Source organism: Arthrobacter sp. 7Tela_A1 (assembly GCF_049311065.1).
Taxonomy (GTDB): domain Bacteria; phylum Actinomycetota; class Actinomycetes; order Actinomycetales; family Micrococcaceae; genus Arthrobacter_B.
The window spans coordinates 1-43,763 of sequence record NZ_JAXIOO010000027.1 but is presented as its reverse complement, the minus strand read 5'-3'; the positions used below and the strand labels follow the sequence as shown (position 1 = coordinate 43,763).

At 66.6% G+C, this 43,763-nt stretch carries 38 protein-coding genes and 2 pseudogenes; 24 read left to right on the top strand and 16 right to left on the bottom strand.

The window, feature by feature from the left end; translation table 11 throughout:
* Nucleotides 1-144 precede the first annotated feature (144 nt).
* Nucleotides 145-924 carry an amino acid ABC transporter ATP-binding protein gene (locus tag TVB01_RS11965; protein WP_422456131.1) on the bottom strand — a complete coding sequence of 260 codons (780 nt, stop codon included), beginning with the start codon at nucleotides 922-924 and terminating at the stop codon, nucleotides 145-147.
* Between the two features lie 145 nt (nucleotides 925-1,069).
* Here TVB01_RS11965 and TVB01_RS11960 point away from each other — a divergent pair, with 145 nt between their 5' ends.
* The 5 genes from TVB01_RS11960 to TVB01_RS11940 all read left to right on the top strand — a co-directional run bounded on the left by TVB01_RS11960 (nucleotide 1,070) and on the right by TVB01_RS11940 (nucleotide 4,992).
* Nucleotides 1,070-1,840 (top strand): TIGR00730 family Rossman fold protein, encoded by a 771-nt coding sequence (locus TVB01_RS11960; protein ID WP_422456130.1) that lies wholly within the window; start codon nucleotides 1,070-1,072, stop codon nucleotides 1,838-1,840.
* Between the two features lie 86 nt (nucleotides 1,841-1,926).
* Nucleotides 1,927-2,349 (top strand): DivIVA domain-containing protein, encoded by a 423-nt coding sequence (locus TVB01_RS11955; protein ID WP_422456129.1) that lies wholly within the window; start codon nucleotides 1,927-1,929, stop codon nucleotides 2,347-2,349.
* A 26-nt stretch (nucleotides 2,350-2,375) separates the two neighbouring features.
* Nucleotides 2,376-2,921 carry a DNA-3-methyladenine glycosylase I gene (locus tag TVB01_RS11950; protein ID WP_422456134.1) on the top strand — a complete coding sequence of 182 codons (546 nt, stop codon included), beginning with the start codon at nucleotides 2,376-2,378 and terminating at the stop codon, nucleotides 2,919-2,921.
* A gap of 205 nt (nucleotides 2,922-3,126) precedes the next feature.
* A complete protein-coding gene (locus tag TVB01_RS11945) occupies nucleotides 3,127-3,294 on the top strand; it encodes a DUF3117 domain-containing protein (protein WP_422456128.1) in 168 nt (55 codons plus the stop codon).
* Between the two features lie 69 nt (nucleotides 3,295-3,363).
* Nucleotides 3,364-4,992, top strand: a complete 1,629-nt coding sequence (locus TVB01_RS11940) for a leucyl aminopeptidase family protein (RefSeq protein WP_422456127.1) — start codon at nucleotides 3,364-3,366, stop codon at nucleotides 4,990-4,992.
* 20 nt (nucleotides 4,993-5,012) lie between these two features.
* Here the strand turns inward: TVB01_RS11940 and TVB01_RS11935 are convergent, their stop codons facing one another.
* Complete coding sequence (locus TVB01_RS11935) at nucleotides 5,013-5,654, bottom strand: O-methyltransferase (protein ID WP_422456126.1); 642 nt, start codon at nucleotides 5,652-5,654, stop codon at nucleotides 5,013-5,015.
* A 343-nt stretch (nucleotides 5,655-5,997) separates the two neighbouring features.
* Between TVB01_RS11935 and sigE the strand changes: the two genes are divergently transcribed.
* From sigE to TVB01_RS11920, 3 genes are read left to right on the top strand one after another with little or no spacing between them, the layout of a single operon-like run.
* A complete protein-coding gene (sigE, locus tag TVB01_RS11930) occupies nucleotides 5,998-6,609 on the top strand; it encodes an RNA polymerase sigma factor SigE (RefSeq protein WP_422456125.1) in 612 nt (203 codons plus the stop codon).
* Between the two features lie 5 nt (nucleotides 6,610-6,614).
* Nucleotides 6,615-7,532 (top strand): zf-HC2 domain-containing protein, encoded by a 918-nt coding sequence (locus TVB01_RS11925; protein ID WP_422456124.1) that lies wholly within the window; start codon nucleotides 6,615-6,617, stop codon nucleotides 7,530-7,532.
* Nucleotides 7,533-7,582: 50 nt separating this feature from the next.
* Nucleotides 7,583-8,038: a Sec-independent protein translocase TatB gene (locus tag TVB01_RS11920; RefSeq protein WP_422456123.1), complete on the top strand. Its 456-nt coding sequence runs from the start codon at nucleotides 7,583-7,585 to the stop codon at nucleotides 8,036-8,038.
* A gap of 39 nt (nucleotides 8,039-8,077) precedes the next feature.
* Here TVB01_RS11920 and TVB01_RS11915 read toward each other — a convergent pair whose 3' ends face one another.
* The 3 genes from TVB01_RS11915 to TVB01_RS11905 are packed head-to-tail and all read right to left on the bottom strand — an operon-like array spanning nucleotide 8,078 to nucleotide 11,102.
* Entirely contained in the window at nucleotides 8,078-9,232 is a 1,155-nt protein-coding gene (locus TVB01_RS11915; protein WP_422456122.1) for a P-loop NTPase, read from the bottom strand.
* Between the two features lie 3 nt (nucleotides 9,233-9,235).
* Nucleotides 9,236-9,823, bottom strand: a complete 588-nt coding sequence (locus TVB01_RS11910; RefSeq protein WP_422456121.1) for a DUF1003 domain-containing protein — start codon at nucleotides 9,821-9,823, stop codon at nucleotides 9,236-9,238.
* Complete coding sequence (locus TVB01_RS11905) at nucleotides 9,816-11,102, bottom strand: magnesium transporter MgtE N-terminal domain-containing protein (protein ID WP_422456120.1); 1,287 nt, start codon at nucleotides 11,100-11,102, stop codon at nucleotides 9,816-9,818. Before TVB01_RS11905 ends, TVB01_RS11910 begins: the two co-directional genes overlap by 8 nt.
* Nucleotides 11,103-11,222: 120 nt before the next feature.
* Between TVB01_RS11905 and TVB01_RS11900 the strand changes: the two genes are divergently transcribed.
* Nucleotides 11,223-12,332 carry a general stress protein gene (locus TVB01_RS11900; RefSeq protein ID WP_422456119.1) on the top strand — a complete coding sequence of 370 codons (1,110 nt, stop codon included), beginning with the start codon at nucleotides 11,223-11,225 and terminating at the stop codon, nucleotides 12,330-12,332.
* 110 nt (nucleotides 12,333-12,442) lie between these two features.
* Here the strand turns inward: TVB01_RS11900 and TVB01_RS11895 are convergent, their stop codons facing one another.
* Nucleotides 12,443-14,017, bottom strand: a complete 1,575-nt coding sequence (locus TVB01_RS11895; protein WP_422456133.1) for an aminopeptidase P family protein — start codon at nucleotides 14,015-14,017, stop codon at nucleotides 12,443-12,445.
* A 122-nt stretch (nucleotides 14,018-14,139) separates the two neighbouring features.
* Between TVB01_RS11895 and TVB01_RS11890 the strand changes: the two genes are divergently transcribed.
* Nucleotides 14,140-14,988, top strand: coding sequence for a PHP domain-containing protein (locus tag TVB01_RS11890; protein ID WP_422456118.1), 849 nt, complete (start codon nucleotides 14,140-14,142; stop codon nucleotides 14,986-14,988).
* 11 nt (nucleotides 14,989-14,999) lie between these two features.
* Here the strand turns inward: TVB01_RS11890 and TVB01_RS11885 are convergent, their stop codons facing one another.
* Together TVB01_RS11885 and TVB01_RS11880 are read right to left on the bottom strand one after the other, a co-directional pair.
* Nucleotides 15,000-15,932 (bottom strand): DNA-methyltransferase, encoded by a 933-nt coding sequence (locus TVB01_RS11885; RefSeq protein ID WP_422456116.1) that lies wholly within the window; start codon nucleotides 15,930-15,932, stop codon nucleotides 15,000-15,002.
* A 21-nt stretch (nucleotides 15,933-15,953) separates the two neighbouring features.
* Nucleotides 15,954-17,609, bottom strand: a complete 1,656-nt coding sequence (locus tag TVB01_RS11880) for a DEAD/DEAH box helicase (RefSeq protein WP_422456115.1) — start codon at nucleotides 17,607-17,609, stop codon at nucleotides 15,954-15,956.
* Between the two features lie 415 nt (nucleotides 17,610-18,024).
* Here TVB01_RS11880 and TVB01_RS11875 point away from each other — a divergent pair, with 415 nt between their 5' ends.
* Both TVB01_RS11875 and TVB01_RS11870 read left to right on the top strand, forming a co-directional pair.
* A complete protein-coding gene (locus TVB01_RS11875; protein WP_422456114.1) occupies nucleotides 18,025-18,735 on the top strand; it encodes a ferritin-like fold-containing protein in 711 nt (236 codons plus the stop codon).
* Between the two features lie 55 nt (nucleotides 18,736-18,790).
* Nucleotides 18,791-19,852 carry a GDSL-type esterase/lipase family protein gene (locus TVB01_RS11870; RefSeq protein WP_422456113.1) on the top strand — a complete coding sequence of 354 codons (1,062 nt, stop codon included), beginning with the start codon at nucleotides 18,791-18,793 and terminating at the stop codon, nucleotides 19,850-19,852.
* Here the strand turns inward: TVB01_RS11870 and TVB01_RS11865 are convergent.
* The 3 genes from TVB01_RS11865 to TVB01_RS11855 are packed head-to-tail and all read right to left on the bottom strand — an operon-like array spanning nucleotide 19,849 to nucleotide 21,041.
* Nucleotides 19,849-20,151 carry a hypothetical protein gene (locus tag TVB01_RS11865; RefSeq protein WP_422456112.1) on the bottom strand — a complete coding sequence of 101 codons (303 nt, stop codon included), beginning with the start codon at nucleotides 20,149-20,151 and terminating at the stop codon, nucleotides 19,849-19,851. The genes TVB01_RS11870 and TVB01_RS11865 overlap by 4 nt on opposite strands.
* 5 nt (nucleotides 20,152-20,156) lie before the next feature.
* Complete coding sequence (locus TVB01_RS11860; RefSeq protein ID WP_152226695.1) at nucleotides 20,157-20,381, bottom strand: DUF3107 domain-containing protein; 225 nt, start codon at nucleotides 20,379-20,381, stop codon at nucleotides 20,157-20,159.
* Nucleotides 20,382-20,426: 45 nt separating this feature from the next.
* Complete coding sequence (locus TVB01_RS11855; RefSeq protein WP_422456111.1) at nucleotides 20,427-21,041, bottom strand: TetR/AcrR family transcriptional regulator; 615 nt, start codon at nucleotides 21,039-21,041, stop codon at nucleotides 20,427-20,429.
* A 150-nt stretch (nucleotides 21,042-21,191) separates the two neighbouring features.
* On the opposite strand from TVB01_RS11855, the gene moeB reads away from it, so the two are divergent.
* Nucleotides 21,192-22,370: a molybdopterin-synthase adenylyltransferase MoeB gene (moeB, locus tag TVB01_RS11850; protein ID WP_422456110.1), complete on the top strand. Its 1,179-nt coding sequence runs from the start codon at nucleotides 21,192-21,194 to the stop codon at nucleotides 22,368-22,370.
* A gap of 19 nt (nucleotides 22,371-22,389) precedes the next feature.
* Here the strand turns inward: moeB and TVB01_RS11845 are convergent, their stop codons facing one another.
* On the bottom strand, nucleotides 22,390-23,718 hold the full coding sequence (locus TVB01_RS11845) for a glutamyl-tRNA reductase (RefSeq protein ID WP_422456109.1): 1,329 nt from the start codon (nucleotides 23,716-23,718) through the stop codon (nucleotides 22,390-22,392).
* A 147-nt stretch (nucleotides 23,719-23,865) separates the two neighbouring features.
* On the opposite strand from TVB01_RS11845, the gene hemE reads away from it, so the two are divergent.
* The 8 genes from hemE (at nucleotide 23,866) to hemL (ending at nucleotide 32,552) form a co-directional block, all read left to right on the top strand.
* Nucleotides 23,866-24,927: a uroporphyrinogen decarboxylase gene (gene hemE, locus TVB01_RS11840; RefSeq protein ID WP_422456108.1), complete on the top strand. Its 1,062-nt coding sequence runs from the start codon at nucleotides 23,866-23,868 to the stop codon at nucleotides 24,925-24,927.
* 2 nt (nucleotides 24,928-24,929) lie between these two features.
* Nucleotides 24,930-26,393, top strand: coding sequence for a protoporphyrinogen oxidase (gene hemG, locus TVB01_RS11835; protein WP_422456107.1), 1,464 nt, complete (start codon nucleotides 24,930-24,932; stop codon nucleotides 26,391-26,393).
* Between the two features lie 72 nt (nucleotides 26,394-26,465).
* Entirely contained in the window at nucleotides 26,466-27,170 is a 705-nt protein-coding gene (gene hemQ, locus TVB01_RS11830; protein WP_422456106.1) for a hydrogen peroxide-dependent heme synthase, read from the top strand.
* A complete protein-coding gene (locus tag TVB01_RS11825; RefSeq protein WP_422456105.1) occupies nucleotides 27,167-28,357 on the top strand; it encodes a ferrochelatase in 1,191 nt (396 codons plus the stop codon). Before hemQ ends, TVB01_RS11825 begins: the two co-directional genes overlap by 4 nt.
* Nucleotides 28,357-29,310, top strand: a complete 954-nt coding sequence (gene hemC, locus TVB01_RS11820) for a hydroxymethylbilane synthase (protein ID WP_422456104.1) — start codon at nucleotides 28,357-28,359, stop codon at nucleotides 29,308-29,310. The genes TVB01_RS11825 and hemC overlap by 1 nt, the downstream gene beginning before the upstream one ends.
* A 22-nt stretch (nucleotides 29,311-29,332) precedes the next feature.
* Nucleotides 29,333-30,256, top strand: a complete 924-nt coding sequence (locus TVB01_RS11815; protein WP_422456103.1) for a uroporphyrinogen-III synthase — start codon at nucleotides 29,333-29,335, stop codon at nucleotides 30,254-30,256.
* Entirely contained in the window at nucleotides 30,253-31,236 is a 984-nt protein-coding gene (hemB, locus tag TVB01_RS11810) for a porphobilinogen synthase (RefSeq protein ID WP_422456102.1), read from the top strand. The genes TVB01_RS11815 and hemB overlap by 4 nt, the downstream gene beginning before the upstream one ends.
* Complete coding sequence (hemL, locus tag TVB01_RS11805) at nucleotides 31,236-32,552, top strand: glutamate-1-semialdehyde 2,1-aminomutase (RefSeq protein WP_422456101.1); 1,317 nt, start codon at nucleotides 31,236-31,238, stop codon at nucleotides 32,550-32,552. Before hemB ends, hemL begins: the two co-directional genes overlap by 1 nt.
* An 88-nt stretch (nucleotides 32,553-32,640) precedes the next feature.
* Here hemL and TVB01_RS11800 read toward each other — a convergent pair whose 3' ends face one another.
* The 4 genes and pseudogenes from TVB01_RS11800 to TVB01_RS11785 form a co-directional block, all read right to left on the bottom strand.
* Entirely contained in the window at nucleotides 32,641-33,480 is an 840-nt protein-coding gene (locus tag TVB01_RS11800) for a MetQ/NlpA family ABC transporter substrate-binding protein (protein WP_422456100.1), read from the bottom strand.
* Nucleotides 33,481-33,740: 260 nt separating this feature from the next.
* Nucleotides 33,741-34,418: pseudogene (locus TVB01_RS11795) on the bottom strand (methionine ABC transporter permease); the annotation flags it as partial.
* Complete coding sequence (locus TVB01_RS11790) at nucleotides 34,415-35,395, bottom strand: methionine ABC transporter ATP-binding protein (protein WP_422456099.1); 981 nt, start codon at nucleotides 35,393-35,395, stop codon at nucleotides 34,415-34,417. The gene TVB01_RS11790 and the pseudogene TVB01_RS11795, both read right to left, overlap by 4 nt.
* A 431-nt stretch (nucleotides 35,396-35,826) precedes the next feature.
* A pseudogene (locus TVB01_RS11785) lies at nucleotides 35,827-36,501 on the bottom strand (3'-5' exonuclease); the annotation flags it as partial.
* Between the two features lie 69 nt (nucleotides 36,502-36,570).
* Here TVB01_RS11785 and TVB01_RS11780 point away from each other — a divergent pair.
* From TVB01_RS11780 to TVB01_RS11770, 3 genes are read left to right on the top strand one after another with little or no spacing between them, the layout of a single operon-like run.
* Nucleotides 36,571-36,987: an MGMT family protein gene (locus TVB01_RS11780; protein ID WP_422456098.1), complete on the top strand. Its 417-nt coding sequence runs from the start codon at nucleotides 36,571-36,573 to the stop codon at nucleotides 36,985-36,987.
* Nucleotides 36,984-40,226, top strand: coding sequence for an ATP-dependent helicase (locus tag TVB01_RS11775; protein ID WP_422456097.1), 3,243 nt, complete (start codon nucleotides 36,984-36,986; stop codon nucleotides 40,224-40,226). The genes TVB01_RS11780 and TVB01_RS11775 overlap by 4 nt, the downstream gene beginning before the upstream one ends.
* Nucleotides 40,227-40,252: 26 nt before the next feature.
* Nucleotides 40,253-43,699 (top strand): ATP-dependent helicase, encoded by a 3,447-nt coding sequence (locus TVB01_RS11770; protein WP_422456132.1) that lies wholly within the window; start codon nucleotides 40,253-40,255, stop codon nucleotides 43,697-43,699.
* The last annotated feature ends 64 nt before the right edge of the window (nucleotides 43,700-43,763 follow it).

The window sequence follows — 43,763 nt, the reverse complement described above, 5'->3', positions numbered from 1 at the left end:
CCGCAGGCGGACAGGGTCAGTGCTGCAGCGGCTGCCATGGCGGCAACTGCGTAACGGGTAGTGCGCATTTTTTCTCCTTGCATTGCGGCGGTGGTCCGTGGGGACAACCGCCTTGCCTCAAAGGGTGGGATAGAACGGGGGTGCCTAGTGGGCGAGGATCTTGCCGAGGAAGTCCTTGGCGCGGTCGCTCTTGGGATTAGTGAAGAACTCTTCGGGAGTTGCCTGCTCGACGATCTGGCCGTCGGCCATGAAGATCACGCGGTCTGCCGCCTTGCGGGCGAAGCCCATTTCGTGGGTGACCACGATCATGGTCATGCCCTCCTTGGCCAGCTCGACCATGGTGTCCAGGACCTCGTTGATCATTTCGGGGTCCAGTGCGGAGGTCGGCTCGTCGAAGAGCATGACCTTCGGCTTCATGGCCAGCGCCCGGGCGATGGCAACGCGCTGTTGCTGTCCGCCCGAAAGCTGGGCCGGCAGCTTGTTGGCCTGGTTGTCGACGCCGACGCGCTTCAGCAGCGCCATCGCCTTTTCCTTGGCCTCCGCGGATTTCATCCGCTTCACCTTGATGGGACCGAGGGCCACGTTGTCCAGGATCGACTTGTGGGCAAAGAGGTTGAAGGACTGGAAGACCATTCCGACGTCGGCGCGCAGCTTGGCCAGTGCCTTGCCCTCCGCGGGCAGGGCCTTGCCATCGATGGTGATCTCACCGTCGTCGATGGTTTCCAGCCGGTTGATGGCCCGGCACAGGGTCGACTTTCCCGAGCCTGAGGGACCGATCACGACGACGACTTCGCCCCGCGCCACATCAAGGTTGATGTCCCGCAGCACGTGGAGGTCCCCGAAGTGCTTGTTTACGTTCTTCAGCGAGACGAGGGGTGCTGCTTGTTCAGGCACCGGATGCCCTGATGTTGTGTCACTGGTCATAGGTAGAAGATAGCGAACAAATCAACCCCCGTTGTCCCCGATTGCTCGCGGGCAGACAAATCGTGACGCAAGAGAAACCAAATGACAACCGTTTCGCAGTTGCCAAAGTGAGGTGCGGGCCACACGCAGCCGTTAGCCTGTAGGGATGGCAATCAGTGACGAGCAAGGCATTTCGCGTCCGGTATCGGCAAAGCGGCGGGGGCCGGTGGAGCTGCGCAGGGGACAGGCACGGGTTCCCCAGTCGGACAGGTTCCTGCTGGACACGCAGGACGGATCGCATTTCACGCACACTGATCCCTGGCGCGTGCTGCGGATCCAGAGCGAATTTGTCGAAGGGTTCGGAACCCTCTCCGAGCTTGGCCCTGCAGTCAGTGTCTTCGGCTCCGCCCGCAGTCTTCCCGGATCGCGCTGGTACCGGGTGGGGGAGTCCGTAGGCAGGCTCCTTTCCGAAGCAGGGCTTGCCGTGATCACCGGCGGCGGACCCGGGTCCATGGAAGCTGCCAACAAGGGAGCCGTGGAAGCCGGCGGGGTCTCGGTTGGCCTGGGTATCGAACTGCCCTTCGAGACCGGCCTTAACGATTGGGTCGACCTGGGCATCAACTTCCGGTATTTTTTCGTCCGCAAGACCATGTTCGTCAAATACGCACAGGGCTTCATTGTGCTTCCGGGCGGTTTCGGCACGCTGGACGAACTCTTCGAGGCGATGACGCTCGTCCAGACGCAGAAAGTGACGTCATTCCCGATCGTGCTGGTGGGGACCGACTTCTGGTCGCCGCTGCTGGACTGGGTCCGCGGGAGCCTGCTGGAGGAAGGGATGATCTCTGCCAAGGACCTGGAGCTGCTCCACGTGGTGGATGACCCGGCCGAGGCAGTCAAACTGATCATCGCCGACAGTGCAGGGCACCTCTCGCTCTAGCGGGCTCCGGCAGGGCCTGCAGTGCAGGACCCGCGAATGCCCGGAATGCTGATTGCTGCAGACGCGGGATCTGCGACGATGGTTCGGTGATCATCCTGCTGGCCTTCCTTGCCCTCGCCGTCGTCGGAGCTGTCGCCGTTGCAGTAGCCGGACGGATCGGTCCCGGCCGCTGGCGCCGGACTGCCCCCGGCGCATCAGACCCGGATTTCCTGTACGGGCCCGGGGATACCGCGGCGCTGGGGGAACCGGATCCGCGCCTTCCCCCGGTGCTCCTGCCGGATCATCCGGATGCTGCCGACATCGGCAAGCTCCGCTTCTCCGTCGCTCTCCGCGGGTACCGGATGGACCAGGTCGACGAGGTGCTTGAGCGGCTCGGCGCGGCCCTGCAGGACCGGGACGAGGAACTGGCGCGGCTGCGGCGCACCGACACGGCGGACACTCCCGTGCAGGACCGGCCGGAGGGCCCGCCGGCCAGTTCCGGCGGCCCCGCATCGGAACAGCTTTGGTGACCGCCCAGCCCGGCCCCGACGGAAGGATGCGGTGCCCTTGGGCGCTGGCCAGCGCTGATTATCTGGCCTACCACGACGACGAATGGGGCCGGCCGGTGCGCGGCGATGCCGCGTTGTTCGAAAGGCTCAGCCTGGAAGGATTCCAGGCCGGGCTGAGCTGGATCACCATCCTGCGCAAACGGCCGGCGTTCCGCGAAGCCTTCCGCGGCTTCGATCCGGAAACAGTAGCGCGGTTTGGGGACACTGAAATCGCGCAGCTCATGGCGAACCCGGGGATCATCCGGAACCGCGCGAAGATCCTGGCGACTATCAACAACGCCAAAGCCCTGCTGGCACTGCCCGGAGGTGAATCCCTGGCGAACCTGCTGGAGCTCCACCGGCCGCAGCCCGGCCCTGCGCCCCGCACCTCGGAGGACATCCCTGCATCCACTCCCGAATCCCACAAGCTCTCCCGCGAACTGCGGGCCCGCGGGTTTCGGTTCGTCGGGCCGGTGACGGCCTACGCCATGATGCAGGCGACCGGGTATGTCAACGATCATCTGGCGGACTGCGCGCTGCGCGACGGCGCCTAAGCGCCACGGCAGCTGCTCCTGGTTCCGCGGCACGGGGGCAATTGTGGCGCCAGACACACCGAAATTTCGCCTGCTTAGCATTTGTGCGGAATAATGATCGCAAATGCGGCTCGGTGCCCTAATAACAGGTGATGCCTTCCGCAGCAGTAACGGTGACTACTCGGGGAATAACCCCGAAGTGCACTTTTGAAAGGGGAACTTCAAGATGGCTGCGATGAAACCGCGTACGGGTGATGGACCGATGGAGGTCACCAAGGAGGGGCGCAGCCTGATCTTGCGGGTACCGATCGACGGCGGCGGGCGCCTGGTTGTGGAACTGAACGCCGAAGAAGCCGGCATGCTCAAGGAATGCCTTCTCGGCGTCACCAGCTAGGCTGGTTCCATGCGTCCTCCCCGGCAGATTTCCAAGCTAACGGGCCCCTTGCAGGCTCCCGGAAAGCCCATGACAACCGTCAGCGGCCTTGCGCCGCTTGATCCGCGCACCGGCGAGCCGGGGGAGGGCACAGGCCTCAACCCGGCCCCCGGGGAAGGCGTGGATGTCCTGGCCGTGGCGATAGCACCGGGCCCCGCATCGGAACCCGCCCAGGAGGGTGCCGGCGACGGCGCCCGTCCGGTGCCCGAGCCGCGACGAGGTGCGGTTGAAGCCGCAGTGCGCTACGGAATCGATGTGGCCGCCCGGGCCGAAGCCGCAGGGATCAGCGGCAAAGCCGGTGAGCACCTGGTAGTGGAACCGCCGCGCGGGAACGCAAACCTGCCTGGGAAACTGATCTATCTGGGCGTGGGAGATGAATCTCACCAGAGCCTGCGGCGGGCGGGAGCCAGCCTGGCGCGCGCAACCTTCGGGGCAGAGCGTATTCGCACCAGCGTGGTTGACGGTCTGCCGCTGCAGGCACAACAGGCCTTCCTGGAAGGTTTCTTCCTTGGCGGCTACCGTGCGCCAAGATCCGGAGTGTCGGCCGCCGCCAAGCCGATGGCAGAGCTCCTGGAAGTCACCGGCTTGAATCCGCAGGCCCTGGTCCGGGCGGAAACTGCGGCCCGCGCGGCGTGGCTGGCCCGCGACCTCACCAACACTCCGCCGGATATCGCCACGCCGGCCTGGATGGCTGAACAAAGCCGCGCCGTGGCAGAGGCCTCGGGCCTGGAATATGAGGAATGGAATCCCGTCCGCCTGGCAGCCGAAGGATTCGGCGGCCTGATGGCCGTGGGATCAGGGTCCTCGAACGGCCCGCGCCTGGTACGGGTGACCTACCGGCCGAAGACAACTGCTGCAGCGACCGCCGGGAAAGCACGCAGGGCCGGGAAGGCCGGCGGCGTGGTCCTGGTCGGGAAGGGCATCACCTTCGACTCAGGCGGCATTTCCCTGAAGCCCCGCGATTCAATGCCTGCCATGAAGATGGACATGGCCGGATCTGCTGTCGTTCTCTCCGTCGTGCAGGCAGCAGCGGAACTCGGACTGCCGTTCGAAGTCACCGGCCTGCTGGCCCTGGCGGAAAATGCGATTGGTGCTTCGTCCTACCGCCCCGGAGACGTCGTGCGGACATGGAACGGCACCACCGTGGAAATCGGCAACACCGACGCGGAGGGCCGGATGGTCCTTGCGGATGCGCTTGCCTACGCAGCGGACACGCGGGACCCTGAGGTCCTGGTCGATGTCGCGACACTCACCGGCGCGGCCGCCCTCGGCCTGGGAAAGCGTCACGCAGCTCTGTTCGGCAACCGTTCGGAGCTCCTGACGGCCTTCGAAGCGGCCGGCAGCAGTTCCGGTGAACCGCTCTGGCAGCTGCCCCTGGTCCCGGACTATGACTATCTGCTGGAGTCTGACACAGCGGATCTGGCGCATGTTGCACCGGTCGGCGCCAAAGCCGGCGGAGGCGCGATCCTGGCCGCACTCTTCCTCGAGAAGTTCGTTGGCCAGACGCCCTGGATCCACCTGGATATTGCCGGACCCATGGAAGTCGGCTCCGACTCCCACGAATACTCCAAGGGTGCCACGGGATTCGGGGCCCGGCTCCTCATCGCCTTCCTCCGTGCCCGTGCTGCCCGGACCCTGGCGGGACTGGACGCTTCCTAGAAGCGACCCCGCCGTCCGGGCTACCGGCGTGCTAGTTTGACGGCGAGCTGCAGGCCGTCGCCAGTCGGCAGGAGCGCGGAAACCAGATCGTCGTTATCCCTGATGGCCTTGCCGACCTGCCGCATGGTGTTGGTCAGCGGCTCGCGTGCAGCCGGATCAGCAACTCTGCCATTGTCGAGGGCGCCGTTGACGATCAGCAGTCCGCCCGGTTTCAGCAGCCGCACCGCCTGATCGGTATAGACCGCGAAGTTGGGCTTGTCAGCGTCGATGAAGACCAGATCGTAGGCGTTGTCAGTGAGCCGCGGGAGGACCTCTGCCGCCCGTCCTGAAATGGTCCGGGTGCGGTTCCCCGGGATGCCGGCCTCCGAGTAGGCCTGGCGGGCAGCGCGCAAATGGTCGACGTCGATATCGATGGTGGTCAGGACGGAATGCTGACTCAGCCCACGAAGCAGGCAAACCCCTGAGACGCCGGCACCGGTTCCGATCTCCACGACGGTCTGGGCTTTCGAAGAGGCAGCCAGCACGGTCAGCGCCGCTCCGACTCCGGTGCTCACCGGTGCTACGCCAAGCTCGTGCGACCGCTCGCGGGCACGAAGCAGGACTTCATCCTCGAAGGGCAGCGCCTCGGTGTAGGACCAGGTCGTCTGCTTTTCGGCGCTCATGGATGCAGTTCTCTTTCGGTTTGATGCGGTGGTGTGGAACCGGCGTCGGAATCCGGCGTCGGAAAACCCTGTGAGGGCTGCCCGGCGGATGTGGGATGCATCCAGCCACTACAAGCTTAAGGCCCGCCGGAGCCTAATTACCTTCGGCACGGCCGTGCCGGCGCCGGGGGATCCACTGGAACACGAATGCCGGTGCTACTTGTGTGCCGGTGCCTAGCGTGCTAACAGCAAATTCCCAGAAAGATGCGCGAACATGGATTTCGAACTTGCTGACGATCGCGTGCCCCTACACAGCCACACCTGGAAAGGGCAATTGCTTTGCCGCTGTGAAGGGAGGAGAACCGTGACGGGATCACTGGACGTTGCAGCCCCTGCACCCGAGGACGCCGATTGGGTACGTCCGTCCTGGCAGGAAGTCGTGGAAGCGCACTCGGCAAAGGTGTACCGGCTGGCCTACCGGCTGACCGGAAACAAGCACGACGCTGAAGACCTGACGCAGGAGGTCTTTGTCCGCGTCTTCCGTTCACTGGCGAACTTCCAGCCGGGTACGCTGGACGGCTGGCTGCACCGCATCACCACCAACCTCTTCCTGGACCAGGCCCGGCGCCGAAGCCGGATCCGGTTCGACGGCATGAGCGAGGAAGCTGAAAGCCGCCTGCCCAGCCAGGGCCCCGGCCCGGAGCGGAGCTTCGAGTTCAATAATCTTGACGTAGACATTCAGCGGGCGCTGGAAGAACTCCCGCCTGACTTCCGTGCCGCCGTCGTCCTGTGCGACCTGGAAGGGCTCTCCTACGACGAAGTGGCGAAGGCCCTGGGGGTAAAGCTCGGCACAGTGCGCTCCCGGATCCACCGAGGACGCACCATGCTCAAGGAGAAGCTTGCCCACCGTGATCCTGCCCAGCGACGGGCCCCGTCGGTAGGCCTGAAGATGCCCCGCGTGGCGGGAGCAAGCTAGGCACCATGCGGCACCCGAAACGACATCTTCGCGAGTTCCTGGACGCTGAGCTCCCGCACCGCAAACAGGCCGCTGTCCAAGCGCACCTGGAGCACTGCGCCACGTGCCGCTGCCTCGTGGAAGAGGAACGCCGTCTGCGCAGCCGCCTGCGCGCGATGAACATTCCAGCGCCCGGGGAGGACCTCGCCCGGAGGATCGTAGCGGGTCCGGGGACAGCGGCTGTTCCGCCGGAGCCCCCGGCACCTGCGGGGCCGGGCAGGTATGTGCTGGCTTTCGGCGGCGTCCTGACGCTCGTCTCCGGCTTCGTCCTCGCCGGGGCCTACGTTCTGGGGACGCTGGCCGATGAGCCGCTCACCGCGCCGCAGCAGGCCCACCTGCTGGCAGGCTGGAACCAGATCGCGGAGGAGCCGGAGGATGAGCTGTCCTCCGAGGAGCTGGCTGAGCTGCGGAACTCGGGATGGTCCTGCCCGGAACTTGCCGAGCTGGGGTTCACTGTGGAAAGCGCCCGGACCGAGACGGTGGCCGGCCATCCCGCTGTCGCCATGGTCCTGGTACGCGGCGAAGAGAGAATCTTTCTCTACGAACAACGGCCGTGGCAGGGCGGAAAGAACAATGAAGTCCTGCACGCGGTCAGCGGCAGGCCCGTCGCCGAAGCGGGCTTCACCGCCCGGGAAGGCACTCCGACGGCTCCGCAAATCTGGCAGGCACCGTCCCGGCCGGGCGAGGCTGTTCTGTCTACCGGAAATGTGACGTACACCTTGGCCTCATCTGCTCCGGCCGAAACGGTGACCGGCGCTGTCAGCGAACTCTCACTGAGTGAGTCTGCACGCCTGCTGGTTCCCGCATCGGCTGGGGAAGACACGGCCGTGCAGCGGATCCTGCGCGGACTGTCGGTTCTTGCCGGAGCCGGGGGATCACTGTGAGTCCATTCTCTGAGTGGCTTGTTTCCGCCGGGAAAAGGTAACCTTCAAACGTGTTCGGAATAAATGGCTATGAGCTGATCGTGCTGGCAATCCTTGCCGTGGCCATTCTTGGACCCGAGCGCCTGCCGGAATACGCGTCCCAACTGGCCCGCCTGGTGCGTGAGCTGCGCCGGATGGCCACCGGGGCCAGGGAACAGCTGCGCGAAGAAGTGGGTCCCGAAATCGATGACGTCGACTGGCGGAAGCTCGATCCGCGCCAGTACGACCCTCGGCGGATCATCAAGGAAGCACTGCTTGACGATGTTGAGGAAGCCGTGCGGCCGGCGTCGAAACCGCATGCAGCCCGTCGCCCGGCAGCGGCGACGGCCACCGCAGCGGCGGCAACTGCGGCAGCTGCAGCAACTGCGGCAGCTCCGGCCGCAGCGTCCACTCCTGCTCCGCCGTTCCAGCGCCTCGAGCGCCTGGGCGACGGGGAAAAGGCGCCTTTCGACGTGGAAGCAACCTAGCCGTCCCCTCAGACGGACCCGTCCAACACACTGACCTGTTCAGGAACGCGGGGAAACTCCCAGATTCAGCCCGGAAAGGCCGCGTGGACGGCTGGCCAGCGAAGCTGCGATCCTGCGCAGTTCGGCCCCAGCGCTTTCCGGTTCCGCGGCGGACTCATCCAGGACCACGGGCAGCCCGGCGTCCCCGCCCTCGCGCAGCCGGACATCCAGCGGAATACTTCCGAGCAGCGGAACCTCATACCCCAGTGCTTTACCCAGGCGGCCGGAGACGAGCGCGCCGCCGCCGGAACCGAAGAGCTCCATCCTTTCGCCTCCAGGCAGGGGCAGCCAGGACATGTTCTCGATGACGCCGGCGACCTTTTGTCCGGTCTGGGCGGCGACGGTTCCGGCGCGTTCAGCCACTTCGGCGGCAGCAGCCTGCGGGGTGGTCACCACCAGGATCTCGGAGGACGGCAGCAGCTGTCCCACGGAGATCGCGATGTCCCCGGTACCCGGCGGAAGGTCGAGCAGAAGCACGTCCAAATCGCCGAAGTAGACGTCGGTCAGGAATTGTTCCAGGGCCCGGTGCAGCATGGGTCCGCGCCAGGCGACGGGCTTGTTGCCGTCCAGGAACATGCCGATGGAAATCGTCTTGATGCCGTACGCGACGGGAGGCAGGATCATTTCGTCGACGCGGGTCGGCGGCGCGGTGATTCCCAGCAGCCCCGGAACGGAGAAGCCGTGGACGTCGGCGTCGATCACTCCCACACGAAGCCCGGATGCCGCCATCGCCGCTGCCAGGTTGACCGTGACCGTTGACTTGCCCACACCGCCCTTGCCGCTGGCAACCGCGTAGACGCGGGTGAGGGAGCCGGGCCGGTTGAACGGCACACCGCGCTGGCCGCCGGGACCCCGGAGCCTGGTCTTGAGTTCTTCACGCTGTTCCGGACTCATCACATCGAGGTCCACGCTGACGGATGTGATGCCCGGGACAGCGGAGAGCTCGCGTTCGACGTCGGCGGTGATGGTTTCCCGCAGCGGGCACCCGGCGATGGTGAGCAGGACACCGATCCGGGCGGCGCCGTGTTCATCCACCTCCACGCTGCGCAGCATCCCAAGTTCGGTGATGGGCCGGCGCAGCTCCGGATCGATGACCCGTTCCAGGGCCGTGCGGGCCTCCTGAAGCAGGGAGGGGCCAGTCTGGTTAGCGGGCACTGCCTAGTCGTCTCCTGCGCTCTTGGACAGCGAAGCGGTTCCATCCTGCGTGCGCCGCCGCTGCTGCCCGCGCCGCTGGCTGTCGTCCCGGGCATCATTGGCCTCGATGAGCTCTTCGAGCAGCCCGCGGATCTCGGACCGTACATAGTCGCGGGTAGCTACCTCCCGCAGCGCAATGCGCAGCTCGGCAATTTCACGGGTGAGGTACTCGGTGTCGAGGAGGTTGCGCTCGGCGCGTTCCCGGTCCTGCCGCATGGACACCCGGTCGCGGTCATCCTGCCGGTTCTGCGCCAGGAGCAGCAGGGGAGCGGCGTAGGAAGCCTGCAGGGAGAGCATCAGGGTCAGCAGGGTGAATCCGAGGGCCACGCTGTCGAAGCGGAGCGGCTCAGGGCCCCAGGTGTTCCAGACGAGCCACAGAACGCAGAACACCGTCATGTAGAGCAGGAACTGCGGAGTGCCCATAAACCGGGCGAAGTTTTCCGTGGCGTGGCCAAAGGCATCGGGGTTTGGGGACAGCCGGGGGAACCACCTGGTTCGGGCGGTTCGCGGAGTGTCGAGGCCGTCGGTACGGGGATGGTTCTTCTCAGCCATTGTTCCTTCCCTGCCACGTTATGGGGCCGGTTTCATCGGAAGCGCGCCAGTCGTCCGGGAGCAGGTGGTCCAGCACGTCGTCGACGGTGACAGCTCCCACGAGCCGCCCGGCGTCGTTCACTACCGGCAGTGAGTTCAAGTTATAGGTTGCGAGCATCCGGGAGATTTCGGCGATGTTGGCGAAGTCCCGCACCGCCTCCAGATCCGTGTCCAGGATGTTGCCCAGTGCTTCGGGCGGCGCCGTGCGCAGGAGCTGCTGGATGTGGACGACGCCAAGGTAGCGTCCTGTCGGGGTCTCAAGCGGCGGCCGGCAGACATAGATGGAGGACGCGAGGGCCGGTGTCAGTTCCTCACGGCGGACGTGGGCCAGTGCCTCGGCAACGGTAGCTTCGGGCGGAAGAATGACCGGCACCGGCGTCATCAGTGAACCGGCGGTATCTTCCTCGTATTCCAGCAGGCGCCGCACGTCGCGGGCGTCCTCCGGTTCCATCAGCTGCAGCAGCTCTTCCTTCTGTTCCTCAGGCAGTTCGTTGAGCAGGTCGGCGGCGTCGTCGGGATCCATTTCCTCCAGCACGTCGGCAGCGCGTTCCAGATCCAGGGACTGCAGGATCTGTACCTGGTCATCATCCGGAAGTTCCTGGAGCACGTCTGCCAGGCGCTCGTCCTGGAGTTCGCTGGCTACTTCGATCCGGCGCTTGCCGCTCATTTCGTGGAGCGCCTCGGCGAAGTCCGCAGCTTTCAGGTCGTCGTGCTGGGCGACGAACTGGGTTGCGGCCTGGGGGCCGGTGATGTCCCAGTGGCCGATTTCGGCCCAGTCGACGATCAGCAGCTCACCGCGCCGCCGCAGGCCGCGCAGCCGCGACTGCGAACCGCCGCGCCGGACGAAAAGACTTGAAACGTGCCAGTCTCCCGCACGGTTCTGTTCAATGGCGATGTCCTCCACGGTCGCGTCGCCGCTTCCATCCGCCAGTGATACCTTGCTGTCAAAGAGCTCAGCGACAACCAGCATTTCAGCGCCGCGCTGCTGAAAGCGCCGCAGGTTCACCAGACCGGTGCAGATAATCTGCCCCGGATCCATGGAGGTAATGCGCGTGATGGGCACAAAGACGCGCTTCTTGCCGGGCACTTCCACCACGATTCCGACCGCCTGCGGGGGACGGCCGGCACCGCGGTCCAGCACGACCGCGTCCCGCAGGCGCCCGAGGCGGTCGCCGAGGGGGTCGAAGACATCGAGGCCCAGCAGCCGTGCAACGAAGACGCGCGTAGGATTTGTGCTCACCCTACTTAGGCTACTTGGCGGCGGCAGGATCGGTGCATTCAGGCGCCGAGAGAGCGTGGCCGCGTTCACTGCGAGCGATACATCCACCCACTGGCGGCACAACTGCGAAACAATGGGGGAATGTCGAACCTCTTTGGCGCCTCAGCGCAGCGTGACCCGGGACGGACCTTGCCCAGGGGTGAGCTCGTGGGCCGTTACACGGCCTACCTGGACGCGCAGAAGGCCGTCGATTACCTGGCCGATTCCAAGTTCCCTGTCCAGCACGTCACGATTGTGGGCAACGAACTGAAATCCGTGGAGCGGGTGACCGGGCGGCTCACCTACCCCCGGGTCGCCTTGTCCAGCGCCGCGACGGGAGCCTGGTTCGGTCTCTTCGTTGGACTGGCCCTCATGCTCTTCGGCGGCGGGGACTCCTATATCTCCCTGATCCCTTCCATGGCGCTTGGTGCGGTGTTCTGGCTCCTGTTCGGAGTCCTGGCCTATGCCTTCCAGCGCGGCCGCCGGGACTTCACCTCCACGAACCAGATGGTCGCGACCAGTTACGACGTCGTGGTGTCGCCGGAAGCGGCGCACGAGGCTCGGCGCCTGCTGGCCCAGCTCCCCATGGTGGGCCAGGCCGGACATCCGGCTCCAGGCGCGCCGTACCAGCAGCCGGGCCCACAGCCTCCGTATCAGCAGCAGCCGCCGTATCAAGGCCAGCAGCCCCCGTACCAGCAGCAGCCTCCGTATCAGCAGCAGCCGCAGGGACCTGCACCGGAGCGCCCCTCCACCTGGGCAGACCCCTACGGCACCCGGGATGCCGGACGCCGCGAAGTACCTGTGGACGGAACCAATGTCCCGGGATCCCGCGGACCCGCCGACGTCCAGTCTCCCCAGGGCCCCGGAGGGCAGCCGCAGGCAGCCCCGCCTGCCGGGGAAACACCGCGTGGGCAGTTCCCCGATCTTCCGGACGGTCGTCCCCGCTACGGGGTCCGGCTGCCCCAGGGTGCGCCGAGCCACGTTCCAGGGCATGGCGCTTCTGCGGCGCCTGACCCGGCCCAGGACTCGGCACAGGACACAAACCCGCGCCAGGAGGCGAGGCAGGAGAGTTCAGACCAAGACGACAGTCCACATCAGGACAGCGCCGGCCAGGACAGCGCCGGCCAGGACAGTCCACATCAGGACAGCGCCGGCCAGGACAGTCCACATCAGGACAGCGCCCGCGAGGAGCAGCAGGACCAGCGCGGCTAAGCACGCTGCCTCAAGCGACCTACAAAAAGCGCCCCGCCCGGGCACCCCGGCCGGGCGCTTTTGTGGCTCCTGTGGGCTATCCGCCGGCGGCGGGCCCGCGGGAGCGAGGCCTACGAGGCGGCGTAGATGCCTGCCATCCAGTCCTCGACGTCGTCGGGATTCCGGGGCAGCGCGGAGCTCAGGTTCTCCGCGCCGTCGGAGGTGATCAGCACGTCGTCTTCGATCCGGATGCCGATTCCGCGGTACTCCTCGGGAATGGTGAGGTCCTCTTCCTTAAAGTAGAGGCCGGGTTCGATGGTGAAGACCATGCCCTCTTCGATGATCCCGTCCAGGTAGAGTTCCCGCCGGGCCTGCGCGCAGTCATGCACGTCCAGGCCGAGGTGGTGGCTCGTGCCGTGCGGCATCCAGCGGCGGTGCTGCTGGCCCTCCTCGGACAGCGCTTCTTCCAGCGGAACCGGAAGCAGGCCCCAGGACTCGAGGCGCTCAGCGAGCACCCGCACGGCGGCGGCATGCACGTCGCGGAACTTGTTGCCGGGCTTGGCAGCTGCGAAACCGGCATCAGCGGCGTCCAGGACTGCCTGGTACACACGCCGCTGGACCTCGGAGAACGTGCCGTTGACCGGCAGGGTGCGCGTGATGTCAGCGGTGTAGAGGCTGTCTGCTTCCACTCCGGCATCCAGGAGGAGAAGGTCTCCGGCGTGGACGGCACCGTTGTTGCGGATCCAGTGCAGGACGGTCGCATTGTTGCCGGAAGCAGCGATGGTGTCGTAGCCCAGGTCGTTGCCTTCTTCGCGGGCCCGGGCGAAGAACGCGCCTTCGACTACACGCTCCCCGCGGGGATGGGTGATGGCACGGGGGAGCGCCTTGACGACCTCCGTGAAGCCGTTGACCGTTGCGGCCACCGCTTCGCGCATCTGGGCAATTTCCCAGTCATCCTTGATGAGCCGGATCTCAGAGAGCGCTTCGGTGAGCTCTTCATCCTTTGCATCAAGGGCGCTGAAATCCATGTTCTCCGGGTCCATTGCCGTGTTGTAGCGGACGGTATCCACCAGCGCATCGACCATTTCGTCGACCTTGCGCAGCAGGCGGACGGAGATGCCGCCGAACTGCGGGTCTCCGACGTTGCCCGTGATGGCCGTCTCCGCGCCGGAGATGTCGCGCGCGGGGAGTCCTGTGAGCGCGCTGATCTCTGCCAGGCCCAGGCGGGAGCCGATCCAGAACGCGCCGTAACGGGCGTTGGAGTAGAACTCTTCACTGTCCGTGCCGGCCAGCGGACGGAAATAGAGCGCGGCGGTGTGGTTTCCGCCGTCGTCGCCGGCCCCTTCTGCCACCGGTTCCATGACCAGCACGGCATCCGGCTCATGGTCCAGGCCCAGGCCGGTCAGGTGGGCGAAGCCGGAGTGCGGGCGGAACCTGTAGTCCGTGTCGTTGGAGCGGACTTTCAGCGGCCCGGCGGGGATCACCAGCCGCTCGCCGGGGAACCGCTGTGACAGGGCACGACGGCGGGCAGCAGCGTAGGGTGCCACCTCCGACGCTTCGGGCAGCGCATCGGATTCAGGGGCCCAGCCTGAGGACATGAAGTCCTTGAACGCCTGCGAGGTAGGGCGCTGGGAACGGTTATTCACCCGGTCCTCGAGCGGCTGCCCCTCGGACAGTTCTTCGAGACCGGACTCGGCGGGGTTCAGGGAATTGGCATCAGTAGTCACCCGTCCATGCTCTCACCGCCCCTGAAGACAGCCAAACATCCATGGTCGGCTCCGGGCCCTGCATGCCGCAGGACCGGGGGAGTGCCGCGTAGATTAGGAAGGTGAGAATTGACCTGCACACCCATTCCAATGTCTCCGACGGAACCGAAGTGCCGGGAGCCGTCATGGCTGCCGCACGTGCCGCGGGCCTCGACGTCGTTGCCCTGACGGACCACGACTCAACGGCAGGATGGGCGGAAGCCGCCGAAGCCGCCAGGACGCTGGGAGTGACGCTGGTACCCGGCATGGAGGTTTCCTGCCGGACCGCGGACGGCATCAGCGTGCACGTACTGTCCTACCTGCACGATCCGTCCCATCCTGGCCTGCTCAAGGAGATTGCCAAATCCCGTTCCGCACGGGTTTCCAGGGCCGAACAAATGGTGGAGCGTCTCTCCGAGGATTATCCGATCAGCTGGCAGGACGTCGCGGGGCAGGTGGCTCCCGGTGCGACCATCGGGCGTCCGCACATCGCGGATGCACTGGTGGCGGTTGGTGTCGTGCCAACCCGCTCTGCCGCTTTCGCCGGGATCCTGACCGGCCGCTCCAAGTACTTCGTGGCGCATTACGCACCGGACCCCGCTGTGGCGGTGGAACTGATCCGGGCGGCGGGCGGCGTTCCGGTTTTCGCCCATCCGGAGGCATCCGCGCGCGGCCGGGTGGTTGGCGAGGAGACCTACCACCAGATGATCGACGCCGGTCTGGCCGGCGTCGAAATCGAGCACAGGGACAATCCGGAGGCCGGACGCGAGTACCTGCGCCGGCTTGCCGCTGAGCATTCGCTGCTGGTCACAGGGTCCAGCGACTATCACGGCACCGGCAAGCCAAACCTGCTCGGGGAAAACCTGACCGCACCTGAGGTCTTTGAACGCATCGAAGAGCTGGGAACGGGCACGGGCGTCATCCGGAGCTGAGCCGAACCAGGCTACAGGGCGGCTGCTTCGGTTCCGGCTGAGCTCTTTTTGGCCGTCCCCCGGGCACGCGCAGGTTTCGGCTTCGGAGGGACAACCTCGGCTGCGTGCCCCAGCCTGGCCGTCATGACCTCAATCGCCTGGGGATTCGCATCGACGCAGACGAACCGCCGGTTCAGCTTGGCGGCAACGGCCCCCAGCGTCCCCGAACCCGCGAAGAAGTCCAGCACCCAGTCACCCTCGCGGCTGGACGCTGCCACGGCGCGGCGCAGCAGGCCCTCGGGCTTCTGCGTGGGATAACCGGTCTTCTCCCGCCCGGTGGGCGAAACGATCGTGTGCCACCAGACGTCGGTCGGCAGCTTGCCGAGCGCCACTTTCTCCGGCGTGACCAGGCCCGGGGCCATGTACGGTTCCCGATCCACCTCCGCATTGTCGAAGTGGTAGGCAGCCGGGTTCTTTACATAGACCAGGATGTTGTCGTGCTTGGCCGGCCAGCGGTTCTTGGCGCGTCCGCCGTAGTCGTAGGCCCAGATGATCTCGTTCAGGAAGCAGTCGCGGCCGAACAGGGCATCGAGCATGACTTTGACGTAGTGCACTTCGCGGTAGTCCAAGTGGACGTAGAGCGTTCCGTCGTCGGCGAGGAGCCGCCACGCCTCGGCGAGACGGGGTTCCAGGAACGCCCAGTAGTCCTCAAACGCGTCGTCGTAGCTGGAAAGCAGCCCCTTGACCGTGGTGTAGCTGCGGCCCTTGAATCCCGTCCGGTCACCGCTGCCGTCGATGCTGCGGACCATGGTGGTCTGCTGCCGCCGCTGTGCCCTGCCGGTATTAAACGGTGGATCGACGTAGATCATTGTGAAGGAGCCGTCCGGCAGGGTCGGCAGATAGTCCGCATTGTCTGCGTGGACTATCAGCGACCCGCCGTCCGGCGTCCAGCCAGGTGTGCTCATCCGTGCTGCGAAGGTCCCGGCCTATTCGGCGGCGGGAGCCTTGCTGACGACTTCGCCGTTGCGGCGGCGGGTGCGGCTGCGGTTGCGGCGCGGCCGGTCACTCTTGGGCTGCTCGCTTCCGCCGGCCGGTGCCTCAGCCGCAGGCGCCGGGCTGCCGTTCTCGGAGCTGCGGCGTGCGCCGTCCCGCGGTGCGCGGGAGCGGTCTGAGCTTCGGCCTCCGCCGGAGGCGGAACGTCCTCCCGAACGCGGACCGGAGTCGGAACGCGGGGCGCGGCGTCCGCCGGCCTTGCCGGTTTCACCCAGGTCCTCGAGCTTCTCCGCGTCAATGCCTGCCAGGACCCGCTTGTTGCGGGGAAGCCGGCCCTTGGTGCCCTCAGGAATGTTGAGGTCCGTGTAGAGGTGCGGCGAGGAGGAGTAGGTCTCCACCGGTTCGGCCTGGTCCATGCCCAAAGCCTTGTTGATGAGGCCCCAGCGGGGAACATCGTCCCAGTCGACGAACGTCACGGCCGTGCCCTTGTTGCCGGCACGCCCGGTGCGGCCCACCCGGTGCAGGTAAGTCTTCTCGTCTTCGGGGCACTGGTAGTTGATGACGTGGGTGACGTCGTCGACGTCGATGCCGCGGGCCGCCACGTCAGTGGCAACCAGGACGTCCACCTTTTCGTTGCGGAAGGCCCGCATTGCCTGCTCGCGTGCACCCTGGCCAAGGTCGCCGTGCATGGCGGCCACGGCGAAGCCGCGGTCCACCAGTTCCTCGGAGAGCTTGGCGGCCGTCCGCTTGGTCTTGGTGAAGATGATGGTGCGTCCGCGGCCTTCGGCCTGGAGGATCCGGGCCACCACTTCGCTCTTGTCGAGGTTGTGGGCGCGGTAGACGACCTGGCGGATGTCCTTCTTGGTCAGGCCTTCGTCGTCAGGATCCGCGGCCCGGATGTGGGTGGGCTTGGTCATGTAGCGGCGGGCCATGGAGACGACGGCGCCGGGCATGGTTGCGGAGAACAGCAGGGTCTGGCGGACCGCCGGCGTGGCAGCCATCAGGGTTTCGACGTCGGGAAGGAAGCCCAGGTCCAGCATCTCGTCGGCCTCGTCCAGGACGACGATCCGCACGTTCTTCAGGGAGAGCTGTTTCTTGTTGTACAGGTCGATCAGCCGGCCCGGGGTACCGACGACGATCTCGACGCCTGCTGCCAGTGCCTCGACCTGGGGTTCGTAGGCACGGCCGCCGTAGATGGTGACGATACGGGCGCCGCGGCGGCGGGCTGCGGTGGTGAGGTCTCCGGCAACCTGTACCGCGAGTTCACGGGTAGGGACCACAATCAGGGCCTGGGGTGCGCCCGGAACGGCGAGTTCGGCATAGCCCTCGTCTTCCGGAGCAATCACGCGCTGCAGGGCGGGGATGCCGAATCCGAGGGTCTTGCCGGTGCCGGTCTTTGCCTGGCCAATGATGTCGTGGCCGCCCAGCGCCACCGGAAGCGTCATGGACTGGATGGGGAAGGGGTGGGTGATCCCGGCTTCAGCCAGGGAATCAACGATGTCGGCGCGGACGCCGAAATCGGCGAAGGTGAGGGTCGGGATTTCTGCCGCCGCCTCCGTTGTGGCGAGCGACTCGGCTACATCGAGTTCTTCGTTGCTGTCATCGGCCGTCAAGTGGGCGTCGCCGACCTGTGAAAGTTCAGTGTTCAATTACATACCGTTCAGTTAGGCATTCTGCGCCGGCAGCGCTCGACGAGCGGGCATAGGCCCATCACGGAGCGGATGGCGCGCAGGTAATGCGTCCAGCGGAAGCCGATCGCGGGCTAACAACTGCTGGCCACTCCAACTGCATTCGGCAAGGGCAGCGGCCGGAAAATATCAAGATCGCGTAGGTACTGCGGGTCTCACGGCCAGGCTGGCGTTGTGTCCAGCTGGCATTTAAGGAACGTGGGAACGACCGGGCATCCAATTACTACCCCTCCAGTCTAACCGGTAGGGGTGCGGGGGGCCGCATTGGCGGTTCCCCGCGCGTCAACCGCCCGCGAGTGCTTCGATCCGAAGGGGCTGTGATCCGGCGCGGGGCGGATGGCGGTTGAGACGAGGGCCACGCCGGTACGCTTGGCACATGAGTGAGTACAACGTTGGGGCCGCGGGCGCCCGGGCATCGGCCGTGGGTACGGCACCGGCCTACAAACAGTTCCTGACCGACCTTTTTGGCGTCATCGCGTACGGTGAGCTGTCCGCGTTCGAGCGGATGTCCTCGGATGCCCGTTTCTCGCCCACACTGAGGGACCGTGCCACGCTGGGAAGGCTGGCGGTCAGGGAATACACCCATTTCGAGCGAGTCACCGCCCATCTGGAGGGTATGGGCGTGGACCCGGAGCAGGCCATGGCTCCCTTCCAGCAGTCTGTTGATGCCTTCCACGACCGCACCAGGCCGGGGGACTGGCACGAGTCGCTCATGAAGTTCTACGTGACCGACGCGATCTCGGACGACTTCTACGCGGCACTGGGTTCCCGCCTGGACGAGGAGAGCGCCGCCCTGATCTCCTCCATGCTGGGCAGCAGCGAGGCACCCGGCGAGGTGCTCTTCGTGCGCCTGCAGGAGTCGTTGAAGGATGATCCCAGGCTTGCCTCCCGGCTGGCACTGTGGGGCCGGCGGCTCGTGGGCGAAGCGCTCACCCAGGCCCAGCGCATCGTCATCGAGCGTGCCTTTCCCGAAGGTCTCGCCGGTGACGCCAGCCGCGAAGACTATGACGTGCAGATCCGCGAACTCTTCAGCCAGCTCACGCGCAACCATTCCCGCAGGATGTCCCTGCTGGGACTGACTGCCTGAGCCGCACCTGTTCAGCGTGGGGGGAAACACGAGCAGAAGGTCCAGCCGAAGCCTGGTGGTTGCTGCGGTACTGGCGGCTGTGCTGGGAACAGCTGGATGCGGAGCAGCGGAGCCGGCGGGAGCGCTTCCGGCTGCGGGCCCGCCAACGCCGGTCCTGGGCTCACAGCCATCGGCTGGACTGACGGAAGCGGCGGAACCGCCGCAGGTTGGAATCCCGCCTGCGCCGCAGGGCGTTCCGGCTGTCGGCTGGGCAGCCATGACGACACTCGCGGACATCCGCGCTGCCGGGGACCGCCCGCTCCCGGCACCCCGGGAGGACCCAGCCTGTTCCCTTGCCGGGTGTTCCTGGTCCTTCGGTGCGGAGACGCTCGTGTGGTCCGCTTCCTCCGGGGCACGTGCCCTGCGCACGGAGGTGTTCAGCAGGTGGAAGTCTTCCGAAGGGAACCTGGGGTGGCCGGTCACCTCGGAATACAGCTTCGGCGGCGACTACCGGACCGATTTCCAGAGGGGCTCCCTGATGTACGTTCCCCGGCTGGGCCGGACCATGGTCTACCTTCCAGAGGTGGAAAAGGCGGCTGTGGTCATCGGCGATTCACAGGCCGGCAGGGACACATGGGTCGGCAAGGGGCTGTTTTCGCTGGGCTACCAACCCGTGATTCTGGGAGCCGGCGGTACCGGCTACACCAAGGGCAACGGCACGGTGGGCAACTATCCCTCAGCACTCGAAGGCGAGGAGTGGCTGATGCCGTGGGGCAAGCCCGGGCTGGTTGTCCTGCAGGGCGGCGGGAACGACGCCCATGGGGCCAGCAACCGGGAGATCCGGCACAATGCCATCGCGCTGATCCGGGAAATCCGGCGCACCTACCCCGAGGCCAGGATCGTCGTCGTCGGCGTCATTGGAGACGGCACCGGACGGCGGGGCGAAGTCGATGACCTGATGGCCAGGGTGTCAGCCGAGGAGAACCTGGAGTTCCTGAGCCCGAAGGACTGGTGGAAGCGCTACTCGGTGCGTTCGAAGCTGGATGACGGCCTGCACTTCGGCCGGGCCGGTCACGATGCGGTTGCACCGGTTTTCGCGCGTGAACTTTCAAGAATCCTGGACCGCCCGCAGGACTAGAGCCGAAGGATGCGCTGCTCTTCGGCGTTGTCACGGGCCGTTCGGCGGGGAACCAGAAGCAGTGCTGCCGTCACCGCAGCGGCGGGACCGGCCATGACGGGAACTGCCCAGGTCAGCCATGTCAGGCCCGGAGTGACGGGAATGCCGGAGAACTGCAGGAGAATCCAGGCCGTGAGCCCTGCTGCCAGGGAGATCCCCGGCAGCAGGAGGATGCCGTACCGCCGCCTGCGCGGGTCGGCACCCCAGACGATGAAGCCGGCCGAGGCAGTTGCCACGGCGGCGAGCATCAGCTCAAGCATGGTGCCTAGAGAGCACCGAAACCGACGCGGCGGACTTCTTCGGCGCCGATCTCGACATAGCCGATAACGCCTGCCGGAACGATGATGAGGCGTCCCTTTTCATCGGAAAGGCGCAGTTCCTTCGAGCCTTTGATGGCTTCGGCGACGGTGTCGGCGACCTGGTCCGCGCTCTGCCCGGACTCGAACACAATCTCGCGTCCGACGTTCTGGATACCGATCTTTACTTCCACCGTGGTGCCTCCTGTGTAAACGAACTCAAGTGAATCGAATCTACTCTAGATTTCCTTGGGGAAGCGGCTGATTCCGCGCCAAGCTAAACGGTAGACCAGCTCGCTGGCAGCATCGATGTCCAGGCCGCCGTCGGTTTCGAGCCAGTAGCGGGCACTGACCTGCGCCATACCCGCCAGGGCGCGGCCCAGCAGCGTCGCCTCAAGGTGGGAAAGCTTGGTGTCCTCGGCGATCACGTCCGCGATGTCGCTGGCGAAGCGGGCGTTGAACTCCTCGATCCGGGAGCTCACCTCGTCGTCGCTGGTCAAATCGGATTCGAAGACCAGACGGTGGCCCTGGCTGTCCTGCGCCACGAAGCGGAAGTAGGCACGCATGGTCTCCCGGACGCGGAGCTTGTTGTCCGTCGTGGAGGAAAGCGCTGTCTTGAGGAACTGGGTCAGCGTTCCAAGGTGGTCATCAAGCAGCGCCAGGTAGAGCTCGCGCTTGCCCGGGAAGTGCTGGTACAGCACAGGCTTGCTGACCTGGGCGGTCTCGGCAATCTCATCCATCGCGGCGCCGTGGAACCCGCGGCTGACAAAGACTTCCTGCGCTGCCTGCATCAGTTGCCGGCGGCGCTCTTCCCGGGGGAGCCGGGTGGATTTGCCGGCGGGCTGGTTGCTCACGTGTCGTTGGACCTCTCGATGGGTGCCGGGTGCGGACCCGGCTCGTGGAACAACAGTTTACCCGCGGGTAACACGGAGGGAAGGCACGCCGGTCCGGCTCGCGCGGTGGCAGCCTCGAATCGGGGCTGCCGGAAGCATACATTGGATGCCATGAGCATTGACACGCTGGCTGCGCTGCCGCCCCTGGTTGATCCTGCGGAGGAACTGACCCGGGAGGAAACCGAGCGCTATTCCAGGCACCTCATCCTTCCGGGTTTTGGCGCCGAGGCACAGCGCCGGCTCAAAAACGCGAAAGTGCTGGTGATCGGCGCCGGCGGGCTGGGGTCGCCGGCTTTGCTCTATCTGGCGGCCGCGGGAGTCGGGACCCTGGGCATCGTGGACGACGACACGGTGGACACCTCCAATCTGCAGCGCCAGGTCATCCATTCCGTGCACGACGTCGGCACCTCCAAAGCGGAGTCCGCACGCGCCAGCGTGAAGGCATTGAACCCCCTGGTGGACGTGGTGCTGCATGACGTCCGGCTCGATGCCGGAAATGCGCTGGAGATCTTCGGAGGCTATGACCTGATCCTGGACGGAACGGACAACTTCGCCACCCGCTACCTCGTCAATGACGCGGCGGAGATCCTCGGGAAGCCGTATGTGTGGGGATCCATCCTGCGTTTTGACGGACAGGTCAGCGTCTTCTGGGGACAACACGGCCCAACGTACCGGGACCTCTATCCGGAAGCGCCCGAACCCGGTGCCGTCCCGTCCTGCGCGGAAGGCGGAGTTCTGGGAGTCCTGTGCGCCCAGATCGGCTCGGTCATGGTCAACGAAGCGGTCAAGCTTCTCACCGGAACCGGCCGGACACTGCTGGGCCGGGTGCTGGTCTTCAATGCCCTGGACATGAGTTTCCGGGAAGTCGGGCTCCGCAGGGACCCGGACCGTCCCAAGGTCACCGGGCTCATCGACTACGGACTTTTCTGCGGGACCGGTGCCTCGGATGCCCGGGCCGAGGTGCCGGGGATTTCAGTGACGGAACTGGCTGCACTGCTCCGGGAACGCGCGGCCGGCAGGGCGGACTTCGACCTGATCGATGTGCGGGAACCGGGGGAGCACGGGATTGTGAGCATCGACGGCGCCGCCCTGGTTCCCCGGGCGGGGATCCTGTCCGGAGAAAATGTCCCGGATTCCGGGCGGACCGTTTATGTGCACTGCAAGTCCGGCGGCCGGTCGGCTGAGGTGACGGCTTTCCTGAGGGAGCGGGGAAACCCCAACGCCTACAATGTCGACGGCGGCATCCTGGAATGGGTGCGGGACATCGAGCCGCACAAACCCGTCTACTAGGGCTTGCTCGGGGGAAGGATCAGGCGGACTTGCTGCGCCCGGTCTCTTCTTCCGGGACCGGATCAGCCGCGGCACCGGGCTGCTCGGCCGGGGCCGCATCCAGCGTGATGCCGTAGATGGCTTCCAGCCCGCGGATGTAGTCATCCTGTCCGCCGTTGGCTGCCAGCTCCCGGGCACGTACGGCGGGAACGTGCAGCAGGGCCTTGACCATGCGGCGCATCGCGAATTCGACTTCCTGGCCGGCGCCGGTGCAGCCGTGCTGGGCACGGACCTTTTCCAGTTCCTTGTCCAGGACGCTGAGGGTGTGACGGCGCAGGGCGACGATTGCCGAATCCAGTTCCCGGCTCAGCTGCGCTTCGGAGAAGGCCTTGGCGGCATCGGAAACAATCCGGTTGGCCTGCTGCAGTGATTCTGCCTGTTCCGCGGGAGCGGCGAGCCGGACGGACTCCAGCGTAATCAGCTCCACGCCGTCAACTTCGCGGACAGCGGGGTCAAAATCGTGCGTCAGGGCCAGGTCGATGATGATCAGGGGCCGCTCGGTGTCTTCCCGGACCCGGCGGATGTCGTCGGCGCCGACCTGGTTCTCCGAACCCGAACAGCCGATGACGACATCGGCACGGGCCACGGCGGCTGCCAGGCTCTCGCCGTCCAAGGCGGTTCCGCCGCGGGAAGCGGTGAAGGACTCGGCGCGTCCGGAGGAGGAGTAGACGCCGATATCGGTGCAGCCGCGCTCCTTGAGCAGCGCCATGGTTGCTCCGGCATAGGCACCGGTGCCGAAAACGACGACGGCCTTGTTGCGCCAGTCAATGTCTTCGGAAAGATCTGTAGCGAGTTCCAGCGCGACGGAAACGATCGAAAGCCCCCGTTTGCCCAGCGCCGTCAGCGCGCCAACGTCCTTGGCCGTCCGTGAAGCTGTCTGGAACAAGCGGGTCAGGGTGCCGCTGGCCGTGCCCTCTTGCTGCGCTTCGATAAGTGCGCGCCGGACCTGGCCGGCAATTTCGCGTTCGCCGACGACGGCGGAGTCCAGCCCTGCGCCCACGGCAAACAGGTGCTTGGCTACTTCCTGGCCGGTGTTCGTGGTCAGGGAACGGGAGACGAGGTCTTCTTCCAGTCCCGAGTGCCGGCTGATCTCCGCGATGGCCGCGGAACGTGCCGCTTCGACGTCGTCCTCAGACCGGGCTTCGCAGTACACCTCGAACCTGTTGCAGGTCGCCAGGACCACCGCGCCGGCAACAGCGGGGCCGTTTTCCAGCAGGGAGGAAGGGACCTTGGGCGCGCCCGCACTAAGCCGGGCTACGGTCTCGAGGTCTACGTCTGAGTGCGTCGCAATAAGGGATAGAAGAACCACAGTGGCTTAATACTAGCCATCCAAACTGTTATCGACGGCATCGGAGACCACAGCGCAGTGTGATTTGAGCCGCATTAGGGGCAGCCGGTGCGGCCGCAGCAGGCCCGCCGTTTAACCTTCGGAGCCGATTTTGGGGAGAATCAGAACATGACTCTCAGCGCCTCTCATCCGCTCATGGATGGCCGCACGGCCGATTCCCCGCTAATCACCGCTTACCGCGGCGGCACGCCGTCCCGGCGGCCGGTCTGGTTCATGCGCCAGGCCGGACGTTCACTGCCTGAATACCGCAAGGTCCGGGAAGGCATCGGCATGCTGGAATCCTGCCTGCAGCCTGAGCTGGCTTCCGAGATCACGCTGCAGCCGGTCCGCCGGCACGACGTCGATGCGGGGATCTTCTTTTCCGACATCGTGATCCCGCTGAAGCTGGCGGGAGTGGACGTGGACATCGTGCCGGGTGTCGGACCTGTCCTGGGCGCACCGGTACGGACTGCCGCCGACGTCGCTGCCCTTCCCCGCCTCACCGAAGAGGCGCTGGAACCGATCCGCCAGGCTGTGGCGCTGACGGTGGAGCAGCTGGGCAGCACGCCGCTGATCGGCTTCGCCGGGGCGCCCTTCACGCTGGCCGCCTACATGGTGGAAGGAAAACCGTCGCGCGACCACCTGGGCCCGCGCACGATGATGCACGCCGACCCGGAAACCTGGAAGGCCCTGACGGACTGGGCAGCCGATGCCTCCGGCATGTTCCTGCGCGCCCAGCTGGAAGCCGGGGCCAGCGCCGGCCAGCTTTTTGATTCCTGGGCAGGGTCGCTGGGGCTCAAGGACTACACCGAGAAGGTGGCGCCGGCATCGGCCCGGGCGCTCGACCATGTCCGCGGCCTCGGTGCGCCGCTGGTGCACTTCGGCACGGGAACGTCGGAACTGCTGGCCGCGATGCGCGACGTCGGAGTCGACGTCGTTGGCGTTGATTACCGTTTGCCGCTGGATGAGGCCAACCGCCGCCTGGGCGGGACCGTTCCGCTCCAGGGCAACATCGACCCGGCGCTGCTGCCCGCGCCCTGGCCCGTGCTGGAAGCGCACGTCCGCGGGGTCCTGGCAGCCGGAGCCTCTGCGCCAGGCCACGTGGTGAACCTCGGCCACGGCGTGCCGCCGGACACCGACCCGGAAATCCTGACCCGCGTGGTTGAACTCATCCACTCCGTGGAGCCGTAACCATGGCCGCAGCCGCGAAGCCGGAAGCACCTCAAACCCGGCAGGCACGCCGCGCCGTCGTCGTCGGAGGGGGAATCTCCGGACTCATCGCCGCCCGTGACCTGGCACGCGAAGGGTTGGAGGTGACGGTGCTGGAGGCCGCAGAGGCTTTCGGCGGCTGCGTAGGCACCCACCGGGTTGCCGGGCTGAACCTGGACAGCGGTGCCGAATCGTATGCTTCGCGCTCTCCGGCAGTACCGCAGTTGATCGGGGAGCTGGGCCTGGCCGAAGACATTGTGCAGCCGGACCCGGCCGGGGCCTGGCTGCAGCTTGGCGGGCCGGATCTGGCTCAGGCAGCGCAGCGGATGCCGCAGAGCGGACTGCTGGGGATCCCTGCGGATCCGCGGGCCGAAGAGATCGCCAAAGCCATCGGACGCGTCGGCGTGGCCCGGGCTTCCCTGGACCGTGTCCTTCCGGTGGCACCCCTGCTGCGCAAGGAAAAGGTCAGCCTGGGTGAGGTGGTCCGGTCCAGGATGGGAGAACCGGTCCTGAAGCGGCTGGTGAGCCCGGTGGTGGGCGGAGTGTATTCCGCCGACCCCGATGTCCTGGACGTGGATTCTGTGGCTCCGGGCCTGCGCAAGGCGATGGCCGAGCACGGCTCGCTCTCCGCTGCCGTGGGGGCCATGCGGAAAGCGGCACCTGCCGGCTCCACCGTTGCCTCCCTTAAAGGAGGAATGGGGGCACTGACCCGGGCGCTCTGTGCAGATTTGAGGCAGCGCGGTGCCACGCTCCTGGCCGGCACCCCTGTGACCGGCATCGACCGGACCCCCGAAGGCTTCCGGGTAGCCGCGGGGGACCTGCTTGAGGCGGACGCCGTGGTGGTTGCGGCGGACGGGCCGGCCGCCGTCGATCTCCTGTCACCTTCCGTTCCGGGACTCGGGGATTTCCGCCCGGGGCCAGGTCCCGGGGTGGCACTGGTGACACTGGTGGTGGACCGACCTGAACTTGACGCCAAGCCCCGGGGGACCGGAGTGCTGGTGGCGCTGGACGCCGACGTCCAGGCCAAGGCGCTGACCCATGCCACCGCCAAATGGCAGTGGCTCGCTGATTCCACCGGACCGGGCACACATGTCCTGCGCCTGTCCTACGGCCGCGGGCTCGGCCCCGGCGAGGCTGTGGACACCACGGCCCTTCGCCCGGATGAGGATCTTTTCGCGGCGGCGCTCGCAGATGCTTCTGCCCTGCTCCAGGTGCCCCTGGAGGAGACCGACGTGATCGGCTGGGACGTCGTCCGCTGGGTGGGAGCACTCCCGTCCGCTTCGGTGGGCCACGCCGAAAGAGTGGCGGCGGTGCGTGCTGCGGTCGCCGAAGTACACGGACTGGAAGTCGTGGGCGCCTGGCTGGCCGGAACCGGACTGGCCGCCGTGACGGCGGATACCCGGTACCGCGCGAAGCACCTCGCCGAGGCCGTGAAAGCCGTGGAATAATCGAAACAGTTCTACGGCACGTAGAAGTTCCCTATTTCGCCTAAGCCTGCCGAAACCGGCAGACTGTTAGACATGAGTGAGCCCATGGGTCAGACCGAAACTGAAACAGCCGAAACACAAGAACAGTTCTTTACTCTCTGGACCGTTTTCAAGCGGTCCGAACTTCCCCGGAAGAGCAGCGAAGGCGCTCTGGAAGCCTTCGAAGCACTGGTCTCAGGGTTTGCCGACGAGTCGGTGACCCTGCGCGGCATCTACGACGTCTCGGCCATGCGCGCTGACGCGGACATCATGATCTGGCTGCACGGCAGCCGTCCCGAGGCCCTGCAGGCAGCGGTCCGGCAGATCCGCCGCTCCGAACTGTTCTCCGGCACCGAAATTGCCTGGTCTGCCATGGGTGTCCACCGCGACGCCGAGTTCTCCAAGAACCACTGGCCTTCCTTTGCCCGCGGCATCGCCCCGGAAGCCTGGATCTGCGTCTACCCGTTCGTGCGTTCCTACGAGTGGTACCTGCTGCCCGCCGAGGAGCGCGGAGCCATGCTGCGCGACCACGGCAAGCTGGGCCGGGAGTTCCCGCAGGTGCTGGCAAACACTGTGGCTTCCTTCGCCCTGAACGACTGGGAATGGATCCTGGGCCTGGAAGCCCCGAACCTGGTGGACCTTGTGGACATGATGCGCCACCTGCGTTCCACCGAAGCACGCAACCACGTGCGCGAAGAGATCCCCTTCTACACCGGCCGGCGCATTGCCGCTGCCGAAGTTCCCGAGGTGCTCAAATGACATCCACTGCCGCAGAACCGTCCTTCGACCCGTTCGACGGAGTCAATGAGGACGGCGTGATGGCTCCGGCCAAGTACGATGCGATCCTCCTGGCTTCCTTTGGCGGCCCCGAGGGCCAGGAAGACGTCATCCCGTTCCTCCGCAACGTCACCCGCGGCCGGGGCATCCCCGATGAGCGGCTCGAAGAGGTGGCTACGCACTACCGCGCCAACGGCGGCATCAGCCCAATCAATGAGCAGAACCGGGCACTGAAGGCAGCGCTGGAAGCGGAGCTCGGGCGCCGCGGCATCGAGCTGCCGGTGCTCTGGGGCAACCGCAACTGGGATCCCTACATCAAGGATGTCCTCCAGGAAGCAGCCGACGCCGGGTACCGCCGCCTGCTGATGGTCACCACCAGCGTCTACTCCTGCTACTCCTCCTGCCGGCAGTACCGCGAAGACCTGGGCATGAACCTCCTGGCGACCGGCCTGGACAAGAAGCTGCAGGTGGACAAGGTACGGCAGTACTTCGACCACCCCGGTTTCGTGGAGCCTTTCGTCGAAGGTGTGCGGGATTCGATCGCCAAGGTCCGGGAGCAGCTCACCGCCGCCGGCAAGCCGGAAGGAAAGATCGAGGTCCTCTTCTCGACCCACTCCATCCCCACCGCCGACGCCGAGGCAGCCGGTCCGCGCGACCGGGAGTTCGAAGAGGGAAGTGCCTACGTGGCGCAGCACCTCGCGAACGCACGCGCCATCATGGAGCGGGTTCCCGAAGCAGCAGGCCTGGACTGGCAGCTGGTCTACCAGTCCCGCTCCGGCGCTCCGCACATCCCCTGGCTCGAGCCGGACATCAACGATGCGATTGCCGAGCTGCCGGCTAAGGGTGTGGACGGCGTCGTCATTGTCCCGCTGGGGTTCGTCAGCGACCACATGGAAGTCATCTGGGACCTGGACACCGAAGCCATGGACACCTGCACCGAACTCGGACTCGCAGCACACCGCACACCGACCCCGGGCATCCACGAAAAGTTCGTGGCCGGCCTGGTGGACCTGGTCTGTGAACGGACAGTGGAAAACAACATTGCCGTTCGCCCGGCCGTGACCAGCCTCGGGCCCTGGTACGACGTGTGCCGCCCCGGCTGCTGCGCCAACCTGCGAGGCGAGAAGCCGACAATTGCGGGCGCCGACTCCACCGTGGGTGTCGAGTAGTGGCGCAGGCACCGGTGCTGATCGGCACCCGGGGCTCGGCCCTGGCCCTCACGCAAACCACCACCGTCGCGGAGACGCTCGCTGAACTCGGCAGCTTCGAGGTGGAGCTTGTCCGTGTCAAGACCGAGGGCGACGTCAACCGGGCAGCCCTGTCCCAGATCGGCGGCACAGGTGTGTTCGTGGCCGCGCTGCGTGAATCGCTGCTTCGCGGTGACTGCGACGTTGCCGTGCATTCCCTGAAGGACCTGCCCACGGCCGAGGCCAACGGCCTCACTATCGGGGCTGTTCCGGCACGGGTCGATGTCCGGGACGCCCTGTGTGCCCGTGATTCGCTGACCCTCGCGGAGCTTCCGGCCGGAGCGACTGTGGGCACCGGCTCGCCCCGCCGTGCGGCCCAGCTGCGTGCTGCGCGTCCGGACCTGGAAATCGTGGACATCCGGGGCAACGTCGACACCCGCCTGGCCCGTGTGGCCGGACTGGTCGAGGGCGGCCCCGGGGACCTCGACGCCGTCGTGCTGGCCGCCGCAGGCCTCTCCCGGCTGGGGCGCCTGGACATGGTCTCGGAGTTCCTGGATCCCGCTGTGATGCTGCCGGCGCCCGGGCAGGGCGCGCTGGCCGTGGAATGCCGCACCACCGACGCCGCAGACGGCCCGCTCAGCCGGGCACTTGCCGCCTATGACGACACTGCCAGCAGGCTGGCCGTCACGGCGGAACGTGCCCTGCTGTACCGGCTGGAAGCAGGCTGCACCGCGCCGATCGGTGCCCTGGCCCGGGTGACCGAAAAAGGCCTGGCCCTGGAAGCAGTGGTCTGCAGCGATGACGGAACCCGCGTCCTGCGGCGGTATTCCTCGACCTCCCAGGCCGACGAAGACGGCGCACGGGCCCTCGGTGTCCGCATGGCTGAAGAACTGCTCGCCGCGGGCGCAGCGGAGCTCACGGAGCTTGCCTCCTGATGGGCCGCTGAGGCTGGGCCGGATGAACGGTGAAGGCAGCAGCGCGCCGCACTCCGGCGACGGGCTCTCCTCCGGTGGCGGAGGGGAGCTTTCCGGCGCCGAAGTAGTGCTGTTGCGCACCCCCGGCCGCGGCGGGCCCATGGCAGCTGAACTGCGCGCCCGCGGGGCACGGGTGCAGCTGCTTCCACTGATCGACTTCCAGCTTCCGGAGGACACCGCACCGGTGTCCTCCGGACTGCTGGACCTCGGTGCGGGACTATTCGACTGGATCATCTTCACGTCCGCGACAACGGTCCAGGCGTTGAAGCACTTCGCCTCAGCCACCGGAACCAGGCTTTCTGCCCTGGTTGGCGGAACCCGGGTTGCCGCGGTCGGTTCCGCGACCGGGAAGGCCCTGGCGGCGGCGGGAATCGAGGTTAGCTTCCTGCCCGAGACGGACCAGTCCGCGCGGGGCCTGGCAGCGTCCTGGCCGGGTGCCGGCGGCGGCCGGATCTTCCTGCCGCAGGCGGACATAGCCGATCCCTTCCTGCGCAACGCGCTCTCCGGCGCTGGCTGGGAGGTCACGGCCGTCGCTGCGTACGAGACAGTGGACTACCCGGCTGCGGTGCCGCTGGTGCGGAAAGATCCCGCAGATGAACCGGTACTCACGCCCGCGGACTACCGCGCCTTCGCCGCCGGCAGCAGCCGGGGGAACCCAACCCACGCCGTCGTAGTTACCTCTCCCAGCACGGCCCGCCGCTTTGTCCGCGACTGCCTGGTTCCGGGCACCGCGCTGCTGGCCGCGATCGGGGACCCGACAACGCAGGAACTCAGCAGGCTGGGCCACCCGCCGGCCGCGACGGCAGCCAGCCCGACGCCGGCCGGCATGGCAGACGCCGTCGAAGCCGCCCTCGCCGCCCACCAGAATTCACGATCCACCGAAACGGAAGGCAGAACGCATCCATGAGTTTTCCCCAGCACCGTCCCCGCCGGCTGCGGACCACACCGGCGATGCGGCGCCTGACCGCCGAATACCGCCTGGACCCGGCTGAGCTTGTCCTCCCCGCCTTTATCCGGGAGGGCCTGTCCGAACCCAATCCCATCACCTCCATGCCCGGCGTCGTGCAGCACACCACCGAGACGCTCAAGCGCGCCGCTGCCGAAGCCGTTGAACTCGGCGTCGGCGGCATCATGCTCTTCGGCATTCCCGCAGAACGGGACGCAGCCGGCAGCGCCGGAACCGACCCGAACGGCGTGCTGAACAAGGCGATTGCGGATGTCCGCGCCGAGGTCGGCGACGAGCTGGTGATCATGAGCGATGTCTGCCTGGACGAATTCACTGACCACGGGCACTGCGGCGTACTGGATGCCGACGGCGTCGTGGACAACGACACCACGCTGGAAATCTACGGACGGATGGCCGTGGAGCAGGCCCGCGCCGGTGCCCACGTGCTGGGCCCGTCCGGCATGATGGACGGCCAGGTCGCCGTGATCCGGCAGGCACTGGACGACGCCGGCTTCCAGGACGTCTCCGTCATTGCCTACGCCGCCAAGTACGCGTCGGCGTTCTACGGACCGTTCCGCGAAGCCGTTGATTCGCAGCTCACGGGCGACCGCCGGACCTACCAGATGGACGCCGCCAACCGCCGCGAGGCACTCCTGGAAGTGGAACTCGACCTCGAAGAGGGTGCAGACATGGTCATGGTGAAGCCGGCCATGAGCTACCTGGACATCCTTGCCGACGTCGCCGCCATGTCACCGGTTCCGGTGGCCGCTTACCAGATCTCCGGCGAATACGCGATGATCGAAGCTGCGGCAGCGAACGGCTGGATCGACCGCCGCCGCGCCATTGAAGAATCCGTCCTCGGCATCAAGCGTGCCGGTGCCAACATCATTCTCACGTACTGGGCTGCCGAGCTGGCGGCCTGGCTGAAGGAAAGCAAGTAATGACCCAGACAGTCTCCTCCGAAGAGCTCTTCGACCGTGCCCGTGCCCTGATGCCCGGCGGCGTGAACTCACCCGTGCGTGCCTTCGGCTCCGTGGGCGGTACGCCGCGCTTCCTGGTTTCCGCAAAGGGTCCGTATGTGACCGATTCCGAGGGCCGTGAATACGTGGACCTTGTCTGCTCCTGGGGCCCCGCCCTGGTGGGCCACGCGCACCCGGACGTGCTGGCAGCCGTGCACTCCGCCGTCGACCGGGGCTTGTCCTTCGGTGCTTCCACTCCGGCCGAAGCCGAACTGGCCGCCCTGGTGATGGACCGGGTCAAGCCTGTCGAGCGCCTGCGCATGGTCTCGACCGGGACCGAAGCCACCATGACCGCCGTCCGCCTGGCCCGCGGCTTCACCGGCCGGAACCTGGTCATCAAGTTTGCCGGCTGCTACCACGGCCATCTGGACGGTCTGCTGGCCTCCGCCGGCTCCGGCGTCGCCACGCTGGCACTGCCGGGTTCCGCGGGCGTCACCGCTGCAACTGCCGCGGAAACACTGGTGCTGCCGTACAACGACGTCGCCGCCGTGGAGGCAGCCTTCGCCGAGCACGGAGCGAACATCGCCGCGGTCATCACCGAGGCTGCTCCGGCCAACATGGGTGTTGTCACCCCGGCCGAGGGCTTCAACGCCGCTCTGTCCCGCATCACCACCTCACACGGCGCGCTGCTGATCCTGGACGAAGTCCTCACCGGGTTCCGCACCTCCGCAGCCGGCTACTGGGGACTGACCGGGGAGCAGGAAGGCTGGGCACCGGACCTCTACACCTTCGGCAAGGTCATTGGCGGCGGCATGCCCGTGGCTGCCCTGGGCGGCCGGGCCGAGGTCATGGACTACCTGGCACCGCTCGGACCGGTCTACCAGGCCGGCACATTGTCCGGTAACCCGATCGCCATGGCCGCCGGCGTCGCCACCCTTACCGCGGCCACTGCGGAGGTCTACGCCAACATCGATGCCCGCTCTTCCCAGCTTTCCCAGGCCGTCTCCGAGGCACTCTCCGCCGAAGGCGTGAACCACAGCGTCCAGCGGGCCGGGAACCTGTTCAGCATCGCCTTCGGGACAGCTGAGCACGGCGTGCACAACTACGCCGATGCGCTGGCCCAGGATGCCTTCCGGTTCAAGCCGTTCTTCCACTCCATGCTGGACTCCGGTGTCTACCTGCCGCCGTCGGTCTTCGAGGCCTGGTTCCTTTCCGGGGCTCACGACGACGCCGCAATGGACCGGATCCTGGCTGCCCTGCCGGCAGCGGCGAAGGCCGCAGCGGCCGCCCAGCCGTAGCGCTCTCCCTCACCGAGATAACAGAAACTGCCCGTATCCGGTCTGGATACGGGCAGTTTCTGTTATCTCGATGAGGCGGTGTCCCGGGCTAGAAGGCCGGAGTCACATCACCGTTCGGCCACTTCTCCTCGATGAAGGTCTTCACCTCGGGGGAGTGCAGCAGCTCTTCGAGCTTGTCGATGCGTGCGTCCTTGTTGCCGGTCTTCCAGGCAAGCAGGTTTGCGTACGGGTTATTCTCCACGGATTCGACCAGCAGTGCGTCTTCCGTCTTGAGCCCGGCGTCGAGGATGTAGTTGCCGTTGATGATCGCCAGGTCCACGGTGGGATCGGAGAGGTCATTGACCAGCAGCTCAGCCTGGTTCTCCACGAAGTCCAGGTTCTTCGGATTCTGCTCATCCGTCAGGGAGATGACGGAGGCATCGTCGCCCACGTCCTTGAGCAGCCCGGCCTCTTCCAGCAGGGCCAGAGCGCGGGCCTGGTTGGACGGATCGTTGGTGATCGCCACCCGGGCTCCGTCTTCGACGTCGGAAATGTCCTGGTGCTTATCGCTGAAGACGGCGTACGGCTCAATGTGCACGCCTTCGCCGTGCTCAAAGTCGTACCCCTGGCTCTCGGTCTGGGCCTCCAAGTAGGAGAGGTGCTGGAAGTAGTTGGCGTCGATCGAGCCGTCGTCCAGCGAGATGTTCGGGGTGACGTAGTCATCGAACGGGACGACTTCCAGTTCCAGTCCGGCGTCTGCCGCGAGGTTCTCCGCCACGTATTCCAGGATGACGGCATGCGGCTGCGGGCTGGCGCCCACAGTCAGTGTGACCGGGGTGGCGGGATCGAGGCTCTCCACAGCGCTGGAGGAGGCGTCGGAGCCTCCGCAAGCCGTCAGCGCCAGAGCCGCGGCCACGCCGGTGGCCACGAATGAGAATGCTTTCCGCATCAGATGCGTTTCCTTTCAAGAATCCGGTTACCGGGTGAACCCGGTGCCGGCCGTTGTGCAGCTAGCGGCTACTGGCTGCAGTTCCCGGGGCACGCCGCAGGGGCCGGTCCCGGAAGAATAGGGAGGGGATGCTGCCCTCAGGCACGGACCCGCGAGCCGGTGCTTTCTGCCGCTTCTTCGCCGCCGGCAGTCTTGGCCGGCGCAGACGGGCCGGCGCTGCCTGCAGCAGGGCGGCGGCGGCGCTTGGTGCCGGCCGCGGACCTGTGGTCCACCCGGGCGGCAGTAAAATCACCGACGAGCTGGATGATCTGCACGATCGCCACGATGATCACGATCGTGACCACCATGACTGCCGTATCGAAGCGCTGGACGCCGTAGTTGTACGCGAGCCGGCCGAGTCCGCCGCCGCCGATGATGCCGGCCATGGCTGAGTAGCCCACCAGCGTCACCAGGGTGGTGGTCAGAGCTGCGACGAGCCCGGGAAGGGCCTCCGGCATCAGGACCTTCCGGATGACCTGCATCCGGGTGGATCCCATGACGAGGGCAGCGTCGATCTTGCCGCCGGCGACGTCCCGCAGCGAGGTTTCGACCAGGCGGGCGAAGAAGGGAATGGTGCCGATGGAAAGCGGCACGCAGGCAGCCAGCGGACCAATCGAGGAGCCGGTGACGAGCCGGGAGAACGGAATCAGGATCACCATCAGGATCGCGAATGGAATCGAGCGGGTGATGTTCACGATGATGTCGGACAGGATCCGGTTGGTCACCGGCATCGGACGCAGTCCGCCGGGAGCACTCGTGTGCAGGAAAATGCCGAGCGGAAGCCCAATCAGCAGGGTGAAGAATCCGGAGACTCCCACCATGAGCAGCGTGTCCGCGACGGCTTCGGGAAGCGCCTTGGTGATGCCGGGATTATTTGCGAGTTCTTCGAGCAGGTTCATGCTGCAACCTCCACTGCGACGCCCTGGGCGGCGAGGTATGTCCGGACAGCATCCATGTCAGTACTCTGGTCCAACTGGACCCGGAGCCGGCCAAAGCGGGTTCCGGCAAGGGTCTCGACACTTCCGGCCAGTACGTTGACGTCCGTGTCAAAGCGCCGGGTCAGTCCTGAGAGCACCGGTTCTGTGGCATGCTCGCCGACCATCAGGAGCTCGACCACCGGTCCGCCCGGCATGGAAGGAGTTGCCGGAAGCGGGATGAGGGCCTTGGCCAGGCGGCCGCCCAAATCGGAGGCGACTTCCTGCAGCGGTCCGTGCTCGACCACGCGACCGGCTTCGAGCAGCGAAACAGAATCGCAGATCCGCTTCACGACGTTCATTTCATGCGTAATGATCAGGACGGTCAGCTCCAGCCGGCGGGTCAGCTCAGCGATCAGGTCCAGGATCTCGTCCGTCGTCCGCGGATCGAGGGCAGACGTGGGCTCATCACAGAGGAGCACGTCAGGATGGGCTGCCAGGGCACGCGCAATTCCCACCCGCTGCTTCTGTCCGCCGGACAGCTGCGCAGGGTAGGCGTCGGCGAAGTCGGCAAGCCCTACCAGCGCGAGCAGCTCGGTGACGCGCGCCTGGATCTCGCTGCGGGGGGTACCCACCAGCTCCAGGGGATGCGCGACGTTCGCGGCAGCGGTCCTGGAATCCATGAGGTTCGCGTGCTGGAACACCATGCCAATGCGGCGGCGTGCCTGCCGGATTTCGGCGTCCTTCACGTTGGTCAGTTCCCGGCCGTCGATGGTAACGGCTCCCGACGTCGGGCGGTCAAGCAGCGTGAGGCAGCGGACCAGCGTGGACTTCCCGGCGCCGGAATGTCCGATGATGCCGTGGATGGATCCCTTGGGCACGCTCATGCTCACGCCGTCCAGGGCGACCACATCGCGGGCGCCCTGACGGTAGACCTTCCGCAGGTCGGTAACAGTGATCATTCATCCTCGTGTCTGCGTTGTTGTACTCAAAATGTCGTGCAGGAAAAAAGCCAGGCGGCATGGGACGCCAACGGCCCGGCTAGGGAAGAGTGCCTGCCAATCGCGTGGCACAGGGCGGACAACCGGGTCCTGTGGACTGGCCGGTGCGCCCGGGCGCCATCAGCGCCAAACACTGCGTTAAGTATGTCAATGCTACGCGGGAAGGGCGCGCAGGCTGAAATCGGATGCTGCGGAGATCAGGCTGGTACGGCGGTATCTCCCGACAATGCCAGGCCAAGTTGCCCGCCGGCTTCCTCGACCAGCAGAGGTACCGTCCCGGCCAGGGAACGTACTGGACGCCCGGCGGGTGCGGTGTCAGCTGCGTCAACCGCGTCAACCGCATCCAGTGCACCGGCCGCGGCCAGCTGCGGGACGGTCGCCGGGGCGGACCTGACCGGCCAGCTTCCGTCGATCACCGCTTCGGGGTCCCGGCGGCGGAGGTAGGACTGGAAACTGGCCGCCTGCTCGGCCGCCCACCCGACCTGCAGCTGATGCAGCGCAGTGCATTCCCGGGCAAGGACCGGGAAGGCATTCGCCATGGCGGACCCAACGGCGAGCGTGGCCATGACATCGGCGGCGGACGTGTGCGCATTCTCGAAGCTGACGCCGTAGTGCTCGGCCATGGCGGTCAGCGTCCGCTTCCCGCGCCGGTACCGGTCTGCCTGCTTGTCCATGATGTAGGGGTCGATGACGGGGAACGGCACGGGTGCCGTCTGGCCCGCACGTTCGGCCTCGCGGGCCAGCACCGTGAAGTCGTAGGAAGCGTTGAAGGCCAGCACCGGAACGCCGGCGTCGAAGAAGCCTCTGAGAACGTTGGTGATCTGTGCGACGGCGTTCCCAATGGGCAGGCCGTCGCGCTGCGCCTGCGCGGTGGTAATGCCGTGGATGGCTGCGGCCTCCTCCGGGATTTCCACGCCCGGGTCCACCAGCCACTCGTGATGTTCCAGGACATTCCCCGCGGCATCCACCAGGATGATCGACGCCGTGACAATCCGGGCGGACTGCGGATCGCGGCCCGTGGTTTCCAGGTCGAAGGATGCACGGGGGAGGTTATGCCAGCTCAACATACTTCCAACGTACCCGCGGGCACGGACATTTCCCGGATTCAGCGCGCCGTCGGCGGCTAGGCTGGAAGCATGCGGGAGGACTATGACGAGGCGGTGCTGGCAGTTGCAGCGCTGATTTCTCCAAGCCGGGTGCTGGCTTACGGGGATATCGCCGAACTTCTCGGTGCGGGCGGGCCGCGGCAGGTGGGCAAAGTGATGTCCCGCAGCGGCTCAGCCGTGCCGTGGTGGCGTGTCATCAGGTCCTCCGGGGAGCCGCCCGCCTGCCACGGCCGGAGCGCCTGGGAGCACTATGTGCAGGAGGGAACACCGGTCCGGGGGAGCATGGCACCAGACGGGACCGGCTACCGGGTCCGGCTTCCGGAGGCGCGCTGGCAGCCCTCGGACGCGGACTGGCATGTGCTTGACGGACTGCGGGACCGGCTCGCGGCAGACGCGGCAGGCAGGAATCAGGCAATGTCACCGGGACATGGTGAAGTGGAGACATGAGCATCAACCTGCAACTGGTTCCGCCGGCAGCCGCCGGCAGGGCAGCTCCGGCCCTCAGCCCGGACCAGCAGCTGGCCGTGGACAGGAGTCCGGGCAGCGGGCCGCTCCTGGTCCTGGGTGCTCCGGGCACCGGCAAGTCCACTGTCCTGGTCGAGACCGCCGTCGCGCGGATCGAACGTGGCGGCCTGGACCCCGCCGGCGTCCTGCTGCTCGCGCCCTCCCGCCTGGCAGCTGCGTCCCTGCGTGATGCCCTGTCCGCGCGGCTGGAACGGACCATTAGCGCCGCGCCTGCGCGGACCTGGGCCTCCTACGCCTTCGACGTCATCCGCCGGGCAAAGGCCGAGGGCAGGCTCCCTTACATCATTCGTGCACCGAAACTGCTTTCGGGTGCGGAGCAGGATGTGATCATCAAGGAGCTGCTGGCCGGCCACGGCCAGAACGGCGTGCCGGAGCTTCCCTGGCCGGAATCCCTGTCCATGGCACTGGGGACCCGCGGCTTCCGGCAGGAGGTGCGGCAGCTTTTTGACCGCGTCATCGAACTGGGGCTGGAACCGTCGGAACTGGCCGGCTACGGGCGGCGGTATGGACGCCAGGACTGGGTTGCTGCCGCAGCCCTCTACGGGGAATACCGTGACGTCCTGGACATCCGGATGCCGGAGGCTTTCGACCCTGCGGGCATCATTACCAGCGCCCTGCACATCCTCCAATCCGATCCGGAGTTCCTGGCAGCTGAACACGAACGGTTGAAGCTGGTCCTGGTTGACGACCTGCAGGAGGCCAACCCGGCGATCCACCAGCTGCTCGCGGTGCTTGCCGCAGGACGTGATGTCGTGGTGACCGCTGCACCGGACACCGTGGTGCAGGGCTTCCGCGGTGCCCGGCCCGACCTGCTCGGCAACCTCAAGGAGACCCTCGGCCCGGGACTGGAAACGGCCGTGCTGGCGACCCAGCACCGCCTGGCGGCACCGGTTGCGTCGGCATGGCACCGGGTAGCCTCCCGGATCTCCGTCGTGCCGGGCCTGCCGTCCTGCCGCAGCAGCGCCGGGCGCCCCGGACCGGAGTCCGGGAAGGAATCCGCCGGCCAGAACGAAGCTCCCGCGGCCACAGCGCACGTCGTGGACTCTCCGATGCATGAAATGCGCTACATCGCCCAGCGCATCCTTCAAGCCCAGCTGCTGGACGGCCGGCCGCTGGAGGACATTGCGGTCATCGTCCGCACCGGCGGGCAGCTCTCCCGGATCCAGCGCTACCTCACCAGCCAGGGAATCGAAGTCAAGGTGCCCGTGGCGGAGAAAGCCGTGCGGGATGAAGCAGCGGTCCGTCCGCTGCTGGACGCGTTCGCCGTTGTGCTCGTTCCCGAACTCCTGACCCCCGAGACGGCTGTCTCGCTGCTGACGTCGCGCATCGGAGGCGCCGGTTCGCTGGACCTGCGCCGGCTGCGGCAGGCTTTGCGGCGCGAAGAGCTGCGTGCCGGCGGCGGACGGAGTTCGGATGCCTTGCTGGTGGAAGCACTGCTTGATCCGCTCTCCGACTCCGGCCTGGCCCTTGCCGGTCTTGGCTGGGAGGCCGGAGCAGCGAAACGCCTGGCCGCGATGCTGCGTGCGGGCAGGGAAGCCGCCGCCCAGCCGGGAGCCACTGCCGAGACTCTGCTCTGGGCGCTCTGGTCAGCCTCGGGCTGGTCCAAGAAGTGGGCCGAGGCAGCACTGGCGGGAGGATCGACTGGCCTGCGCGCCGACCGGGACCTGGATGCCATCATGGCGCTGTTCCAAACCGCTGAGCGTTACGTGGACCAGCTCCCCGGTTCGACGCCGGCCCAGTTCCTGGACTATCTGACCAGTTCCGAGCTGCCCATGGATACCCTCGCGGCCCGGGCCCAGAAGCGGGACGCGGTGGAACTGCTGACCCCGGCCAGCGCAGCCGGGCGTGAATGGCCGCTGGTCATCGTCGCCGGAATCCAGGAAGGCGTCTGGCCGAACCTGCGCCTGCGCGGTGAGCTGCTGGGCAGCGGCGACCTCGTGTCCGCAGTTGAATACGGCGACGATTACCGCCGGTACCGGAACCCCCAGACGCTGATGCACGCGATCCGGCACGATGAACTGCGCAGTTTCTCGACGGCCGTTTCCCGGGCCAAAGAGGAACTGATCTGTACGGCGGTCGCGTCGGAGGACGAACAGCCCTCACAGTTCCTGGATTTGGTGGACCCGCTTCCGGACGGTGTGCTCGTCCGGGAACGGACGGAGGTCCTGCGTCCGCTCACCCTGCGCTCGCTGGTCGCGGAGCTTCGGGCCCACGCCCAGCAGTCAGACACGGTCCCCGAAGCGGCGGCAGAAGCTGCCGGACACCTGGGGCGCATGCTGCGGCACCCGGTTCGGGTGCCGGGCGCGGCCCCGGACGAGTGGTGGGGATTGCTGCCGCTGTCCACGACTGAGCCGATCCTGCCGCCGGATGCGCCGATCCCCGTTTCGCCGTCGAAAGTCGACGCCGTGATGAAATCCCCGCTGAGCTGGTTCGTTTCTGCTGCAGGCGGTGAGCAGGCAACGGACTTTGCCCGTTCCCTGGGTACTCTCGTCCACCAGATAGCGCAGGAGATGCCCGACGCGTCCGGCAGCGAGTACGCTGCCGAGCTGCTGCGGCGCTGGCCCTCTTTGGGCATGAAGGATTCCTGGGAGAGCAAGCTCGATCTCCAGCGGGCCGAGAAAATGGTCCGCAAGCTTGCGGACTACGTGATCCAGATGCGCCAGGGAGGGCGGCACCTGGTGGCCGTCGAAAAGGATTTCCAGGCTGAGATCCCCGTGGAAGTTCGCGGCGCTGTCCGTACCGCGCTGCTCCGCGGCCAAATTGACCGGCTGGAAGCCGACGCCGAGGGCCGGCTTTTCATCGTCGACCTGAAGACCGGAAAGTCCGCTCCCAAGAAGGCTGACCTTGCCGGCCACCCACAGCTGGCCGCGTATCAGGAAGCGGTGCGCAAGGGCGCCCTCGAGGAAGGGCCGCAGGTACCGGGCGGCGCCGCACTGGTTCAGCTGGGGACATCCTCCAAGGGTGTTTCCGTGCAGGAACAGCCACCGCTGGGGGCCGCGGAGGACAGTGCCTTCGAGATGATCCAGCAGGCGGCGGAACTGATGTCAGGCGCGACCTTCGAGACCATTCACGATCCCGGGCGAAGCGGCTTCGGCGGCCACGGCTGCCGGCTGCCGGAAATCTGTCCGCTCTGCACTGAAGGAAAGCAGGTCACCGAGTGAGCGTCCGTGTTGGGGAAGAAGTGCAGATGGAACAGCGGAAGGGGCGGTCCTACTCCGCGCGTCAGCTCGCCGAGCTGCTGCACGGGGATTCGGCCGACCCGGTCCAGTACCCGACCGAGGCGCAGGAAGCGATCATCGAAGGCCCGCTTGAACCGCTCCTGGTAGTGGCCGGCGCAGGCTCGGGCAAAACCAAAACGATGGCGGACCGGGTGGTCTGGCTGGTGGCCAATGGACTCGTGGAACCCGAACAGATCCTCGGTGTGACCTTCACCCGGAAGGCGGCGGGCGAACTTGCCTCCCGTATCCGGGGGAGGCTTCGGCTGCTGCACCGCGTGATGGGTGCCGAAGCGGAAGCGCCCGAGGACAGTCAGCTGGAGCCCTCGGTGTCCACCTACCACTCCTACGCCAACGGAATCGTGAACGACTACGGGCTGCGCATCGGCGTCGAGCGCGACTCCGTGATGCTGGGCGGAGCGCAGTCATGGCAGCTGGCGAACGAGGTCGTGGAGGCCTATTCAGGGGACTACGAACACTTCACGGCAGCCAAGTCCACGCTCGTCGGTGCCGTCCTGCAGATGGCATCTGAATGTTCGGAGCACCTGCGCACTCCGGCCCAGGTGCGCGCCGAACTGGAGCGGCACATTGCCGAGGTCCAGGCCCTGCCCTATCAGGCAGGGAAGACGAAGGAGCCCGCCCAGGCAGCCACGGCCCTGCTCGGCAAGCTCCGTACCCGGGTCTCCGTTACGGAGCTGGTGGAGTCTTACCAGCGGGCCAAAGCCGAGCGGCGGCAGCTGGACTTCGGTGACCTGGTGGCGCTGGCGGCCCGGATCGCCGAGGAAATCCCGGAAGCAGTCGAGATGGAGCGCGCCAAGTACAAGGTAGTTCTCCTGGACGAGTTCCAGGACACCTCGCATGCGCAGATGGTGCTGTTCTCCAAGCTGTTCGGTGACGGGACGCCGGTGACCGCGGTCGGCGACCCCCACCAGTCAATCTATGGTTTCCGCGGCGCATCTGCCGGACAGCTGGGGACATTCCGCACCAATTTCCCCAAGGTCCTGGCTGACGGCAGCAGGACGCCTGCCGCTGTCGCGAATCTCTCGGTGGCCTGGCGGAACTCCACCTCCATCCTCGCCACCGCCAACTCCGTATCAGCACCGCTGAACCAGGGCGTTCCGTGGCTGAAGCACAACCGGCCGCTGGACGTCCCCGAACTCCAGGCGAAGCCGAAGGCCCGTGTCGGCGAGGTCTACCTTGGCCGTTACCTCACAGAGAAGACGGTTCAGCTGCCCGACGGAACGGTGAGCCTGGGGGAAGCTGAGGCCCTGGCAGCGCAGATCGCTGCCCTGCGGACACAGTGGTGGAAACATCCTGACCACGAGACGGACGGCCGGGGAAACCTGCTTCCTCCCACCGTGGCAGTTCTCTGCCGGGGAAAGAAACAGTTCGATCCGATCCGCCGCGCTTTGGAGGCGGAGGGGGTCCCCGTCCAGATCGTCGGGCTGGGCGGGCTGCTTTCGACGCCGGAAATTGTTGACCTGCTTGCTGTCCTGCGCGTGCTCGGGGATCCCGGGCGTTCGGATTCAATGCTGCGGATCCTGGCCGGAGCGCGGTGGCGGATCGGCCCGGCGGACCTCATGGCCCTGGCTGACTGGTCACGGCATCTGGTGCGGGTACGGGAACGCGCTGTCAGCGTTCAGGACCTGGCCGACGTCGATGGTCCGGACGAAAGCGGAGCCGCCGTCGTCGAGACTGATCTGTCCGAAGCCGGCAGCCTCGTTGAAGCCGTTGACTACCTTCCCAAACCGGGGTGGGTGTCCCACGCCGGACGGTCACTGACAGCTGCAGGCCTGGCCCGCCTCAGCGCCCTGCGCGATGAGCTGCGGGAACTGCGCGGCTACGTGGGGGAGGACCTCACCACCCTCATCGGAGAAGTCGAACGACGCATCCTTCTGGACATCGAGGTTGCGGCAAAGCCGGGAATCAGCATCCACGAATCGCGGCGCAACCTCGATGCCTTTGTCGACGCCGCCGCCACCTTCAGCGCCTCGGCGGACCGGGTGGACCTTGCGGCCTTCCTTGCCTGGCTCGAGGTTGCGGATGAGGAGGAGAACGGGCTTCCCGTGACCCAGCTGGAGACCAGCCGGGAAGCGGTCCAGCTGCTGACCGTCCATGCATCCAAGGGCCTCGAGTGGGACGTCGTCGCCGTCCCCGGCCTCAGCGAGGGCCAGTTCCCCAACGACAAGGACTCGCGCTGGAGCAGCGGCAACGAAGCTATTCCGTGGAACCTCCGCGGGGACGCGCCGGACCTTCCGCAGTGGGACTGGGAGCAGCCGGACCAGAAGTCGTGGGTCAACGCCGAAAAGCTCTTCGCCGAGGACGCCCGCGGGCATGCCGAACGCGAGGAGCGCCGCCTGGCCTATGTTGCCTTCACCCGGGCACGACACGTCTTGTTCTGCACCTCAAGCGCCTGGGGCGGCGGTCGGTCCAAACCGACGGAAGCCTCCCGCTACCTGCTGGACCTGTACGAGCTTGGGAAAGCCGGAGCGGACGGCTTCCATCTGCTGTCCTGGCTGGAACCCGGCGATGAGGGGGATGAGAACCCCGCCAACGCGCTGACGGAGCGGGCGGCCTGGCCCAAGGACCCGCTGGCGCCGGCGCGCCGGGCCTCCATGGAGGCAGCGGCAGCTGCCGTCCTGGCAGCGGCCGACACCGGTTCCCCTGGCCCGGGCCCACAGGATCGTGCCCCCGGAGAGGACAAGGCAGATCCCGTGGCAGATGATGCCGGGTCGGTGTTTCCGCCGGGCCGCTGGGGGAAGGACGTAGACCTGGTCCTCGCCCGGCACCGCGCTCCTGACGAGGTGATGCAGGTGGAACTGCCCGCCCACATTTCGGCCTCCATGCTGGTGGACCTGCAGGATGATCCGGAGGCCGTGACCCGGCAGCTGCGCCGGCCGGTTCCCCGGGAACCGGGTATGGCAGCGCGCAAAGGCACGGCGTTCCACGCGTGGATCGAGGAGTATTTCGGCCGCAGCGGAATGCTGGACCTCGACGAATACCCGGGCGCGGCCGATGCCTACGTGGATGAGGCCTACCAGCTTGAGGACATGGTGGCGACGTTCGAGGCGTCTGAGTGGGCGCACCGGACGCCGGCCTTTATCGAGGTGCCGGTGGAGACCAGGGTGGAATCCGTAGTGGTCCGCGGGCGGATCGACGCCGTCTTCCGGGATGACGACGGCGGCTGGGACCTGATCGACTGGAAGACCGGTGCGCCTCCTTCAGCCGACAAGCTCGCCGTCCGGTCCGTGCAGCTGGCGGTCTACCGCTTGGCCTGGTCCCGGCTGCAGAACGTTCCGCTGGAAAAGGTCCGTGCCGCTTTCTATTACGTCGCCGCGGATAAGCTCATCCGTCCGCACAACCTGCTGGATGCTGCGGAACTGGAGAAGATCATCGCCAGCTCCGCCCCGGGGGCCTGAAGGACCGGCCAACCCGAACCGGGCCAATCCGAACGAAGGAGAGCCGCCGGCCCCGGGACGGCGG

Coding starts and splice junctions, on each gene's coding strand:
- TVB01_RS11965 (WP_422456131.1), bottom strand. CDS start 924: ATGACCAGTGACACAACATCAGGGCATCCGGTGCCTGAACAAGCAGCA.
- TVB01_RS11960 (WP_422456130.1), top strand. CDS start 1,070: ATGGCAATCAGTGACGAGCAAGGCATTTCGCGTCCGGTATCGGCAAAG.
- TVB01_RS11950 (WP_422456134.1), top strand. CDS start 2,376: ATGCGGTGCCCTTGGGCGCTGGCCAGCGCTGATTATCTGGCCTACCAC.
- TVB01_RS11945 (WP_422456128.1), top strand. CDS start 3,127: ATGGCTGCGATGAAACCGCGTACGGGTGATGGACCGATGGAGGTCACC.
- TVB01_RS11940 (WP_422456127.1), top strand. CDS start 3,364: ATGACAACCGTCAGCGGCCTTGCGCCGCTTGATCCGCGCACCGGCGAG.
- TVB01_RS11935 (WP_422456126.1), bottom strand. CDS start 5,654: ATGAGCGCCGAAAAGCAGACGACCTGGTCCTACACCGAGGCGCTGCCC.
- TVB01_RS11925 (WP_422456124.1), top strand. CDS start 6,615: ATGCGGCACCCGAAACGACATCTTCGCGAGTTCCTGGACGCTGAGCTC.
- TVB01_RS11910 (WP_422456121.1), bottom strand. CDS start 9,823: ATGGCTGAGAAGAACCATCCCCGTACCGACGGCCTCGACACTCCGCGA.
- TVB01_RS11900 (WP_422456119.1), top strand. CDS start 11,223: ATGTCGAACCTCTTTGGCGCCTCAGCGCAGCGTGACCCGGGACGGACC.
- TVB01_RS11885 (WP_422456116.1), bottom strand. CDS start 15,932: ATGAGCACACCTGGCTGGACGCCGGACGGCGGGTCGCTGATAGTCCAC.
- TVB01_RS11875 (WP_422456114.1), top strand. CDS start 18,025: ATGAGTGAGTACAACGTTGGGGCCGCGGGCGCCCGGGCATCGGCCGTG.
- TVB01_RS11865 (WP_422456112.1), bottom strand. CDS start 20,151: ATGCTTGAGCTGATGCTCGCCGCCGTGGCAACTGCCTCGGCCGGCTTC.
- moeB (WP_422456110.1), top strand. CDS start 21,192: ATGAGCATTGACACGCTGGCTGCGCTGCCGCCCCTGGTTGATCCTGCG.
- hemE (WP_422456108.1), top strand. CDS start 23,866: ATGACTCTCAGCGCCTCTCATCCGCTCATGGATGGCCGCACGGCCGAT.
- hemG (WP_422456107.1), top strand. CDS start 24,930: ATGGCCGCAGCCGCGAAGCCGGAAGCACCTCAAACCCGGCAGGCACGC.
- hemQ (WP_422456106.1), top strand. CDS start 26,466: ATGAGTGAGCCCATGGGTCAGACCGAAACTGAAACAGCCGAAACACAA.
- TVB01_RS11825 (WP_422456105.1), top strand. CDS start 27,167: ATGACATCCACTGCCGCAGAACCGTCCTTCGACCCGTTCGACGGAGTC.
- TVB01_RS11815 (WP_422456103.1), top strand. CDS start 29,333: ATGAACGGTGAAGGCAGCAGCGCGCCGCACTCCGGCGACGGGCTCTCC.
- hemB (WP_422456102.1), top strand. CDS start 30,253: ATGAGTTTTCCCCAGCACCGTCCCCGCCGGCTGCGGACCACACCGGCG.
- hemL (WP_422456101.1), top strand. CDS start 31,236: ATGACCCAGACAGTCTCCTCCGAAGAGCTCTTCGACCGTGCCCGTGCC.
- TVB01_RS11800 (WP_422456100.1), bottom strand. CDS start 33,480: ATGCGGAAAGCATTCTCATTCGTGGCCACCGGCGTGGCCGCGGCTCTG.
- TVB01_RS11790 (WP_422456099.1), bottom strand. CDS start 35,395: ATGATCACTGTTACCGACCTGCGGAAGGTCTACCGTCAGGGCGCCCGC.
- TVB01_RS11780 (WP_422456098.1), top strand. CDS start 36,571: ATGCGGGAGGACTATGACGAGGCGGTGCTGGCAGTTGCAGCGCTGATT.
- TVB01_RS11775 (WP_422456097.1), top strand. CDS start 36,984: ATGAGCATCAACCTGCAACTGGTTCCGCCGGCAGCCGCCGGCAGGGCA.
- TVB01_RS11770 (WP_422456132.1), top strand. CDS start 40,253: ATGGAACAGCGGAAGGGGCGGTCCTACTCCGCGCGTCAGCTCGCCGAG.